Here is a 55,928-nt window from a genome sequence, read left to right as displayed (position 1 = left end):
TTCTTGACTCAAGCATTAATGCAGTACGATCTTCAAAGTTAAGATGATGGTATGACAATTTTATATACTCCATAAACCCTTTAAATTAATTAGGTGGTTTATGTCGCACTTCAAGTTTTACTCTGCCCATCCTTCTTTAGAGTTTAATAATACATAAATTTTATTATCTAAGGCTTTCTTTACATCTTTACTACTGTGCAAAATCTTCCCAGGTGATAAATCTGATTGTGGCGTCTCTATTTTCTGTTGTTCAATCGATTTAGCATGAGCAGTCTCACCTAAATATTTAGTTTCGCAAGCATTTAAGCTTAATAAGCACATAATAATCAATGTTTTATAAATCACTTTTACCTACCTGTGTGTGACCAATGAGGTGCATCTTTACTACCATACCAAATTACACTATGTTTTTTCCCTAATTGCGTTAATGTAGACCAACTGGTAATTTTTGTGCTTTCACCATCAATAGTCACAACTTTTCCAATATAATTAGATATTTTCATATCTACTGCCATTTTTCTATTATGGTTTGAGGATCCTGGTTTACCCACTGGGTTATCCCCTATACCATATTTTTGATGCATTGCTTTAGCAGCTTTTACTGCTTCAGCTTTCTTTCCGTTATGTGTCCAATCAATACTTACTCCTGGGAAAGGAGGTACTTTATCTACAGCTATTTTCCCTCTTGCTATTGCTGTAGAATAGTACATTAAATAACTTCTTTTATCAGGGCGCCAAGTTGTGTTAATTACAACATTAATACCGGCATTTTTCATACCATTAATAAATTTTGTTGCGTTCGTTTTAAAAGGTTCAGCCAAGTCATTTAGACTACTACTTTGTAGAAATAAACCACACCAATCAGCACCACTAACTCTTAGTTGTGAGAAATCTGGTTTAGTAACATGAATAGATATAGGTTGCATATCTTTTTGCAATACAATCTGAGTCAACAAGTTATTATTTTCAAAAATTTTAATTGTTTGCCCAGATTGTCCCTTATGATTTTTTGCCCCTATACCACTAACGCCACTTATATGAGATTTTTTATTTCCTTTATACTCAAGTACATATTCACAATCACTAGCCAATTGATGAGATACTTTGTCATAAGTTAAGACTTTAAATTCTATATCACTATTATCTGTAACAATTGTTTTAGGATGTCCTTCAGTGCTGGTTTTTACTTTTTCATCTCTCTTAGGAGTAGAATCCTGAGATTCAACAGGCTTTTGAATTGGTTGTTTACGTTTTGATTCGGAAGGAATAGCAATCGGTTGTTGCGTTTCATAAACTTTGCTACCCACCTTGATATTTTTTGATGCTTGTTCTATTGCAGAAGAATCAACATCTATAATACGAAGTGCTTTATTTTTATCAACTTTGATTGTAAGTAAGTTCCGTTCATCTCTCAATTTATAATTAAGTTCAAATCCTGGCATCGCACTAACCGTTATTTTTCCACTACTATTGGTTTTTTTTGGCTTTGAGATATTTCTATATTTTTGAATTAAATTTAAATTTGTTATAGGTTTTTTAGTACTTCCATGCCTAAAAAGTATATCAAAAGTATGTAAGTTAAGTTTTACAGTTTTTAATCCCATACCATCTTGTACTGTAAAACGATTAATCTCTTGCTTTGTGTCTCGTCCACTAATTAAAACTACAATTTCCTCACCACTTAATCCTATTAAGCCATTTTCAATACCATCAGCACCTGCACGGTGTTTCTTTTCAATATTTTTATATTTTAAAAAGTAAGAAAAATTGGGAATCGTCTTATTTTCACTATCTATAACCTTAATACTGAAATTAATATTTTTTTGCTGAACATCATTTTCATCTACTTTCGACGTTTGCTCAATGCTCGCGTTTTCATCCTCTTTCGCAGGCTCTTTCTTCTGTGAAGACCTCGGTTGTTGGATATGAATATCCGTTTGAGATTTTATTCCACTACTACCATTTTCAACCACTAACACTGATGAATGATTTTTTCCATCTGCAATTAGCATTATTTCTTTTTTATTCTTATCAAGAAGTTGAACACCATCAACAGTAAATCTTGCCCCCCAACCATCTTTTACTAAAAATGATCTGATTTTACCCTGATTATTGGTTATTAAGTTAGTAAGTGATGGAACCTCTTTCGTTTTTTTGTACCCAATGCTTACTTTAGATTTAACAAGGACATTAGCACTTCTATCCACAAATTGAACATAGAAACGAGATGTACCTTTATATTTGTACCATTGCATATCATCATTTTCTGTTCCTTTTATTTTCACTTCTTCAGTTAAAGAGCTTTTAGCAAAATCTGGGATTAAAGAAGTATATTTACTAGGGTTTTTGCTATGTAAAGCGGCTTGAGCTTTAGGACTAAAATATAAAACAACTCCGTTTGTTATATCCTCTTCTAATCCTTGATAAATTGGAGATATCGCATCAATAATATCTTGTGTATGATCCGATATATTTCCTAAACGCATTTCTGTCACAGCTTTTTTAAAAGGTCCATTTTTATCAGTAATTGCATCAAAATTCTTTTTTAAAATATCACTAACATCTCTCGCATTGACCCACTCTGCAAAACCTATTCTATTCTTTATACAATGGGCAACAGCTTTCCAGGTATTTACACTACATCCTCCTGCTTCACCCGCTACAGTTCCAACATATTTAATAAACTCTTCTGAATAGCTCATTTTTCATAATTTCCACATGGGTTTTTTATTTTCTTTTTAAATAAAATTTCACCAAAATCATTTGCAATCAAATTTAGATTACCAAATTTATCAAAATACGACATCTCATTAAAATCACTATAATAATTAAATTTTGATGGAAGAATATCAAATTTTTTTTCATTTAAATTTATTAAAGTTTTTCTAGTATTAGAAAATATTTTTTTTGCATATATTTTCTTTTCATTACTATCACTCTCTATAATGCATTTTGATTTAAAATCAACCTTAATCAACTTCTCAGTATAATCTTTTGCATGCTTACCAATAAAATAATTCCCTACACAAGGCGAACCACATGAACTCACCACATGGAAAACATCTTTACCAATTTCTTCAATACTTGGTGATTTTATATTACGTAAGAAAATATTTTTTTCACTACCATTTATCAATACTAAATCACAACTTGTTTCAAATTCATCAGTACATTGCGAAATAACATTAAAATCATCTTCTGCATAAATTTTTAGTGATAAAAAAACAAAAATTAAACAAGCAATATTTTTTTTATTAAGCATTATTCAACCTCCCTTGCATTATTACGTATATGTTCATGCTCCTCTCCACAACCACATCCTGTAACTTCATCCTCATCCAAAGACTCTGTCTCTTGTTCAGGGGGTAAGTCTTTAATTTCTGTCAAATATGCGCCTGGTACTAATGAGAGTTCTACATTATCAACAGAGTCACTATAAACACGTGCACTGCTTTGCTGCTCAAACTCATATTCAGCTTCAATTTTTTTAGAATGATTTATTAATTTATATTTCATATTTTTCAATATATTCGGATCAAAAATTTGGCTCAGATCAAACCTCATACTATACATTCCACTTTCAGGCATTTTAGGTAATTCAGCATTTACTGTAGCCCCACCCACAAAACTATGCTGACCCGCCTTACTTTCAAACTTTCCACCTGTTGTCGTAAAAATCCCATCCCCATTAATTTTGAGCTGTGAACCACCAGCAGTCAGTACAATTTCCTTCGGACTGGTTATTTCTATTTTATCTTCTGTTGAAATTAACTTAATCACCTTACGCGCAATCGCCTCTATCGCATCATCTTGTGCCTGTAATTCAACTTTTCCTTTTGCAGCAAATGCCTTTAGCCCTTTTTGTGCAGCAAATAAGCTCACTTTATCCTGTGCATGCGCAATAATATTCTTCTGAGCACTTAAGTTGATGGACCCCTGTGCACTTTCAGCGATGTCTTGAGAAGCCTGTAAAACAATATCTTCAGGCGTCGTTAAGGCAATACCATTGGGGGAAGCCAACAACATTAAAGCCTGACGAAAAATCTTCGCTTGAGCTTGATTCTGAGTATCCTGCGTTTGCTCTGCCTCTTGAGCATATGTCTCCATAAAACCTTGCATGGAGCCCAATGCCTGCATGGGATTAACATTCAGTTTGCTGCCTTTATTAAAGCTTCCGCAAGCACTGGTCAGGTCAAAGTCTTTCATATCAACATTGGCAATCACTTTGCCTACATCTTTTAAAGCAGCGAATGGATCCGCATTCAATTTTTCTTTAACGCCTTGCAACTGACTTTTCAAAGCATCTGAACCATGTTCTTCGAGGTTATCGATAAAGGCTTTTAAATTGCCTATTGAAGCCTCTGTATCCTGAAAATAATCTTTAAACTCATTGATCAAATTGTCCGTATCTTGACCAAATTTTTGAATATCCTCAAGAAAACCACCGCACGTTTTTAATGCCGAAATCGGATCCTGACTAACTGCCGTTTTAAATAAACCAACGGTTGCTTGGAGTGCTTGATTGGCCCCTTTTAACTCTACAGACTGAATCAATTTAGGCAGACGATTAACCACATTCAGTGCATCAGTCTGTTGTTTAACAGCCAAAGTACTCAACATATGCATACTGTCATGACCTTGCTGTAAGATGGACTGGGCTTCGGATGCAGCCAAATGATCTGCGACCGCTTGATCCTGTGCATAGGTACTAATCAAGAGACCCTTGCCTGCACGCATGGCTCCCCATTGATCCGTTCTTAACTCAAAACCCTCACCACGCCCATCACTGTTTTCAGTTGCTTTCGGATGACTGAGGTTACCTAGATTAAGCTGACTCGCTCCATGACTGCTATGTAGCTGCACACTAATTTGTCCTGTCGTATCATCAAAACGCAGTTGGTTAAAGCCTGGCCCTGCAACCTCTTGTGAACGGATCCCGCTGAGTTTCTTCGTCGCAGGCAATGTCCCTTTCACATCAAACATGGTTTGGTGGCGCTCGGCCTCATGAATACGCCCTACGACAAAGGGTCGATCGACATCCCCCTCAAAGAAGTCAATGACCACAATTTCTCCGACACGCGGATGAAAACGTGCGCCATATCCCTCACCCGCCCATGGAGTCAATACATCGACCCATGCCGAGTCCGTGTCATTGTCATTTGCACCTGCACCACCATCATGAGCATGGTCATCACTACGTGTAAACATGAAGCGAACTTTAATCCGTCCCCATGCATCCACATAAATTTCTTCCCCTTCAGGCCCGACGACTTTGGCCCGTAAAGGATGGGCTGCTGGACGGTGTATCCACGCTTGATATTCAGGAACAATTTTGACTTCACGGCGTACGACAAAGAGTTCATTGGCTTGTCGTTCCTCACTCAGACCTTGCCAGCGACTTCCTTTTAGTAATAAATTGATTTGCTGTAATAACTCTTTGGGTAAATTATTTTGGTTATAAAAAACTTTGCCTAAAATGAGAAATTCACGCTCTGCGGACACATGCTGTTCTATTTCAGGATGATCCACCATTTCAAACCAATAGCCCACTTGCGCATCTCGAACGCTACTTTTTGCTGTGAAATATTTGGCCTGAAGCTCATGATATTGGTTCAGTTGTTGGTTGAGACGATCTAGTTGACTGCTATTAGCAGACGTGGCCTGATCCTCACCTTGTAGATCAGCCGTCCATGCTGGACTGACACACCAGACTTGTTCCAGCCCCAAACTTTCATTGTCTTGTTGATCACTATGCTGATGTGCACTCAATACAGCCTGACTCTGATCTTGAGCTAAATGTTGCGCTTGCCAACGCTGCGTCTGTACCATGGTGGATTGTAAGTGACGTTCAGCAATAAAACTGGTGATGCTATCAAAAGGCTCAGTGGCATGGCTGCGGTGGAAACGAATCTTTCGGCGGCCCAGTGCTGTAAAAGCTTGATTATCATCCATCAAACGAAGTTGCTGTGCCTGAATCGGTTCCGACGAACTGAGCACCATCGGAGCTTGTTCATCGATCAACCAATTAATACCTTCACTCCGCCATAATCGAGTGAGAAACTCAGCGTCGGTTTCATTAGATTGCATGACAAAAGGTCGTACATCATAATCACGACTCAAACCGTCTAAGTTCAGGCTTAAGCTGGCTGCAAATAATGTACTGTGACTTTGCCATTCGCTAAACAGAATTTCAGTGATTTCACGAACACTTTTACTCATAAACACGCGACTGTTTCTGCGCTTATGCCACAGCGCAGTTGCATCTTCAACGGTAAGTTTATAAACAGTTAGCGCGCCATCGCTTTGCCCCTGACTGGCACTGGTAATCACCCCCGTCAGACGGGAAAGTTGCCCCACATCCGTGACCTGATCAACTGCGACACGGCCACCGATGAACTGTTTTAAAGGCAGATAAGCATTAGTCGATAGACATAAAATTTCAGCTTTTAAGCCTTGATTGATTCTGTGCTCACCCTCAATGCGCTGAATAAACACCTGTGTGTTCAAAGCCAGATTGGAAAAATGAATATGCAGAGCACGTTTTTGTGAGCCGAATCCAAAGGATTCCAGCATTTTATAAATAGAATTGAACATGATCATTGTTAAGTTATTGGTTTTTATACTTGTGCGCGGAGTGTACAAAATGTCTTTTTTTAATCTAGTAAAATAATGTTAATGAAGACGCAGCTCTCAAAAAACAAAAAGGAGCATTACGCTCCTTTTTGTTCAATCTCATTTTCAGCTTTAGAAGGCAACACGTTTATAGTGACGATACTCTGGCTTCCAGAAGTTTTTCTCAATCGCGTGTTGCAATTGCTCATCACTAATAATCGGGGCTACACCTGCATCCATTGCTGCTTTGGCCACTTTAAAGGCTATCAGCTTAGAGACTTTCTGAATTTCATCAATCTCAGGCAATAAATCTGCTGTAGGGTTGGTCAACATCGGGGAACAATCTGCCAAAGCATTGCTCGATGCAATTAACATCGAATCGGTCACACGGGTTGCATTAGCGGCAATCACGCCTAACCCAATGCCCGGGAAGATATATGAGTTATTGCACTGCGAAATATTATAAATTTTGCCTTGATAATTGACAGGGGCAAAAGGACTGCCTGTCGCAATCAAAGCTTTGCCATCCGTCCAGTGAATAATATCTGCTGGCACGGCTTCAACGCGCGACGTTGGATTAGACAGTGGCAGCACAATCGGACGATCACAGTTCGAAGCCAAAGTACGAATCACTTCTTCAGTGAATAAGCCCGGCTGACCCGATACGCCAATCAACACGGTAGGTTTGGCATTTTTCACGACATCGAGCAGTGAAATCACCTCTTCAGCATTGCCCCATTGCGCTATCACGTCTGGCTTTTGCGCCAATTTACGTTGGAAATCGAGTAGATTCGGCTGATTTTCAGTGATTAAACCAAAACGATCGACCATATACACGCGTGCACGCGCTTCGGCATCAGTTAAACCTTCAACTTTCATCTGCGCAACAATTTGCTCAGCAATCCCACAGCCTGCTGAACCCGCACCTAAGAAGGCAACGGTTTGATCTTTGAGCTGTTTACCTGCCGCACGTGATGCAGCAATCAAACTGCCCACAGAAACGGCTGCCGTACCTTGAATATCATCATTAAAACAACAGATTTCATCACGGTACTTATTCAATAACGGCATGGCATTATTTTGCGCGAAGTCTTCAAATTGAATCAACGCTTTCGGCCAACGACGCTTGATTGCAGCAATCACTTCATCAACAAAAGCATAGTACTCATCACCACTGATACGCGGTTGATTCCAGCCCATATAAATCGGGTCATTCAGTAACTGCTGATTATTGGTCCCGACATCGAGGGTAATTGGTAAAGTATAAGCTGGGCTAATACCCCCACACGCGGTATATAGCGACAATTTTCCAATCGGAATACCCATTCCGCCAATGCCTTGGTCGCCCAAGCCTAAAATACGCTCGCCATCGGTAATCACAATGACTTTGACATTTTTCTTGTTGATGTTATGCAAGATGTCATCAATATGCGCACGGTCTGGATAGGAAATAAATGTGCCACGATGGCGGCGATAAATATCCGAGAAACGCTGACAAGCCTCACCCACCGTTGGAGTATAGATGATCGGCATCATCTCACTTAAATGGTTTTCAATGAGGTGATAGAACAAGGTTTCGTTGGTGTCTTGAATGTTACGCAAGTAAATGTGCTTATTGATCGCATCATTAAAAGCACAATACTGTTGATAAGAACGCTGACTTTGCTCTTCAATGCTTTCTTCAACATGTGGAATTAAACCATGTAAGTTGAAGCGAGTGCGCTCTTCTTCCGTAAACGCCGATCCTTTATTTAACAGCGGCAACTCAAGTAAGGTATTGCCCGCATAAGGGATGTATAAGGGTTGTTTTGTCTTTAAATATTCTGTCGTCATTACCTATCTCGTTATACATAGATTTAGATGAACCTATGGGGAGAATCTATGCATCTAATTCGGCTACTAGCTTAGCGCCATTTACTCGTCTTTTGATATTTATAAGCGTGATGCAATTATCAAAGCGATTTAGTCTGAAAATAAAAATCAAGTTTGCGGCAATCTTTCAGCCAAATAGCGCATGGATAAAATTTGAACTTGAATAAAGCTCAAGCTAAGCTAGCGCTTTTATTTCTTCTTTATATGAAAAATGATCATCAAAAAACTGATGTTGTTAAGCCTTACATGTCTTTGCCTCACGCAAATGACAGCATGCCAATCCATTTCTACAACGCAAAATACGCTGAGTGATAAAATTACAGGGGTATTTAGTCATAAAGAAAAATTACCTGAAATCGATCCCAAAGGCATTGTCGATATCAGTAAAGCCACCATCGAGCAATATGAGCAACTCAGTGCAAATTTACCCTTGAACCAATGGGTCTATTTGGAGAATGAAAAACAAGGGATTTATCAGCTACAAAACAAATCGACCGAAGGCTTTGTGCTCTCACTGCGTCTGAATTGTAAAATCAGCAGTCATCCGCCTACGTTTGAGCTTCAAGATGCGCAAGGCAAACGTATCTTATACGGCTATGCTAAAGAAGCAGGACAGATTCAGTTTTTACTCGACAACAAAAACTACGGCAATCCCTTTGATCCATTTCAACGCCAAACCCTGAGTCGTTTTCAACAACAGCTTGCCAGTGCCCAAGTGATTAAGCTCTTTCACGCAGGCAAACTGTATCGTTTTCAAAACCAAAATGCGGAACTCCTGAGCAAACCTGTTTCATGCCGTGAAAATAGCTAAAATGGGGCTTATTTGGGTGGGTTCAAATGTGACATATCGACAAATACACCAGTCAAACGGCGCACAATCGGCAGTACAATGAGCACGACAGGATAAGCCACCACCCAAGACATCATCCATGCGGACAGCCAAACCTGTAGGAAATTGTCCACCCAGCCCAAATTGCGCCAAAGATTGATCATCGAGATAATGCCACTCATAAAAAATGAGATAAAAAACGGCAAAATAAACATGGCATATTTTGCTGGTAACTTGGGAATATTGCCAATGATCATCGGTCGCTGTTCAGACACGTTTTATCCTTAAAAGTATGCGTTTTGGTTTTCATCATACTGCGCTTTTCATGTTTATTGCAGCGCAATCGTTAGCAGTTAGTGAACATTTTTTACTCTATAAAAATGGATTCACCTAAAGACGCGGAAATTTGCTATATTTAGCGTTTTTCTGCGACATTAAATTTTCGACTGAATATGAACACGGCAATCCAAGCAGCTCTCGAGCACGCAGTACAAAACCTTCAAGCTGAAGGTATCCTTCCAGCAGACTGGAACAACAGCAGTACTTTGACGCGTACCAAAGACCGAAGCCACGGGGATTTCGCGTCCAATATCGCGATGATTGCCTCTAAAGCTGCGGGTATGAAGCCACGTGATTTAGCCGAAAAAATTCTTGCTGCACTGCCTGAAGTGGCGGACATCAGCAAAGCAGAAATCGCAGGTCCTGGCTTTATTAACTTCTTTTTAAATGCTGACCAACGTTTTGCTGTACTTGATCAAATTCAAGCGCAAGGCAAACAATTTGGTCGCACTCAAGCCAATGCTGCGAAGAAAATCCAAGTAGAATTCGTTTCTGCCAACCCAACGTCTAGCTTGCACGTTGGTCATGGTCGTGGCGCAGCCTATGGGATGACCGTTGCAACCTTGCTTGAGGCAACAGGTGCAACAGTAGACCGTGAATATTATGTGAATGATGCAGGTCGTCAAATGGACATCCTTGCAACATCTACCTATTTACGCTACCTCGAATTAACAGGCCAAGAACTGGTTTTCCCTAAAAATGCCTATCAAGGCGATTATGTTAAAGAAATCGCGCAAAGTATTATCGATGCTGATGGCGATGCTTACGTTCGCCCTGTAGCAGACGTGTATAAAGATGTTCCTGAAGATGTGCAATATGCAGAAAAACTCGATGCTGAAGGCAATAAAGTTGTCCTTTCAGGCGACAAAGAAAAGCACATCGATGGTTTAATCCATAATTCACAAAGCTTAATCGGTGAAGCTTACCGCGTATTCCACCAAGCAGCGCTGAATGCGATCTTAGATGACATCAAAGATGACTTGGGCGAGTTTGGTGTAACCTTTAACCAATGGTTCAGTGAAGCTTCATTGACAGACAAAATTGATGAAGCTTTAGAAACTTTAGAACAACGTGGTTTCTTATATGAAAAAGACGGCAACATTTGGTTCAAATCGACTGAGTTTGGCGATGAAAAAGACCGTGTTGTGAAGCGCCGTAATGGACAAACCACTTACTTTGCTTCTGACATTGCTTATCACCTGAACAAATTACAACGTGGCTATACCGATATCATTGATATCTGGGGCTCAGACCACCATGGCTATATTTCACGGGTCAAAGCCGCAATTGATGCCTTGGGTTATGACTCGAAAAAACTCACCGTTCTATTGGTTCAGTTCGTCAGCCTATGGCGTGGTGGTGAGATGGTACAAATGTCATCTCGTTCTGGTCAGTTCGTGACTTTACGCGACCTGCGTAAAGAAGTGGGCAACGACGCTGCGCGTTTCTACTACGTGATGCGTAAGTCTGAGCAACACATTGACTTTGACTTAGACCTTGCAGTTTCACAAAGCAAAGACAATGCGGTGTACTACATCCAGTATGCGCATGCACGTGTCAATCGTATGGTCGATGTGAAAGCACCTGAAAAAGGCATTAGTTTTGATCGTAGCAAAGCAGCCAATTACGATGCGACCTTATTAACTCTTGATGCTGAAACTGAAATTCTTGCCAAACTTGCGGCCTATCCTGAAATTGTGCTTCGTGCTGCAAATAGCTATGAACCACACCAAGTGGGTAACTATTTGAAAGAACTCGCAGCGTTATTCCATGGTTGGTATAACTTGGATAATACAAGAATTATCGACGAACAGAATATTGCCCTTTCGCAAGCCCGTTTATTACTTTCAATAAACGTACAACAAGTTTTGCGTAATGGTTTAGAGTTACTAGGTGTGTCTGCACCTGAGACGATGTAACCAGCAAAGCAAAGCTTCACACATGGCTGTAAGACCGAAAGCTATGCTTGAGGTACCGATGTAAAAAGCAACGCTTTGCACATCGTCGCAAGACACAGGGCTATGCCCGAAGTAACCATATCAACCCTGATGTATTGCTCGCTTTGCGAAACTTGAATTTTGTAAAGCGATTCTTTATTTTACGATGATGCCTCTTTGAATCCATTGAGGCCAAGTATTAAAATAAAGAAAAGAATGGGCCAGTCCCTCATATTGATTAAAAGAAAAGAGGTTTCCACGTGTTTGGAAAAACGCAGCGCGGTGTATCTGAAAGACCGAACAAACCCAAAAAGCCACTGATTCCAGCTTGGCTCGGTACACTTGTGGTCATTTTAATCGTGCTCTGTTTTGCTGTAGCACTGTTACTGTGGAAGCCTTGGGCACCAGTGAAGCCGAAAGGTCAAATCACTTCGGAACATTATCAAGAAGAAACCAATAAAGACTACCGTTTCTATGACCTACTGCCACAGCAGCAAGTGACGCCAATTCCTGATCAAGCCATTCCTGAAACCAAAGACAATCCAAGCACCGTCGTGATTGTTGAAGCACCTGCTGCCGAAGAAAGCACCCCTGCTGAACCAGGTTTAACCGAAGCAGCACCGACACCGCAAGCGCCAAGTTTTATATTGCAAGTGCGTAGCTACCCCGACCCTGACAGTGCCGATGCACGTCGTGCAGAAATTATCTTAAATGGTCTCTCTGCCGATGTCGTCAAAACCGTTGAAGGCGGCCAAACATGGTATCGCGTGATTTCAGGGCCATATGACTCGCAAGAAGCCGCGGTGATTGCACAGCAAACCCTACAACATAGCGGGATTGATTCGATTGTGGTCAAGCGCTAAAAAATAAAAGGATGCCGAGGCATCCTTTTTTATACTCTGAGTTTGACGAGAAAATTTTGAATCAATTGCGCAACATGCTCCGCATGCACATAAGCCAAATCATGTTGACCCTGTGACACGATGTGCAATTTAGCATGTGGTATTTGACGGTGTAAGGCCTGCCCCACCGCAACAGGACTAATCGGATCTACATCGCCCCAAATCAACAAAACTGGACACTGGATACGCTCCAGACTGCTCGTCAAATCAGACTGATGCTGAACAAACCAATCAGGAACCGTAAAGCTCTGTTGATAATCCTCTCTCCAATCCGCCACCTGAAAAGAACTTAAATCAATGCCACCTGAGGTTGCCACGAGTACCAAAGCCTGCACCTGCTCAGGCTTTTGTAAGGCAGCTTGTACTGCAAAAATGCCGCCCATCGATTGTGCAACGACCACAGAAGGCTGTTGGATTTGATTCAATACATCGTCTTGTAAGCCCTCAAAACTCTGTATATCCACATCATCAGGATAGCCACCAAAGCTCGGATAAGCGACGACCATGGTTGAATAGTCCTGAGGAAGACACTGTATGACAGGTTGCCAAAATGCCGTATTGCCCGATGCACCGGGTAAGAAAATCAAGTTCAAACCATCACCACCCATTAGAACCCACTGAGCTCTTTGGCTTTTTTAAATGCTGGGCGCTGCTGAATACGCTGTGCATAAGCCACCATTTGAGGGTTATGGGCTTTTACCCGCTCTTGCATCGCCACCACAGGAAAGCTCATTTGAATATCAGCAAAGGAAAAATCACCTGCAAAATAGTCATGTTGAGATAAATAATTTTCCAAATATGCACTGTGCTCTTTCAAGCGTGGATTAATAAAGCCACCTTTAACTCCATCACAAATTTTATTGGCAAGCGGTTTAATTAGAAATGGAACATGCTTCGGTACATTACTCATCACCAAGGTCATAACCAAATATGGCATCAACGAGCCTTCGGCATAATGCATCCAGTAGTTGTATTGCATTAAATCCTTTGGATTTTGCGGTTTAAACTTATGTTCTGTATCGTAGGTGGCTTGCAAGTATTCTAAAATCACCGCAGATTCTGCAATAACCAAATCACCATCGGTCAAAACGGGGGCTTTGCCTAAGGGATGAATGTTTTTTAACTCAGGTGGCGCAGCATAGGTCGGTAGGCGTTTATAAAACTTCACCTCATACTCCAACCCTAACTCTTCCAAAGCCCATAAAATGCGTAAAGAGCGTGAATGTTCCAAATGGTGCAGGGTGATCATTGTTTTACCTTTTTTAATTGAAATCTAGCACCCACTTTACTCTAAAATTTGGATTTTGCACCTCTCGATACACATGAATATCCAGTCGCACAAAATCCTTTACCGTCTATAAAAAACCGTCAAGCGAGTTAGACAATTGAGGTTTCAATCTCGACGGAACGTAATAAAGTTCTAGTGACTGGTGTTTTTTGACAGATGTCTAAGATTTTTTGGCGTGCTTCTTCTGTCAATGTTTGCTCAAACGACAAACGACGGCTGATCCATTCTCGGCCTTCTTTATTGGCATTAAAATCTGCTTCGACACTAAAAGTCCCCAATTCAATACCTTTGTGCTGCGCATACATACGTAGGGTAATCATGGTGCAGGAAATCAAACCTGTACAAATAAAGTCATAAGGTGCAGGGCCTTTGTCCTGACCGCCAAAAGACGCTGGTTTATCGGTAATGAATTGATGTCGCCCACTGCTTACTTTACCAGACCATGCTTCGACGCATGTTTTGACTTCCGCATTCGCAATGATTGCCATTTTTTTATTATCCTATTTTTCATTGATATTATTTTGAATAGGTTTCAAGTATTGAAACTGTCCACCTATTCTGTTGTTGAACGACTTGTCGCAGTATTCCCTTTATTTTGAAGCGCGCATTTGGTCTGGAAATGCTGGAGCTTCTAAGCGCGGACCTTCATAGTCAGGAATCGAACCAAAACGTTCATCTTGTGCAATCCACTGATCACGCGCAATTTTCAATTCTTCTTGAGTACGACCAACAAAGTTCCACCACAGTAAAATTGGACTTTCAAACGGTTCACCACCTAACAGTAACAAGCGACTGCCAGCATGGATTTCAATTTCAATCGCACTTACACCCTGCTCGAGCACCACCATATTGTCTTCCGTCAGTTCGTGACCATTGACCGTGGCCGTTCCTTCTAAAGCCATAAAGCCATATTCAAAGTTTGGATTGAGTGTTAAACGGGTTTTGGTGCTTTCTGTTGCGCTTAAGTCCACTCCTAACAGCTCGGTATAAACACTCACAGGTGAGGTGGTATTTAAAAACTCTCCAACCAAAATGGTAAACGCCACCCCATCTTTTTCCACCACTGGCAGTTCTGGATAGTGATCGAAACGTGGTTCAACAGCAATTTGTGCATCAGGCAATGCAATCCACAATTGTGCCGCATGCATTTTGGTTTCTGTATCTGGTGCGACTTCCGTATGGGAAATCCCGTGTCCTGCGGTCATTAAATTGACCTGTTTTGGACGAATCAGCTGTTTGCTACCCAAACTATCGGTATGCATCATGGTGCCTTCAATCATCCATGTAAAGGTTTGCAAACCGATATGTGGATGTGGGCCAACATCTAAACCATCCCCTTGAGGGAAGGTTACAGGGCCTGCATGATCTAAGAAACACCATGCACCAATCATTCGTTTATGGCGACTTGGCAGCGCGCGTTTGATGACCGTCCCTTGGCCTATTTCAGCACTTCTCAGTGGAAACTCTTGAATGAATTGATTTACGTATTTTTCACAGTCATCCGAATGTGAAAGTTCAGTATAGTTATTATTCGTCATGTGCTTACTCATTACAGATCCATATGTCCTAGATCATAACAAGCAGATTCCCAACTGCACATCCCTAAAAATAGAATGCTGATTCTTAAACTTGGGACAATATCTTGTGTTTTCAAACCTTAACTACAAGGCAATGCGTGGATGTAAAAATGTTGTTACATCTTTATAAGGTGTGTTTTTGCTCTGCAAAAGTGTTTTAGAAGTGATGGAAAGCCATCACTTAGGAAAAATCAAAAGTTTTCTTCATCAAAACGATCTTGATCAATTTTATAGATATGAAAACTACGCTCCACTTGAACACCTAAACCAAATTCAATCATGAGAGCCGTTAATTTATTACCATCAATTAAAACAATGCCTGATTTTCTAGCCGACTCAATCGCCTCTTTACTAAAATTGGAAGTCGTAATAAAGACTCCTTTCTTAGCTACTTGATCTGCCAGTGCGCCTTTAAATTGCTGTATCTCAGGCCGACCCACTGTATTTTCCCAGCGTTTAGCCTGAATATAAATTTTGTCTAAACCTAAACGGTCTTCACTAATAATTCCATCGATACCACCATCACTAGTTTTGCCAATCGCTTGAGCGGCATCTTGATGCGATCCTCCATACCCCATAGCAACGAGTAAATCGACAACCAGTCTTTCAAAAAATGATGAGGAATTGTTTTTAATTAAAGTTAATAGCTCATCTTTCAAATCATTATTTAATATTTTTGATTGCTGGTAAATAATCTCAGGAGGTGTTAATTCCTCAGAATCTGAACTATCTTTTTGTGTATTTTCAATTTTTTGCACTTTTTCATTTTTTGAATTTATTTTTCTAAACTCATTAAAACTATCAAATCTGGATAAATATTTCTTATCTATTTTTTCAACTTTTCTTAAATCTAAATCTTTTCCCACATTCGATAAATTAAAATGTGCTCTTTTAGAATAATCTATTAATCCTGCTTTCTTTAGATAAGTTTTCGCCCATTGTAAACGATAAAAGATGATGTTTCTCCCATCTTCCATCGTTTCATTACGTTCTTCTTCTGGACATTTTAACTCTTGCAGTAATGCTTCATAAGCCTCTTTTAAACTATATGTCACATCATGTGATTGCATAATACGTAGTAAAGGCAACATTAAATCATAATGCGTATACATAAAAACTCAAATTTGAATCCTAATTTTCATTCAGTATAAAATAAAAAAGAGCGCCTAAGCGCTCTTTTTTTAACATAATTTTCGTTAGAAAATTATTCCCATTCAATCGTTGCTGGTGGCTTAGACGATACGTCATAAACAACACGAGAAACATCTTTAATTTCGTTCATGATGCGTGTAGAGATTTTATCTACAAGATCATAAGGAAGATGTGCGAAGCGTGCTGTCATAAAGTCAACCGTTTCAACGGCACGAAGTGCAATCACCCATGCATAACGACGACCATCACCTACGACGCCAACAGATTTCACCGGTTGGAATACAGCAAAGGCTTGTGCAGTTTTATCATACCAACCGCTAGCACGAAGCTCTTGCATGAAGATGTCATCTGCAAGACGTAAAATGTCTGCATATTCTTTCTTCACTTCACCCAAAATACGCACGCCCAAACCTGGACCTGGGAATGGATGACGATATAGCATTTCAAACGGTAAACCTAAAGTTGTACCTAAACGACGTACTTCATCTTTAAACAAATCACGGATTGGTTCAACTAATTCAAAAGCTAAGTCATCTGGTAAACCGCCCACATTGTGGTGAGATTTAATCACATGTGCTTTACCATTTTTAGTTGCCGCAGATTCGATCACGTCTGGGTAAATCGTCCCTTGAGCAAGGAAGTTTACGCCATCAAGCTTACGCGCTTCTTCAGCAAAAACTTCGATGAACTCACGACCAATGATTTTACGTTTTTTCTCAGGATCAACTTCACCCGCAAGTGCAGTCAAGAAACGCTCTTCAGCATCGGCACGAATCACACGGATACCCATGTTTTTCGCAAACATGTCCATCACTTGCTCACCTTCGTTCAAACGAAGCAGACCATTGTCTACAAATACGCAAGTCAATTGATCACCAATCGCACGGTGTAAAAGCGCAGCAACAACCGAAGAATCCACACCACCCGACAGACCTAAAAGAACTTTTTGATCGCCAATTTGCTCACGTAATTGTTCAACGCGTAAGTCAATGATGTTTTCAGAATTCCACAGGCTACGACAGCCACAAATGCTGTGTACAAAGTTAGATAATAACTCTGCACCTTTTGCAGTGTGCGTTACTTCTGGGTGGAACTGAATACCGTAGAAACGACGAGTTTCATCAGAAACCATCGCAACTGGACAGCTTGGTGTGCTTGCAGTGATTTGGAAACCTTCAGGAATCGCTGTCACTTTATCGCCATGGCTCATCCAAACTTTAAGTTGGTCTTTGGTGTCTTCAAGATCACCAATCAACTTGTCACGAACTTGGATGTTTACTTCGGCATAACCGAATTCATGTACAGTACCCGGCTCAACTTTACCGCCAAGCTGTGCAGACATGGTTTGTAAGCCATAGCAAATACCCAAAACTGGTACACCTAAGTTGAACACAACTTCTGGCGCACGTGGGCTGCCTTCTTCGTGTACGCTCTCAGGACCACCTGATAAGATGATACCGTTTGGATTAAATGCACGAATGTCTTCTTCAGACATGTCATAGGCATACATTTCAGAATATACACCAGCTTCACGTACGCGGCGTGCAATAAGCTGGCTATATTGAGAACCGAAATCCAAAATAAGGATACGATCTTCAGTAATTTGAGTATTGGTAGTCATGACAAACAACTATGAAAGGCAAACGAATATAAGCGCCGTATTCTAGCATTTTTCCGCGCATAACGCACATAATTCGGACAAGCTTTATACAACGCTTAAAACCCAATGGTTTTTATATCAAAAAGCACGCTTTCGCGTGCCTGATGTTTATTTCAAAACTTTTTCTATTTTAACGACTTCAATATCGGTCGGTTTATAACGATGTGTATCCACCTCTCCCACAACCTGCACTTTATCACCTGCTTTAATATTGGATGCTTTCCATAAATCGTCATCAATATCCAACAAAATAACCCCTGTACCATCGCTGAACTCATAGTGGTCTTCATTGAGATGTTTCAGCAGTGTCCCTTTTAAAGTGACCGCCGTTTCATCTTTGAGCTTTGCAATGGCTGACACAGAGACATGGTTCTTTGCAGCTTCTTGTAAAATGATATGGTCATCCTTGGCCCATGCACCAACGGCAAGACTTAAACTTGTAATACATAACCCTATTTTAAAAAGATTTTTCATCTTATTTTCCTCATGTTTTATTGATCTTGATCAAAAAAAAAAAGAACGTCCACACCGTACTTTTTTGTAAATAAAAAAGCAGCATCCTGCATGCTGCTTTTCATTTTGAATTATTTTTCAATCAAATGATCTAGACTCATTTTTCCTGCACCATGCAGCATTAGAAAAAATAGACCACCTGCCATGGCAAAGTTTTTCATAAAGTTAATGCTGGCTTGTGCGCCATCGTGAAAAATAAACGCCGTAATAACACTAAATAGGTCTAAGCCAAACGCAGCAAAGCGGGCTTGAAAACCAAATAACAGCGCTAAGCCACCACCAAACTCAACTAAAATGGTTAAAGGTAATAGCGCTCCAGGTCCTCATCGACTCCATATACCCTAAAGTTACGCTATAAGCTGAAATTTCTCCCTAGCCTGCAACAAGGAAAATATAAGCCATCAGTACACGGGGAATTAAAGCTAAAACTACATCGGTATTGGGTTGATTGACAATATTTTTGGCCACAACATTTGGATTAAATATTTTTACACCTTTAAATACGTTTTATTTGAAGTTGTAGCTATCTTAATGTTCTCTATTTTTAGAATAAATATCCATTTTCATCACACATCGTTTTAAGATAAGAACACTGATAGCTAAATTTATTTACGTTTTAATACTGACTTCTGATAACGAGACTGCTAGGATTTCCGCACTCTTTTGCTTATTTGTGCCCCATGGAACTGATTGATTTTATATTACATGTCGATGACCATCTGCTTGAGTTTATCACCAACTATGGGGTTTGGATTTATGCAATTTTGTTTCTCATCATCTTTGTGGAAACAGGTTTGGTGGTCATGCCGTTCCTACCCGGCGACAGCTTATTGTTTGCCGCAGGTGCCTTAGCAGCATCTACAGGTGCAATGAATCCGTGGACTCTTGGTGTTTTACTTTTTATCGCGGCCGTACTGGGCGATACGCTGAATTATCACATTGGTCGTTATATTGGACCGCGCGTTTTTGAAATCGAATCACGTTTCATCAATAAACAACATCTAATTAATACACAAAAATTCTTTGAAAAACATGGTGGTAAAACTATTATTTTTGCGCGTTTTATTCCTTTTGCGCGGACTTTTGCACCTTTTGTAGCAGGTGCAGGAAAAATGGATTACAAATTTTTCCTATCTTATAACCTAATTGGCGCATTCTGCTGGATTGGTTCATTCATTACTTTAGGCTATATTTTTGGTAATGTGCCTGTGGTCAAAGACAATTTCACGCATCTGATTTTCGGCATTATTATTATTAGTGTCTTGCCGGGAATCATTGGTTTTATTCGTGCCAAATTAAAGAAAAAATCAACCACTGAAGCTTAAGCAAAAAAACGTAGAATCACGGGGAACATACACACCAACAACAACATGGCCGATCCTTTATATAAGAGATCGGCTTTTATTTGTTTGGACTCACCCGATAAAATGGCACGGCCAAAAGACATCCAGAACAGTGCCGTTGGCAATAACACCAGACTAAACACCGCAAACACCAAAAAGAAATTGGTGGGATTATCCCAAGCTTCATAGGGAAAAATACCTGCAGCAAATAAGACCGCTTTCGGATTTTTCAAAGTAGAAAAAAATAATTGTTTAGGTCGAATCGAGGTAAAACGTTGATTATGTTTTTCTAAGTGCGAGCTTTTCCACAAATGAAAAGCCAACCAAAATACATAAACTGCACTGAGTGCATGTAAAAGATCAATCAAATAAGGCCAAGTCGGTGTACTGAGATGAATCAGGAGTGCCCATAAATTGATGGCATAGAAATACCCAAACAGTTCTGCGGGTACAAGTAAGCTGGTCTTCGCCAGACCTTGCTGATGTGCAGAGCTTGCGAGTAAAGCATTGGTCGGTCCCGGAATCATCAAGACAGCAATCATTGCCAATACAAACAGCCAACTCTCAATCATAGACATCCAACAACAGGATTAAAGATGCGCAATTTAGCCGAAAAAGAGTGGCTTCCTCAAGTCAAAGCGGAAAAAACACAGAACCCATGAGGTAAAAAAGTGCGTGTTAAAACGATAATTCATTGTTTTATTGAAATTATTTTCGAAACATTTTGCTAAGATTTTAATGACTGCTGAAAGATTAAACCCTTCAGCAGGATGAATAAATGCGACATTAATTCGTCTTATTTTGCACGGTAATCGCACAACCTTTGAATTTTGCAGCCTGTACAATCGCCTCTTGCTGACCCAAAAGTCGTGAAATTTCAGTTTTTTTGGTATTCGATGATTGTCCCATATTGACTGAAACGCTTGGACCAAAGCCCCAACCGCCACCATGACTCCATCCACCACCCAGACCTAGACCTACGCCAACACCCGTGCGTTTCGCAGTAGGTACACCTTCATCTAAATGTTGCTGAATCCGATTATATTCTGCTTGTAACTGTTGGCAGTTCAAAGCTTGATACTGTGTAGGAGAGACATAAGTCGGTTTAACCGTTGTGGCACAGGCGCTCAATAACAGCGTACTGCCCATTAAAAAAGTAATTGTGATCTTTTTCATGCTGAATCTCGCAATTTATTATTCTCAATCTCATTGAACAATGATTGATAGGCCTGCGTCAATTTATGATCGTGTGCCAAATGAATTAAGGGTAAATTTTTGTGATGCGATTCTTTCATCAGCACCGATGGGGGCAACATACTTTCTAGTACAGGAAGACCTTCATCCTTCAGCTGTTGCACCACTTCACGCGGAAGTTTGGCCTGCGCTTGGAACTGATTCACCACAATGCCTTCAATTTCCAAATGATCATTATGATCGTCTTGGGTTTCGAGCACATTTTCGATCAAAGTTTGTAATGCACGTTTAGAAAAGACATCACAATCAAACGGAATCAGGACTTTATTGGCTGCAATCAGTGCCGACAAGGTAAAGAAGTTAAAGGCTGGCGGTGTATCGATATAGACACGATCATATTTTCCGGCAAGCTGTTGTAACGCATCACGCAGTTTATAAATTTTATGTTTTGACTCTAAAGCATAAGCCAATGCCCCGAGGCTTGGGCTGGCTGGAATCACATCCAAATTTTTAAAAGGGGATTGGTGTACATAACTTTCTAAGCCTTTAGCTCGTCCTTTGAGGATCGAACCAATGGCACTGCCCAATAGACTTTTATTTTGAGTCGTTCCAAGCACTTCTTCAAAATAGTTTTCAATATTGGGTTCTAAAGCTGGTTTGTCTGCCGAATACGTTGCGTCATCGCCCAGCACATACTGACTCGAATTCGCTTGCGGATCGAGATCAATCAATAAGGTTTTTAAGCCTTGATGTGCACTAATTGCTGCCAAATTCACTGCAATACTGGATTTGCCGACACCACCTTTTTGATTAAATACCACACGTGTATGCATGAAATCCCCTCCCTCTTGTTATTTTTCCGCTATAGATAGCAGTGTAGCGCAGAACAACCGCCGTGCCGATGATTATGTCTAACAATTAGCCAAAGTTTGGTTTAATCATGACTAAACCTAAAATGGAAATCATCGCAACCACCGCTAAGAATAACCCCGCTCGGCGCTGTGTAAGTAAAATGCTGTCTTCTTTTTTATAAGCTTTCGACAAAGAGGACAACATCACTAAAAATAAAACCACTTTGGCATAAAACCATGTTTGCACATCAAAGTTTTTCATGACCAAAAGGGCAATGCCAGTCAGTACAATCACCAGCATACTTAAGTGCTGAAGGGCTACAAAAGCTGTTCGACCTGCTGGATTGGGCTGATTGCCTTGGACGCCTTTAAATAGCGTCATGGCACGCGCCAAAATCACGACACATGCCAAGCTGACAGCACTCATATGCACGATCTTAATCAATAATTGTGTTTCCATGACTGAATCTCTGCTTAGCTTTTCGGGGCATGTGCGCAATTTGGACTAGAAGTGTCTTGTCCTTGCCATTCTTCAGGTAGAAAGGCATGAATAGCCAAAGCATGAATTTTACCTGGACTGAGTAAGTCTCCTGCTACCGCATAAATTTTTTGATGGCGCTGAACTAAACGTAATCCCGCAAAAATATCACTCACTACAATCACTTTAAAATGTGATTCTTTCCCTGGGAAATAGCCGCCATGACCAGAAGATTCATTCACGACTTCTAAATGTGATGGGGAAAGCTGTTGTAAGCGTTCAATCAGTTGCTGCTCCAAGCTCATACCTGTCTCCAAAAATGATGATTCGTTCAAAGTATACCTGTTCCTTCGGGATGTTGAATGCGTAAAACTCTTTTCACTAGTATGAGGCACAACGTTTCGCGAGTAAAAGTTAAAAAAGCTCAAGGCATCGTCTAAAACTGGCTTTATTTTATGCAATTAAACTCAGCTTTTTCATAAAGCTATTGACCCTGAACTTGCTTGCTGTATCATACAGCGCTATGCGGGAATAGCTCAGTTGGTAGAGCACAACCTTGCCAAGGTTGGGGTCGCGAGTTCGAGTCTCGTTTCCCGCTCCAAATTTTTTTCAGTGTAAGTTTTAGCAAAAACTGCTCAATACGCGGGAATAGCTCAGTTGGTAGAGCACAACCTTGCCAAGGTTGGGGTCGCGAGTTCGAGTCTCGTTTCCCGCTCCATTTTTTAGTGTAAGTTTTTATAAAAACTGCTCAATACGCGGGAATAGCTCAGTTGGTAGAGCACAACCTTGCCAAGGTTGGGGTCGCGAGTTCGAGTCTCGTTTCCCGCTCCAGATTCAAAAAGCCCTGATCAAAAGATTGGGGCTTTTTTTGTTATTGATTTTACTATATTTTTTGAAAGCTCTTCTTCTTTCGCTATTCGATTCAATTAAAAATGGGGGGTATTGCCGGACAAAGCACAGTTAGTATGGCCAGTGCTATTACTAGACTTAGCTATGATTCCTGCTCATAAATAAAAATTGAGAGCACATTGGAAAAAATTGCATCTAACTTTCAAATACTTATAGATGATGAGGCTAATCTGAAACCAAACTAAAATTTCTCAAACAAGTTCATCACGTCATTTTCCGTCAATTTCGCTTCGCCCTCATGATCTGTGCTTAGAATAGACTGTGCCAGTTCTGCTTTATTTTGCTGTAAGGCAAGAATTTTTTCTTCTATGCTTTTATTAGTAATCAGCTTATACACAAATACCGGCTTGTCCTGTCCAATCCGCCATGCACGATCTGAAGCTTGATCTTCAGCAGCAGGGTTCCACCATGGATCATAGTGAATGACCGTATCTGCGGCAGTTAGATTCAGACCGACCCCTCCTGCTTTCAGACTGATTAAAAATACCGGCACTTGTCCAGACTGAAACGCTGTAATGACTTCATCTCGCTTTTTGGTCTTTCCAGTCAGCTTCACATAGCCAATTTCTGCGTGATGGAGCTGTTGTTCAATCAGTTCCAACATTGAGGTAAACTGAGAGAAGATAAGAATTTTTCGCCCCTCTTCCACCATTGGAACGACCATATCCATCAACTGTTCAAGTTTGGCAGAATGCGCCTGCCCGGTTTTCACTGAATCCAGCTTTAGTAAGCTAGGATGGCAGCACACCTGACGTAGCTTCAGTAAGGCATCTAAAATTTGAATTTGACTACGTTTAAAGCCTTTTTCTGCCACAATTTTCTGAATGCTTGCCTGCATCGTGGCACGAACAGCCTCATATAACTTGGATTGCTGGTCATTCATATCAATATTGACTTCAATCGTAGTTTTTTCTGGCAACTCTTTGGCTACTTCAGTTTTCAAGCGACGTAAAATGAAGGGCTTAATCCGGTTGACCAACTTTTGCCTTAACTGCTGATCACCGCGTTTTTCAATCGGATGACGGTACTTTTTATTAAAAATTTCTTGTGAATATAAAAATCCTGGCATCAGGAAATAAAATAGTGCCCACAGCTCACCCAAATGATTTTCCATAGGTGTACCGGTTAGACATAGACGATGTCGCGCTGTTAATTGCCGTACTACCTGTGCAGCTTTGGCACGCGGATTTTTGATATTCTGCGCCTCATCCAAAATGAGTTGATGATATTCATATTGCTTTAGTTGCTCTTCATCTCTCGCCAGAAGCGGATAGGTGGTTAACACAATATCATAGTGCGGAATCTGCTCAAAATACTGATGGCGATCGGGCCCCTGTAGCAGCAATACCTTGAGCTCAGGGGTAAATTTCTCCGCTTCTTTGAACCAGTTATGCATCAGCGATGTGGGTGCAACAATTAAGGCGGGACTGTCCTGCAAATATCCAGCCTGCTTTTCCATGAGTAAATGGGCTAAAGTTTGTGCTGTTTTCCCCAAGCCCATATCATCTGCCAGAATCCCGCCATGCTGGGTTTCCCTTAAAAACTGCAACCAGCCTAAGCCCTGCTGCTGGTATGGACGCAACTCTCCCTGAAAACCTTGTGGTGTCGGCAGTTGTTGCTGATAGCCTTGTTTGAATTTCTGTACAAATTGCTGCAGGCGATCACTGACCTGCCATGTCATCCCAAGATTATGCTGCAATTCTAATAATTGACTCGCATCATAGCGATCAATACTGCGCTCTTCTTGCTGTAAAATGCTCTGCAGATGCAACAATACCGGCTTAATATCCCTAGCGGATAGAGCCAAATCAGGTTGATCAACTGCAGTTTTCACGGTGAAAATTTGACTGTCATGCAGATGAATAAAAGTCCGCGGATCAAGTAAATCAGGATTTACTCGCACCAAAGCTACGAGCGCATCAAGCAAATTATAAGAATTGCCTGCACTGTCTTGAACCGTCGCCCCGATATTGAACCAGTCCTGCTGACCTTCAGATTCAGTGATAGAAATATTTAAATTTTCAACATATTGCAGATTAAAGGGGCTGTTTTCCAGATGCTCTATCTGCCAGCCCATCAACTCAATTTGATTGATGGGCATCAGCTGTTTGATCCAATCTCCATAGAAAGCAAAAACCATAGAATCAAGACGTTGTTTATTCAGTTTTAATTGATGGTCATAACTAAGATCTTTCACCCACTTCAGTGATTCGACCAATAGCTGTAAACGTTGGATTGACTGTTGTTCCTGAACTAAGTCCCGAAGCTGTCGTACCATTTTGTCATGCTGCTCACCAATAAAACTGTCGCCTGATGTACCTGCTTTTATTCTTCCGCCTGCATAGGAGAATTCAATTTCAGCACAAACAGACTCTTCCCATTTCCAATCAAATTTATCTAAAACACCGAAGCGTAAAATTGGCTGGGGACTACCCTCAAGGACATCAATATGCTGAATAGACTCGGGCTGAGGCAGATTTTTCACGTCTGAATATTGATGAGTCAGTTTCTCAAACTCTGGCAAGAGCATAGATGGAAGATCAGGCATCTGTAAAAAATGGTACAGAAGATTTGCCGTATATTCACCATATAACTGGCCCACCGTGTTCTGTTGAATATCCACATAACATGGTGGATGACTCGCGAGAATCTGAATATGTGGATTTGATTTCAAATCGAGTCGAATATCACCATTGACCAATTCAATGTTTAAATGCTCTGTCTGTTTGTTTACACCTTGTTGCCAGATCAGTTCGATGTGATAGCCTTGTTCTGACCATTGAAGTGCAGTATGGCTCTTTTTTTGCCAGTACACATCGCCACTTTGAATAAAAGATTTGAAATGCTCCAATAAAATTCCGGAGATATCAAGATTGCTTTGATAAAATCGTTCGTCACTGTTTATTTTGGCATAATAATAAATCTGGTTAAATAATTGTCGTTTTTGTTCAGGTAAAGTCAGATGCTTTCTGGTGATATTTTCATATTGGGTATAATAACTTTCCCCCGCAATTGAGCCGTTTTTATTGCGTCTGGCCTTCTGAACATCAACTGTCAATTTCTTTAAGCTGACAGACTGATCTAGCAGGTAAATTAAATAATTGTTTGTTTTGACAGATTGCTCTGGTTCAGTCTGTTGTAAATACCGTTTAAAATCATTCAACCAGCGCTGTGCCTGATCATCCCCCCGTAGGCGTTTTGCGATTCCCTGCGGGGATTGAGAGTCAGCATAACGCTGCTGAAATTCTTGGCGATATTCCTGAAAGAATAACCGCGCTAAAGCAGCAGCATGTTTACAGTTATATCCAACCGGACAAGTGCAGTCGTCATCGATTAAACGGTCTTTTTTAAGATTATAGGTAATCGCGGTATCGTAATAATCTGTCCCTTCAATTTGAGCATACATCGTGACATCTTCATTTTCCTCAAAGAACTCAATTGTTTCTCTATCAATGTGTTTAGCATAGCTCAGACTGCGCTGAAGAGTTGCAGTACTAAAGCGAGATAGAAAATTGATCAATGAGGACATAATTACCAGAAACCAAAAATGTTTATACAATTATAACGGACAAAGCTGTCATTTCAGAACAGTAGTGCTCGCCAACGTATCAAAAGGAAATAAATCCATGCTCAAAAACTTAATGTTTACTACAATGGATGGGGTGAATATTGGCTTTGGGGTACATTGGTCTCCTCAACCGCAATCACAGGTCGGCCATTAATCGCCTTTGAATACAGTGCAGAAGCGATCAGTAAAGGTTTAGAACTTTCCTGCACATCAAATGGATATCATGGGTGAGGCACTGAATATTCCTCGACAAGCTCTTGTGAAACTTGGTACTCAGGAAGCGGAACTTTGTGTCCAAGAAGTTGATGAAATTATTGGCTCGATTTGTAAGGTTGCAATCCGATTTAGCAATATCGCTCATGACCTATTACCTGGACAAATTCAAGCAGAGACTCTCCAACTGATCCAAAATAGGATTGAGCATAATATTTATTGCACTAAATAGCTTTCACAAAGCCTCTATAGAGGGCTTATTCTAACCGTTGTTTTATCACGGCATAAGCTACACCAGTCACCACACTTCCAATCGCAATCGCCAATAAATATTTTAATGGATAATTCATCGCATTCGGAATGATCAGTACCATTACACCGCCATGAGGAGTGACTAGTTCACATTTAAATAATGCAACCAAAGCCCCAGTTACAGCACCACCTGCGATCGCGCATGGAAGCACTCGAATCGGGTCTTTGGCAGCAAACGGAATAGCCCCTTCCGAAATGAAACATAGACCCAGAACTACAGCAGCCTTCCCCGCATCTTGCTCAGGTTTGGCAAATTTATGCTTTGCCAGAAAAGTTGCAATTGCCATACCCAACGGTGGTACCATACCCGCAGCCATGGTAATCGCCATCGGTCCGTATGTTTGTGACGTAAGTAAGCCCACCGTAAAGGCATAAGCCGCTTTATTTATTGGCCCCCCAACATCAATACACATCATACTTCCAAGGATAACCCCCATGATCATGGCATTGGTCGTCCCCATATTGGCAAGGAAGTGTGTGAGTAATTCAAACAATTGTGCAACAGGCTGTCCAACCACATAAATCATGATTAAACCAACAGCTAAACTGGCCAATAGTGGAATAATCAAAATTGGTTTTAATGCTTCTAGGCTACTTGGGAGTTTAAGCTGTTTCGATAAAAATAACGCAATATAACCTGCAATAAAACCTGCAACTAATCCACCGAGAAAGCCTGCCTCTAATTGTGTTGCAAGTAAACCGCCAATCAAACCTGGAGTTAAACCCGGACGATCCGCAATAGAATAAGCAATGTAACCTGCCAGCATAGGTACCATAAGAGTAAATGCTGCAGCACCTATTTGCTTTAAGGATGCGGCAAAGCTTCCTTCAACAGGATTGAGGCCAAACATAAACGAGATGGCAATGATCAAACCGCCCGCCACCACCATCGGCAGCATGAAAGACACGCCTGTTAAAAGGTGTTTATAAATTCCAGTTTTTTCTTTGTTTTCATTTTCAGTCTTAGTGGCTGTTTGCTTACCCGTTTCAAGCACTTTGGCTTCAGCAATTGCATTTGCAAAAGTCTTATCCGTTTGCTTAAGGGCAAATCCTGTACTACAGCGATATACACGTTTGCCTACAAAGCGATCTGTATTGACCTCAATATCCGTTGCTAAGATCACGACATCTGCTTTGACAATACTTTCTGCCGATAAAACATTTTTAGCCCCGACCGATCCTTGGGTTTCAACATCAATCTGATAACCGTGCTTTACTGCACCTTGTTGTAAGGCTTCGGCCGCCATAAACGTATGCGCAACACCAGTTGGACATGCTGTAATGGCGACAAACCGTGTAACCCCTACATTGGCTGCAATAGTTTCATCTAAAGCATCTGAATGCTCAAGAACTTGTTGCAAAAGCATGATCGCATCGTGTTGTGCGTTATTCAAACCAATGACTTTCACAACCTTGTCACGCAGTTGATCTGCATCTGCCGACTTCTGTCCAACAAAAACAACCGTATCAATAACATTTGATAAATCAAGATGCTCGACTGATGTCGCCACATGATTGGAAATACCAAGTGCTGTTGCTGCTTTGGAGAGTTTTTTGGCCAAAATCACTGCATTAATCGGCTGCTCGGGACTATGTGGCACAAATAAAATATGTTTTATCTCTTGCATCGTATTAACTCAATGATTGGACTGAGATTTGCGATTTCAAATCTTCAATAACAGTAAAGTCTGGAAGAGCAAACCCAATTTGGGTCACAGCATTGCTCGCAATTGCGGTTGCTGTTTTCAATGTTTCTTCTGGGGAAGTTGAACTCAACAAGCCATGAATCATACCTGCCAGCAAGGAATCTCCCGCACCCACCGTACTTTGGACGGTGACCTTCGGTGTAGTAGCATGCAGGGGTTGCGTGCGGTGAAGCCAGTTCACCCCGTTTTCACCCATCGAGACCACAATATGTTCGATCTGACTATTTAAACTGGCAAAAAGATGCTGCTGTTCTGCAAACGTTTCTGCTGGCAAATGGTAGGTTTCAGTCAACTCATCTGTATTAGGCTTAATCAACCAAGGATGGGCAGCAATTGCTGCTTTCAACGCAACACCACTAGTATCTACTGCGACTTTTTTTCCAGCAGACTGTAACCATAGAATCAGTGTTGAAAGCTCTTCTGCAGAAAAACCTTGTGGCAAACTGCCTGCAATCACAATCACATCAACCTCTAAAATCAGTTGAGATAGGCGTTCACGTAATTGTTGTTTTGCTGAGGTATCTAAAAAAAAGCCCTTGCCATTGATGTCAGTCATCCGACCAGAAGCTTCTGCAACTTTAATGTTTTGTCGTGTTTCACCTGCAACATAAATAAATTGGTTATCAAATTGCTCTTGTTGGATATGATGGTCAAAAATTTGACGGTTTTCTTGCCCCAAAAAGCCACTCACAATCAGTTCATGTCCCAAATCCTTAAGGACCTGAGCCACGTTTAAGCCTTTACCGGCTGCATGACTTTGGGCCGTTAACTGACGATTGACCTCGCCAACTTTTAGTTGATCCAATTGCACGGTGAGGTCAATTGCAGGATTCAGAGTAATGCTTAATATCTTAGCCATTCGGTAATTACTCCACCAATGCACGTACGGCAGACGCACTGTCACAACTTAAGGCTTGCTGTGCGACCTGTTGGCAATTTATATAGTTCAAACCACGAATTTGCGCCTTCACCAATGGAATACTGGTACTCGACATACTCAACTCATCCACGCCCAAGCCTATCAATACAGGCACAGCTTTTGGATCAGCAGCCAATTCACCACAAATGCCCACCCATTTACCATGCTGATGTGCTGCCCGAACAGTTTGATCAATCAATAGCAAAATACTCGGATGTAAGCCATCAGCTTCAGCAGACAACAGCGGATGACCACGGTCAATCGCCAGAGTATATTGAGTCAAGTCATTGGTTCCAATACTAAAAAAATCAACTTCTTGAGCAAGAATTGGAGCCAACAATGCTGCCGCAGGAACCTCAATCATAATACCGACTTGTAAGTTTTCACATGGATGCTGTATGCGAACCTCATCCAAAATTGCTTTTGCTGCTCGCCATTCTTCAACCCGCCCAATCATCGGAAACATAATTCTTAACGGGCGATTATCCGCTGCTTTAAGTAAAGCAACCAATTGCTGACGTAACAACTCTGGCTTACGTAAAGTCAGACGAATACCACGTAAGCCCAAGAATGGATTTTCTTCCTTTTCAATAGGCAAATACGGCAAAGGTTTGTCCCCGCCCACATCAAGTGTACGTACCACCAATGGACGACCCGCCAAAGCATCTAACACCACCCGATAATCGGCTTCCTGTGTAGCCTCATCAGGCGCACTGCTGTGTGACATAAAGACCAATTCTGTGCGTAGCAAACCAATTGCTTCTGCCCCATCGGCCACAGCCTGTATCGTAGTGCCCACTTTGCCAATATTGGCTGCGATTTCAACTTGATGTTGATCCAGTGTGATGGCGGGTTCTAAACAATGCTGTTCCGCTTGTTCTCGTAACTCGCGCTGGCGTTGGCGCTCTGCAATGGCATGATCAATCTGACTTTGCTCGGGTGAGACCACATACTCACCAGTATCCCCATTAATTAGAACTGTGGCATGGTTCTCAATATTTAAAACAGCTACACCCGCACCTACGACTGCTGGAATAGCCAGAGCACGTGCCACAATAGCACTATGGGCACTCGCTCCACCAACCGCGGTCAAAATGCCTGCAACACGATCTTTATTCAGACGCGCTACATCACTCGGGCCAACATCATGCATAATTAAGATATAAGGTTGCTCGGGTTCTGTGATATCGGCCACACCACACAAAGCAGCCAAAACACGCTCACCAATATCCCTTAAATCAGCCGCACGCTCTGCCAGTAAATGATCGCTAAGTGCAGCCTGTGCGGTAGCAGCCACTTCAATATGATCATGCCAAGCTGCAGCAGCAGACAACCCTTGTTTTAAACCGCGTTGTACACTTTGGAGGAGGTCTGGATCATCCAGCATTTCCAAATGTGCCATGAATATCTGCTTAATGGCAGTAGATTCAGTATGTGCAATGAATTGACGTAAGCTATTTTTCACCTGATGAAGCGTAATTTCAAGCTTTTCATTCTCAGCTTTAAAACTCTGTCCGCGACGTTCATAACTAAATTCACGTGGCTTCACCACATGTGCAGGACCAAAAGCAAGGCCAGTTGATGCCGCAATACCGCAGCTACCCGTATCGCCATGTGATTCAAAAGGCATTAATTCCAAAGTATTTACGACTGGGTCACTACTGCTATGCTGATGAGATGCAAGGTCAACAGCTTCAACCTCTTCTCCTAAGCCCTGCTGAACTGCATCAATAATTTGTTCTAAGCCTGCTACAGCATCGGTATCGGGTTGTGCAATAAAAGTCAGAGTTTGACCACGACGGCATCCCATGGCTAATAATTTGGTTAAACTTTTTGCCGAAACGTAAGCCCCCTCATCTACAGCAACGAGAATATCCCCTGCAAATTTCTTGGTCATATTGACCAAGTATGTCGCAGGACGCGCATGTAGACCATGAGCATTAGCTAAGACAATACGACGAGATGGCCAATCAGGAATCAGTTCAGCACCAATTAACTGCGCCAACTGGTGACTATCTTGCTCTTGGTTGAGGGTATGAACTTGTTCAGTATCAAACAAAATATCCATTAACCGTTGAAACCGTTGCATATCCAGTTGCTCATTACTGGCAATACACACCAAAGTCTTGAGCATTTCCTGCTGATGGCTTAAAACCTGTTCCGCTTTTACCAAACTTACAGCTGGGCTCAAAACATGCTGTTTAGAAGTGATCGACCAGACCCCCTCCCCTAAATGAATCATGCTGTTTAGATTTAAACCCGACAGAAAACCACACTCCACCATTTTTTGCTGTTTCAGCAACTGTGTTGAGTGCCAAATTAAATCTTCTACATCAAGTGCGGGAACTTGAGTGGCGATTAAATTTTCATGCAATGCCAAAGATGCAGGTTGGGCTTGTAATAATGCAATTATTTGCTCTGCGGATTGAGCCTGTTTCACTTGATCAGCGACATCATTAATTAAAGCCCGCGTCAAAATTTGTAAGACTTGCAAATGCTCATCTGATTTCGCAGCAATCACTACTGCTAAATAAATTTTATTTTCACCGTCCCAAACAACTCCTTCAGGAAAGTGCGCCAGACGAATACCAGTTTTTAAAATATATTGGCGAGACTGAGGCGTCCCATGCGGAATGGCAATTCCTTGCCCTAAATATGTTGCACTTTGTTGTTCGCGCCCGGTCAACCCATGAATATAATCAGGGGTAACCAATTGGTCTTCGACCAAGATATCGACTAGACATTGCAACGCTTGTGCCTTATCAGTGGCGTGTTGTTTCATTCGAACATGTTGTATATCTAGCGCGAGCATAAAACGTCCTTGCAAAGCAGCATAGTGAGAAGCCATGCCTTTTTTACTGAAAAAAAAATAAAAGTCGAATTCTACTCAGGATTTACCCGAAAATCTGTATATTTTAGTCAATCATTTAAATGATTGTTATCGTGAATAAAGGTTTAATATTTTATGAAGAAAAATTTTCATAAATTATAAATAGTTAAGAATAGTTAAAAAAAGAGAAGGAAATATGTTCCTCCTCTTTTTATTTTTCAACTAGATATAGTATTGCGCTCTTTTTTTGGCAAATTTATCGAGCTGCTTTAAAAAGCCTTCAAAATAGTCTTTTTCTTTTTCTTCAGTACGATATCCAGCGTAGAGAGTACGACGCAAACCTTCAGGTGCTACACAGTCCAAACGACGTGAAGTCACCCAGCCTTTTTGTTCATATTCATTCACTACCCAGTCTGGCAACGCACCAATACCACGACCACTGGCCACCAACTGGATCAACATTTGAGTCAGATCGGTGGTACGGATTTGTTTTGGCAGAATATTGGCTGGAATAAACAGACGCGACATAATATCCAAACGATGTTTATCAACTGGATAGGTAATAAGAGTCTCTTCGGCAAGCTCTTGTACAGTAATCTCTTTAGCGCGAACCAAAGGATGGGTATTGGATAAGACCAAACGTGACTCGTACTCAAAAATTGGGAAATATTCTACCCCTTTTAACGCAATCGGGTCGGCTGTAATCAATAAATCAAACTCACCCGTCTGCAATAACTCATGCGGGTTCGCCTCAAAGCCTGAAGCAAAGTCCAAATCAACATCAGGATATTGCTGACGATATTGATTTAACAACGGCATTAACCAATCAAAACAACTATGACACTCAGAAGAAAAGGTAATGCGTCCTGTTTGCCCATGTACGATACGGGTAATGTCGCTTTGTGCAATTTGTACCTGTGGTAACACCTCATCCGCTAGCTTTAATAGACGCTGTCCAACATTCGAAAAACTGACAGGACGACTGCGACGATTCACCACCTCCACGCCAAACCATTGATCAAGCTCACGCAACTGGTGCGATAGTGCTGAAGGGGTTAAACACAAATCCCCTGCGGCAGCAACCAATGAGCCATGCTCTCTTAAAGCGGTTAAGGTTTTTAAATGGCGGAGTTCTAACATCTGGCGCGGCCCAATTTTTTAATCTTGATGAATACGGTATAGCTTAACCTATAAAAGTGAGATTCACTTATTTTTTTTCACCTTAATATATTTTTAATTAGTTTATTTCATTTTAATATCTATGATCTGCAACAAAAACACTCGCCCCATTTACAGAGAATGAAAAAATTTAAGCATTCAAATTCACAATCTTCATGATCCGTACATGTGCGCCAATCGAGAAGTAAGGCTTTCTTTTATAACTGTGGATGACTTTTAAGCCCATCTCTTAATCATGCCTAGGTTGAAGCGTGATTCCTTCAGTTTTTTGAGAGGTACAACGACCGAATCCAGCCCACCAACTGTCCTATTTAACTCGTGGCTATGCATCGAACTCTTGTGATATGTCTACTTTGATATAATGAAATCATGTGACAGCAAGCAGCATGCTCTTGTACCTGAGTTAAATTCAGCTCAAATATTGAGAACTGATGATTCTGATCTTCTATCCAAATTGAGCAGGCTAAAGCGCTGAAAAAGCATAAAGTACTGGCGAGTAAAACTTCGGATAGCCCTAGTCTTCAGGCTTTTTTATGTTCCACGTGAAGCATTATGTAAACATCGAATAAAAGTCGCTTGTCTCTCAAACTGATGAAATACAAAACAGAGCATACAAAAACAAAAAAGCTTCCGACTAGGAAGCTTTTTTTAGATCTTAGATTTAACCATCAATCGTGAGCTTTAAAATCTCAGCTTTGGTATAACCCCGTTCTTTTAAAAGATGTTGAATGGCTTTTTTCTCATCTTGATCTTCAAGGAATTTACAGCGTTGGATCAAACGCATATCGGTCTCATACTGAAAGTTATGACGACACTCCAATTCCTTATTGGAAGGCGTAGTAAAAAAATGAAGCACAGCTAGATACTCTCTTTCTTGCTGTTGAAGTGGCCCGCCTTCAACGAATACCTATCTAACACAACTGTTAAACACCCTTTGATTAAATGATGACGAATCTCGCTCCATTATGCAAGTTTGGGCCTCTCAAATGTTCTCTCTCTACTCATCTTCAGCGCTCAATACAGGTTTTTATCATCTGCCAAAGTCGATTTTAATCATGAAAATTCATCAGCTCATCCTGAGAATTCTTCATCCAATCGCCGTTGATCCGCTCGTTAGACGTTTTAAACTGTCTGGTTTAAATAGATAAAAACCATTCAATATGTCGAAGCTCGAACGTCAGAAACTTAGCCTCCCCACAGGTCATGACAAACTGCTCTTGCATTCCTGCTGCGCGCCTTGCTCAGGTGAAGTCATGGAAACCCTGATTGAATCGGGTATCGATTTTTCTATCTTTTTCTATAACCCCAACATTCATCCTGTAAAGGAATATCTGATTCGCAAAGAAGAAAATATTCGCTTTGCAGAAAAATATCACATTCCATTTATTGACTGTGATTACGACACAGACAACTGGTTTGCACGTGCTAAAGGTATGGAAAATGAGCCAGAGAAAGGCATTCGTTGCACCATGTGTTTTGATATGCGGTTTGAACGGACAGCGTTATATGCGGCAGAACATGGCTTTAGCCTGATCAGCAGCTCTCTCGGTATTTCCCGTTGGAAGAATATGCAGCAGATCAATGAGTGCGGGCACCGTTCTGCTTCACATTACGCAGGCATTCACTACTGGGACTATAACTGGCGCAAACATGGCGGTGCGGTACGCATGCTGGACATCAGCAAACGTGAAGAGTTTTATCAACAAGAGTACTGCGGCTGTGTGTATTCACTGAGGGATAGCAACCGCTGGCGCATGAGCCAAGGCCGTGAGCGCATCAAACTCGGAGAAAAGTTCTATTCAAATGCTATGGATCAGGACAGCTGATTTTAGTCTGCAGACTCCACATACCAATTTTTCCAAGAGCTGGTTCCACGTACCGCAATCGACACGGTCGGAATCAGCTTTTCTTTTAAAATCGCTGTTTGTCCAACCGCTTTGGCTAAGCGTGCTTTGACGGAATGAATGCATTCACGGTCACCAAATTCACAGCGGTCTAAGCTGGTTCCACCACAAGGCCCATTAGCCAAGCCTTTGGGGCAAGTTTCTGGGCAAATGTACAGGGTCTCGCCTAAACGGCATTGACCACAACTCTCACAGCCCACCACCGCATGCTTACTCAAATGTTCCGTTTTCAGTAATGCATTGTTGGCTTTCGTTCGATCCCAAACATTAAAATTAAAAATAAACCGCCCCACTCCTTTGGCCAGTTTAGATTCAAATAAAGCATCATGCATCAAATGCAGATGTTGGTACTTAATAATCTGACTCGATGTCGCAGGCCGTGAATAATAAGCCAGCTTCGGATGAAACTCTGTACCGGTTTGCACCTGCCAAAGCGTATTCCAAAGTCGTTCACACTCAGCAAAACTCAAGTGCCGATATTCTTCAATATAACGCTCCAGTAAGCTTTGTTCTTCAGGCTGATGGCAAGCCGATAAATGCACCCCCGCAAAACCCAAATGTCGACACATTAGAATCTGTAATGCGCAGCGCACATAAACGCCATCACTTAAACCCTGTTCTTTTTCCTGTTGCAACACCTGCAACATATGCGGGGTGATCACTATACCAGCCACTTTATGTTTCAGCATAAACTTGGCCCGTGCCAAGGTCAGTGGCATGACGCAAGCTAAAATTTTCTGAGCATACTGATACCGCGCCAAAAATGCATGCGCATCCTGTAAAGCAGCCATGTCATAGCCCAATTGGGTAATCACATAATCCGCCCCTGCTTTCATCTTTTTATGCAGTTTCAGATATTGCGCCTCTTTTTCCGCTTCCGCATATTTAAACGGATTAAACGCGACACCAATATGAAAACCGCCTTGGCGTTTGGCTTCCATGACAGCATTCACAGACTCCAAATAACGTGTTCGGGGTTCTAGGTCGTGGCTATAGCAGTGCTGTTTTAATTTATCACCCGTTAAGAGCAACAGGTTCTTTTGACCCTGTGTTTTTGCATCTTGCAAAAACTGCTCAAAGTCTTGTATATCCCGTGCCTTCCCAGAAAAGTGAATGACTTTTTCAATCTCTTGTGGATACTGTTTGGCGACTTGCAAAGGAGCTTCATCGTCATCTGCATGCACCCGATCGGCCAGCGTCATAGCCGCAGGAAAGCCTGAAAATTCAGTTTTGACAGACCACTGGGCTTGGTGTGCGCTTAAGTATTCAACCAATACGCAAAATTGTTGCCGTGCAAAATATTGAGCAAGTAAGGACATCACAGAAGAAATAATCCAGAGGATTAAAAAAAGAAGAATTATAGTACAAATCAAAAATAGATGACGAATCGTCTGATTATTCACTACGGCATATTTAATATTTTTTGACTCATCCTCCACCCGATGAGTGAACGCAAATATCCACCCCGGCCTGATTCATTAGTTGCAGTGCCCTGCTAAAACTGAACCTGATGGTCAAATTCAAAAAAGAAGGTACTCCAACGCTCAACTACACGCCGCCCCTAGCACAACATTTGTCTAGACCCCTTATTTACTACGTCGATTGCCTTATTTTCGATAAGATTGTTCTTTTTTATGCTTTTCAATCGCTTAAAGACTAAGCACATTTCAGCTTTTTAAAATAAAGGCATCTTTTCAAGCTGGGACTGACTGTGTATAACAATGGACGACTCAAGGAAATGATTCGCACATAGGCAAAAGCCTGAAAAAAGCTTAAACTATGTGCCAATGAAAACAAATGATATGTCGTCCATGGCGACAACGATGAAGGTGAAGGTTGATGCCGCTCAATACCGTTGAAGAGCTAGTTGCAGATATCCGTGCAGGTAAAATGGTCATCCTGATGGATGACGAAGATCGTGAAAATGAAGGTGATTTAGTTATCGCAGCGACCCATGTTCGCGCAGAAGACATCAACTTTATGATCACCCACGCACGTGGTTTGGTGTGCTTAACGCTCAGCCGTGATCGCTGTAAACAATTGAATCTTCCATTGATGGTCGATGCCAATGGCGCACAACATGGCACCAACTTCACGCTCTCCATTGAAGCGGCAGAAGGTATTTCTACAGGGATTTCACCTGCAGAACGTGCGCATACCATTCAAACGGCAGTAGCGGCACATGCAAAACCATCAGATATCGTTCAACCAGGACATATTTTCCCATTGATGGCGCAGCCTGGTGGCGTTCTACACCGCGCAGGTCATACCGAAGCAGGTTGTGATTTATCTCGCCTAGCGGGTCTAGAGCCTGCATCGGTCATCTGTGAAATCATCAATGAAGATGGCACGATGGCGCGTCGTGCCGATCTTGAAATTTTTGCTGAAAAGCATGGTTTAAAAATTGGTACCATCGCGGATCTGATCCACTATCGTATGACCAATGAACAAACCGTTGAACGGATTGATCAGCAAAGCATTGATACCGAATATGGCACTTTTGACTTATATCGTTACCGCGAATTAGGCAATCCAGATATTCACTTGGCTTTGGTGAAAGGCGAACCAAAAGAAGGAGTAACCACCGTTCGTGTCCATGGTTTCAACCCTGTTCGTGACCTGCTCAAACTCAACAAAAAAGACGGCGAGCCCGCATGGAATCTCGACAAAGCGCTGCAAGAAATCGCAAGCAGCGATCGGGGTGTTTTGGTTTGGATTGGCCAGCGTCATTTACAAGACTTAGGCCCAGCCTTAGACAGCCTTACAGCACCAAAAACAACCAAATCCAATGCTGCTTTATCTCAGCAGTACCAAACCATTGGGGTGGGCGCACAAATTTTACGTGATTTAGGCGTAGAAAAGATGAAGCTTTTGAGCTCACCTTTACGATTTAATGCACTCTCTGGGTTTAATTTAGAAGTGGTGGAATATATCACCGCACATCAAACAACTTAAAAAATCATCGAGGTTGCTATGGCAATTCGCCGTATTGAAGGTATGTTACATCTCGCTAGCGAAGGCCGTTATGCGATTTTAGTGGGTCGTTTTAATAGTTTTGTTGTCGAACATCTATTAGAAGGTGCAATTGATACATTGAAACGTCATGGTGTATCAGAGGATAATATCACTGTTGTTCATGCACCAGGCGCGTGGGAACTTCCTGTCGTGGCTAAAAAATTAGTGGCGTCTGAACGCTTCGATGCCATTATTGCACTGGGTGCTGTGATTCGTGGTAGCACACCTCACTTCGACTTTGTTGCAGGTGAATGTGCCAAAGGTTTAGGCGTGGTTGGCCTAGAATCTGGTCTTCCAGTGATTAATGGTGTATTGACTACGGATAGTATTGAACAAGCGATTGAACGCTCGGGTACAAAAGCAGGTAATAAAGGCGGCGAAGCTGCTCTTACTGCAATTGAAATGGTTAACTTGTTAAAGGCTATTTAACGCTATGTCGCAAACATTGCAAGCAACTTATGCAGCAAAACGTAAAGCACGTCGCTTTGCTGTACAAGGAATTTACGAATGGCAAATGAGCCACAATCCAGTCCATGAGATCGAAGCACGTACGCGTGTGGAAAATGCCATGCACAAAGTGGATCTGAGCTATTATCATGAATTGTTAACCCAAGTGGTTGCCAATCATGAAGCATTGGATGCGCTCTTAATCCCTGTGCTTGATCGCGAAGTTTCTGCGCTTGACGGCGTTGAACTTGCGACCCTTCGTTTAGGCGCATATGAACTCAAGGAACATCTTGAAATTCCATATCGCGTGGTTTTAGACGAAGCGATCGAGCTTGCTAAACATTTTGGCGGTGCAGACAGCCATAAATACATCAATGGTGTATTAGATCGTTTAGCAACAACTTTACGTGCAGCAGAAAAGCAACAAGCGAACTCACAGTAGTAGATTTGTTGTATGGCTGAGTTTTCGATCATTGATACCTATTTTAATCGTAAGAGTCCTCATTCTGTCGATTTAGGCGTCGGTGACGACTCAGCCTTGCTCACACCACCACCACAGCAACAATTGGTCATTTGTGCCGATACCTTGGTTGCTGGACGTCACTTCCCGCTTGATACCAGCCCACATGCGATTGGCTGGAAATCTGTCGCGGTCAATTTATCTGATATCGCCGCAATGGGCGCGAAACCTCAGAGTATTTTATTGGCCTTGAGCTTACCCCAAATTGATCATGACTGGCTTAAAGGTTTTAGTCAGGGTTTATATGATTGCTGTGATCAATTTGGCGTGAGTTTAATTGGTGGAGACACCACCCAAAGCCCACATCTCACCATTTCCGTGACTGCACTGGGCTGGGTCGATATCGGTCAAGCCGTCACCCGTTCTGCCGCTCAAGTGGGTGATTTGATTTGTGTCAGTGGTACTGTCGGCGATGCTGCTTTTGCCCTGCAGCACTTAGGCCACCCTCTCCAACACCGTTTGGACTACCCTACCCCACGCTGCGAACTGGGGCAAGCACTCAAAGGCTTAGCGCACAGTATGATTGATGTGTCGGATGGCTTAGCACAAGATCTCGGTCATATCTTAAAAGCATCCCATGTGGGCGCGACCCTACAGCTTGATCAATTGCCCATCAATACCACGCTACAAGATTTAACACGAGAACAACAATGGCAATATGCTTTGGCGGGTGGCGATGACTATGAATTATGCTTTACAATAAGTCCGCAGAATTATGAAAAACTTTTGCAACAACAAAACCATAGCAGCATCAGTGTCATTGGAAAAATTGATGCCGAAAGTGGTCTGCGTTTTCAACAAAATAGCTTAGACCATTCCTTGCAATTTAATGGATATCAACACTTTGCATAAGCCCCCTATCCTCTTTCGTCAGATGTCTTGGTATGACCGTTTCATCGTATTTTGTGGTGTAGGGTTTGGCTCAGGGCTAGCACCCAAAGCACCAGGAACGTTTGGTTCTGCATTCGCACTGCTGTTCGTCCCGATTTGGCTTGCAATTGGCTTATCGAACACCATTATTGCCATCATCCTCATGTCTCTAATTGGCATTTATATCTGTGGGCATACTGCCAAAGTGATGGGCGTCCATGATGATGGGCGTATTGTATGGGATGAGTTTGCTGGCCAGTCCATCACCTTTTTGCCTGTCCTGTATTTAGGGCAAATGAATTGGCTCTGGCTACTGCTGGGTTTTATTTTATTTCGTATTTTTGATGTGTGGAAACCGTGGCCGATTCGTGTCATTGACCAAAAAGTCGAAGGTGGCTTTGGTATTATGCTCGACGACCTGATTGCAGGACTATGGGCTGCACTTTGTATTTGGATTTATTTTTATTTCACTGTGGCTTAGGCCATTTTTAGGATTACAACATGTCAACGACTGTTATTATTCTTGCTGCAGGTAAAGGAACACGTATGCGTTCTTCTTTACCCAAAGTACTACAACCACTTGCAGGACGTCCTTTACTTGGTCATGTCATCGACACTGCAAAAAAATTAAATGCAGCCAATATTATTACAATTTATGGCCACGGCGGTGCACGAGTTCAAGAAATGTTTACTCATGAAAAGATTGAATGGGTGGAACAAGCTGAGCAACTCGGAACAGGTCATGCAGTGCAAATGACACTCCCTGTCCTTCCGCAGGAAGGCAGCTCACTGATTTTATCAGGCGATGTACCTTGCATCTCTCAAAACACACTACAAAAATTACTCAATGCAACTGCTGAGACAGGCATTGGTCTAGTGACTTTAACTTTAGCCGATGCAACAGGTTATGGGCGTATAGTTCGTGAGAATGGTCAGATTCAGGCGATTGTTGAACATAAGGATGCGACCACAGAGCAGCACCAGATTAAAGAAATTAATACAGGTATTTACTGTGTCAGCAATGCCAAATTGCACGAATGGTTACCTAAACTCAGCAATAACAATGCGCAAGGTGAATATTACCTGACTGATATTGTAGCAATGGCCTTAGCTGATGGGATGCAAGTCGCATCGGTGGAGCCTGAACAAGCCTTCGAAGTTGAAGGAGTGAATGATCGTATTCAGCTCGCCGCATTAGAACGCCAATTCCAAACCGATCAAGCCAAAAAGCTCATGCAGCAAGGTGTTCATCTGATTGACCCAAGTCGCTTTGACCTTCGTGGAAATTTAACCGTTGGGCAAGACGTACGCATCGACATCAATGTGATTATTGAAGGCGAATGTGAATTCGGCGACCATGTAGAAATTGGTGCAGGTTGTATCATCAAAAACACCAAGATCGCAGCAGGTACAAAAGTTCAGCCGTATAGCATCTTTGATAATGCTATGGTTGGTGAAGATGCGCAGATTGGTCCTTTTGCTCGTTTACGCCCAGGTGCAAAACTGGCGGCTGAAGTGCATATTGGTAACTTCGTTGAAGTCAAAAACACCAGCATTGGCTTCGGTTCAAAAGCCAACCACTTTACCTATTTAGGTGATGCTGAAATTGGTGCAGGCTCGAACATTGGTGCTGGGACCATTACCTGTAATTATGATGGTGCAAATAAATTTAAAACCATCATTGGTGATGCTGCATTTATTGGTTCCAACAGCTCATTGGTTGCACCTGTCACGATTGGCAATGGGGCAACCGTCGGTGCGGGCTCCACCATTACCCGTGATGTTGCAGAGAATAGTTTAGCGGTAGAACGCTCTAAGCAAGTTGAAAAAGAAAACTATCAACGTCCACAAAAGATGAAGAAATAAGAGGATTAAATTATGTGCGGTATTGTCGGTGGCGTTGCAGAACGTAGTATTACCAATATTTTAATTGAAGGTTTAAAGCGCCTTGAATATCGTGGCTATGACTCTGCGGGTTTAGCGCTGGTCAATCAAGGTCAAGTTTTACGCGAAAGACGTGTCGGTAAAGTTTCAAATTTAGAAGAAGCCGTTAATCAATCCAATATTCTCGGTTCTCTGGGTATTGCGCATACCCGCTGGGCAACCCATGGTAAACCCACTGAAGATAATGCACATCCGCACATTTCAGGCGATGTTGCTGTAGTCCATAATGGCATTATTGAAAACTATCAAGAACTTAAAGATGATCTTGAAGCTTTAGGCTATGTATTTACCTCACAGACCGATACTGAAGTGGTCGCTCACTTGGTGAAGGATGCTTTAAAGTCAACTCCAAGCTTGCTGGAAGCTGTGCAACAAGTCGTGCCTCAGCTTAAAGGGGCTTATGCACTAGGTATTGTACATACTGACCACCCCGATGAACTGATTACCGTGCGTGAAGGTTCACCTTTGGTCATTGGAGTCGGTATTGGCGAAAACTTTATCAGTTCAGATCAATTGGCTTTACTACCTATTACCAATCGTTTTATTTACCTTGAAGAAGGTGATATTGCTCGTTTAACCCGCAATAGCATTGAAGTTTTTGTCGCTGGTCAACGGGTCGAGCGCCCAATCAAAGAATTAGATGCTGCCGTCAGCAATGCATCTAAAGGTGAATATAAGCATTACATGCTCAAAGAAATTTATGAGCAACCCGAAGCGATTCAACAAACCATTTCTCAAGCCCTAGATGGCAATGCACTGCGTGAAGACTTTCTTGCCAATGCAGTTGCTGATTTCCAAAAAATTCAGCAAATCCAAATCATTGCCTGTGGGACCAGCTACCATGCGGGGATGATTGCCAAATATTGGTTTGAACAACTGATTGATCTACCGTGCCAAGTAGAAATTGCGAGCGAATTCCGCTATCGCAGCCCTGTCATTGTCAATCACACGCTTTATGTCTGTATTTCACAATCTGGTGAAACCGCTGACACTTTAGCCGCACTGCGTGATACCCAAAAGCGTGCTGCAGCAAAAGGTGCTGACATTACTACAATGACTATTTGTAATGTCGCAACATCGTCTATGGTACGTGAGACCAATCATAGTTTGCTTACACTGGCGGGTCCTGAGATTGGTGTAGCATCGACCAAGGCGTTTACCACGCAGCTTGCAGCACTGATGTTATTGGTCCTAAAAATCGGTACAGTTAAGAAGAGCATTTCTGTACAACATGTGGCTGAGATTACGGCTGAACTTTGGCATACACCCAAAGTGATTTTAGATACCTTACGTAATGACCCTGAAATTTTACGTTTATCTGAACTTTTCGTAGAGAAGCAGCACTGCTTATTCTTAGGTCGTGGCACGAATTTCCCGATCGCACTCGAAGGGGCATTGAAACTCAAAGAGATTTCATATATCCATGCTGAAGGCTATGCCGCAGGTGAACTTAAACATGGTCCGCTCGCTTTAGTCGACAATGACATGCCTGTGGTCATTCTCGCACCGAAAGATGACATGCTCGATAAACTCAAATCCAATATGGAAGAGGTTCAAGCTCGTGGCGGTGAACTCTTTGTCTTTGCCGATGAAAATAGTGGCATTAAAGCCAAAGACCGTCAGCATGTGGTTTATGTACCAAGCATTAGCCCAATACTGGCTCCAATTGTTTATAGCGTACCTGTACAACTGCTGTCTTATCATGTTGCAGTCCTTCGTGGCACGGATGTCGACCAACCTCGAAACCTCGCTAAATCGGTCACTGTAGAATAATTATTTAAATAAAGGCTGGGTATTGTGTTTTTGGACAATATAGTTTTAAACCTACCATTAAAGTTCTAAACTGTAACAATATAGTTCTAAACTATACATTAAAGTTGTAAACTGGATAAACCCAGCTATACTGATTAAAAAGTAGGCTGGGTTTTTCTATGAGTAGAGCACCGAGATTCTTCACACAAGAACAAATTAGCAAAAGAATAAAAGATGGTCGTGGACAAGGTATGGGAAAAGATTACCAACCATGGCTGACTATTCAGGATGTACCCTCTCGTGGGGTCTCTCATCGTATTTACTCTCATAAAACTCAAAGAGTTCATCATTTACTTTCTAATTTAGAACTGTATGTTTTTTTGATTTTAGATTGGTCTAGTTCTGTTCAGGATATTCGGGAACAATTTCCTTTGAATATAGATGACACAAGAGAAATCTGTTTAGAGCATGGTTTGAGACATCCCAGCATACAGGGCTCAGAACAAGTCATGAGTTCCAATTTTCTGATTGATACAAATGATAAGAACAAGCCTCAGTTTGCGATTCAGGTAAAGCCTTTAAAAGAGCTATTAAAAGAAAGGACAATTGAAAAACTTGAAATTGAACGTCGTTACTGGAAACTCAAAGAAATCCCGTGGAGTATTGTGACGGAACAAAATATTCCTATAACTGCCCGAAAAAATCTCGAATGGTTAAGTCCCTTTATTGTAGAACATTTAGATCCTGATATCTGGGATAAACTACATTCAATTTTCTATTATTTTTCAAAAAAGCCAGGGATTTCTATCATTAAACTTTGTAAAGAGGTTGATATTCAGGAAAGAACTACGGCTGGAATGACCCTACAATATTTAAGAACACTTATAGCAAATCGTTCAATTAAATTTGATATCCAACAGCCATTCGATAAATTAAAAGGGTCTGACCTAGTGTTTGATTTAGAGGTGTCTTATGTGGCAAATCAATGAGGTCGTTAAATTTGATGAAAGCCACTATCGGGTTTTATTCTTTCAATCTGGCGAAATCATATGGATTCATATGGAGGAAGCCAAAGGCGTTCCCTCTTTAGTTCTTGAAGAGCAACTTTCACAATGGATTGATGAAAAACGCTTATTTAGAAGTTCAGACCCTTTTGAGTATCTTAAGTCTCTAGAGCCACCTGTAAACTCAGTCACTTTTGAAAAACGTGATCAGGCTTACCGAATTATTGAACCAATTGTATATGATACAGGCTGTTTTGATGAAGAGATTAGGGCTAAGCGGATTCGTTTAGTAGAACAGACAAATATTGTAACTAAAGCCACAATATACAAATACCTACGCCGCTATTGGCAAAGAGGTCAAATTCCAAATGCTTTATTACCAGATTATAGAAATGCTGGTGCACCAGGTAAGCCAAGAACCTTGGTAGGTTCTAAAAAGTCAGGGGCAAAGCGTAAATTTGGTGACGGAACTGGTATTAAAATTACGCCAGAAATTGAAAGGCTCTTTAGGTTAATAGTTGAATCTGAATTATTAAATGACAAGAAAATTAATATCACATCTGCTCATCGACAATTTGAAGAACTTTTTGTCCAACATTACCCATGTATAAAACAGGCAGATATTCCAACACGTAGACAGTTTGATCATTTCTACAAACGTGAATACAAGCTTCCGCAAAGAATAGAGGCCAGAACATCTGTCCTAAACTTTCAAAAAGATGTACGACCATTAAGTGGGACTGCTACAGCGAATACAATTGGACCTGGTAGTCGTTATGAGATTGATGCAACTATTGCCGATATCTATTTAGTTGCTGATGATGATCGAAGCAGAATTCTAGGTCGTCCTATCCTATATGTAGTGGTTGACGTTTTTAGCAGAATGGTCGTGGGATTCTATATTGGGTTTCATAATCCATCATATGTTGTTGCCATGCAGGCAATTGTCAATGCTTGCAGTGATAAAGTCAGTTTGTGCAAATTACTTGGAATTGATATCCAGCCAGAACAATGGCCGACCATAGGTTTGCCTGATACCATTCTTGCTGATCGTGGTGAAATGATGAGCCATCAGGTCGAGCGCTTAATCCATGGTTATAATATACGTATTGAAAATGCACCTGCTTATCGAGGGGATGCGAAAGGTATTGTTGAACGTTATTTTAGAACATTACAAGCAGAATTCAAACCTTATGCCCCTGGTGTAGTAAAAGGGAATCGTATTCAAAAACATGGCGAAAGTGATTACCGTCTTGATGCGGTTGTACCCATTTCTGCCTTTTCCAAGATGATTTTAAAGACAATACTTTATCGGAATCAGCATCATGTATTGGATACTTATGACAGAGATGCAGATTTTCCACCAGACTTACCCTCTATCCCATTACACATATGGAACTGGGGAATTCAAAACCGTACAGGCCATCTTCGTACTGTAAATCCAGATACTTTACGGATCATGATACTGCCTCGTAAGAAAATTTCTATTTCCACTTCTGGCGTCAATTTATGGGGACTGTATTACATTGGATCAGAGATACTCAAAGAAGGCTGGTTACATCGTAGTAAAGAAGTCACTCGCCCACAGGATCTCCAAGCTGCCTACGATCCCAGTTGTGTAGATAAGATATATTTATTCCCAAAACATGATAGTACGATCTATTGGGAATGTTCTTTATCAACTAAAAGTCGTCAATTTACAGGTATGTCATTTTGGCAAGTCTGGGAAATACAAGATCAAGAAAAAAATCTACATGCAATTGAAAAAGATAATAGTAAAACTGCTCGTAGAGAATTAGATCAATTTATTCGTGACACCATTGCAGAAGCCAAAAAAATGGCGACCAACTCTGGTGTATCCAATCGCCAGCGTTTATCTGAAATTAAATCGAATAAAAATTCTGCTCGTGAAAATGAAAAACTTTCTAATACTTACTTGAAACCTGATAAGCAGCCTAAAAATCAGGGAACAATTATTTCATTTAAGCCGAAACAAGATGAGTCAAGCTACCCACAGTTCGTTCCAGGTCTTTTTGATGATGAGGATGATCAATCATGACAATTGATATAATAAGAAATGCAGAATATCAGGACACAGGTGTTCAGGCTTATAAAGATAACCCGTTCATCGAAGCTTTACCTCCTATTCAGGAACCTTTTGAAGATACAAAAAATCTCATCTCAAAAGTAACGCCTACCCTTGACGATCTAAAGCAAAAACGAGTTATTCGAGCCCATAATATCCATCAGATTACAGGCTCATTTTTCCAACCTTTAGCAATGCATATGCTACTGAGTGAGCGTATTTCTCTCATGATTCGTGGAGGATATGTCGGCCGTAATCCAAACACAGGAAAGTTGCAACAGCACCTACAAAATGGTTATGAAAGATTGCAAAAAGGTGACTTAGATGCCAAACGCTTTGATGGAGCTGAATCAACTGCTCATAGCATGGCCATCATTGGGTGTTCAGGTAGTGGTAAAACGACATCTTTACGAAGAATACTAAACACATATCCTCAAGTCATTTTTCACCCTACATTAAATCGTCATCAGATCGTCTACTTAAAAATAGATTGCTCCCATGATGGATCGCTTAAAGAGCTTTGTCTCAATTTTTTCCGAGCAATTGATAAAGTCATCGGTTCAAATTATGAGAAAAAGTATGGTATGAAAAGACATGGCGTAGAAACCATGCTTGCACTAATGGCTCAAACAGCTAATATGTTTGCTTTAGGTCTCTTAGTCATTGATGAAATTCAACATTTGAGTCGGGCAAAGTCTGGTGGTTCAGAGAAAATGCTCAACTTTTTTGTCACCATGAGCAATACCATTGGTATTCCTGTACTTTTTGTGGGGACACCTAAAGCAAGAGACATTTTTGATCTTGATCTACGTTCCAGTCGACGTGCTGCTGGCTTAGGATCTATTTTTTGGAACCCAATATCACAATACCTACCTGATCAAACTAGTCAAAATCCTGAATGGTTTGGATTTACCAATACGCTTTGGAAATTGCAATACTTGCAGAAAAGAAACCCTATTTTAAGTGATGAGATTCGTGATACTTGGTTTGATCTAAGCCAAGGTATTCTCGATATTGTAGTGAAAATTTTTATTTTAGCTCAATTACGTGCTCTCGCAACGGGAGCAGAAACGATTACTGTAGAGCTACTGAAACGTGTTTATGAGGATGAACTGAAACTTGTACATCCTATGCTCAGTGCATTACGTTCAGGAATACCTGAGCGAATCGCTCAATTCTCTGACTTGGCTGTACCCGATATGGATAAGAAAATTATTCATCTTATTCAGAAAATCTCCGCAACTACCGTTGAATCTGAAGAAGACCGAGCCTTAAAACAGTTGAGTAATGATGATCAACGACGTGTCTATCTGATGCTAAAAGATGAGTTTCCATCAGACTCTATCCTCTTTGCCATTCAACAAATTGTAGCGTTAAAACCCCAAATATCCAGACAACAGCTCTTAGCTGATATTATTCAGACAATGGAGATAGATAATACAACGTCTCAAATTCCAGTAACCAAAAAGAAAAACCAACGGATTAGCTTAAAACACTGGAATGAGCTGGAGGATATAGATCTTCGTCATATTTTTTCGATGAATCAAACCAACTCAGAAAATATTTATACCCAATTAGACCATCACGGTTTAATTCTGCAAATGTCAGACCTATTGTCATAGCATGGGATAAGAATCATGTGGAATTTTCCAACACCGCTCCCCGATGAACTAATTTACAGTACCATCGCCCGTGCTGGATTACACCATGGTATTCAAAGTCCTAAACAGCTACTTGATGAGGTCTTCAAAGATAGAAAAGTCGTTGCTACGTTAGATTTGCCTAGTCATTTAAATGCTATCGTACATTTATTACAGCAAACTGGTCATTTTAGTTTAATAGACCTAATTTATAAACACACTATGTTTGGCCTATATGCTCCCTTTGTTCAGGAATCCCATCGACAGAAAGCAATCGCTTTAATGGCTGAGCAGGCATCTGGATCTATTCATCTTATGCTTGGTCTGAATGCTTCCCGAGTCCCCAACAACACCAAACTCCACTACTGCCCAATCTGTATACAGCAACAACGAGAAACTTATGGGGAGTATTTCTGGAATAAGGTCTGGTTTTTACCCAACCTTTCAATATGCCTGAAACATAATTGTTCACTTCTGTCTCAGGATTATATTCAACAACAGCATCGACATCTTTTCTTACCCTTATTACCCAATCAAAATCAGGACACTCCTCATCCCTATTACAAGGAAGATTTCATACTAGGGCAAATGGCTGTAGAGTTATTACGACTTGATCCTCAACCAACTCCAAGCCACGAAAAATGGACTAAATTCTATTTGGAAATGGCTGATGCAAAGAATTTTCGTAGAGGGAATCATGTTTGTCATGAGCAAACTTATGAGCAAGTGATTAAGAAATTTACATGCGATTATCTTGATTCTAAAAATTTAGGTATTGATCCTGATCAAGATTCTTCTTGGCTCAAAACTATTTTTAGAAAGCATCGTAAAACCTTTAGTTTTTTAGAACATTGTATTGTATGGTCCTCGTTTATACCTGAGATGGCACCTAAAGACATTCTGCAATATGTCAGCTCGATTCCAGCAAATCTATATTTTGTAAAAGGACCTATTTTTGCTGATGATGCCCCCTCTATAAAAAAAGAAGAGATACGACAGAAGTGGCAAGATATAGTACTACTGCATGGTGTAAAAACTGGCCGTAACATTAAACCAGGTTCAGCAATTTATATGTGGCTTTATAGAAATGATCGAAATTGGCTATTGGCATTTAATTCAAAACATATATCATGCCCCCCAATTAGAAAAAATAAAATAAATTGGTCCATACGTGATTTTTCAATAACCAAAGAATTATTTAAAGTTTTATACCGTTCAAATGATGACTTAGCTTGTCCGAGAATGTCAAAGAGTTGGTTTCTCCATCAATTATCCAAAGGAAATTCCATTTCCAAAAATTTGCACCAACTACCTTTAAGCTCCAAATTTCTTTCAACTTATTCTGAAGATACAATTGCTTATCAAATACGGAGAATTACCCATGCTATGATCAGGCTTGGTTATACAGAATCCAGTACTAAAGATAAATGGCGGATTTTGCGACTTGCAGGATTAAGTAAAGAAAGGATTACGCAAGAAGCCCAAATTTTCCTAAATATGATTTGTGAGAAGAAGATTTATGCATATTAAAAGCTTTCCTTTAGATACATTGATTACAGGCATAGGACAACTATTTAAATATGATGATAAACCCTGGTTTATTAATCTGTGGGGAGAGACCCAAGAGTCTAAAGCAAAATATAACACCTCATTTTCCCACATGCATTTGCTGGCCAAACGTCGAATTATCAACTCCACCAAAAATGAGCATCGAAAGTCTGGATTTCACCTAAAATTTAGATGTCCTTTACCAGCAGAGTGGATGTCTTTTGTCCAGTCTAAATCAAAATTTCAGTTTTTCGGGTTTGATGCTCTGGCAACCTTTTCAAATGAAGCACAAACTGTCAAGCAGGTCCATATTCAATTGCCACAGCTTGAGTTAGCAAGAGCTTTGTTCTTCCGGAATGCTTACCTCACTCGATCTGCGCTTGAGTTGAACGTGCTGGAAGACGACTTTGATATTCAGAACAAGACTGATCATTACCTAATTAATGTTCTTCCATCATGTGAACGTTCACTTGGACTTTCTCATTTTAATAAACCTGGGTTTCGTCGATTCATTGCATATCTACTTCTAAATAAAAATATAAGAGCTTCATATGAAAGCATCGCTCAACAGTGTCAAGCCTTTGAAAGCATTAATAATAAGGTAAGAACATGGAACTTTAGTTTCATTCCTCCAAATTTAACAGACGTAAACATCGAGGCACATGGTTATTACGACAGTTTAACCAATACATTTAAGATTGATGAAATCATTGGCTTTTCTGGGCTCTCTACCCATATTAATAAACCAGTTTATTTTCATAATGATAAATTTTCTAAAGCAGCAAAAAAATCGGGTAATACCAGTACCATACCACCGAAACCGAATCATGCAGAACCCAAACTCAATGATGAGGAAGAAGCAACGCCTAGCAATAAGCCTACTATTGTAGATGGTCCAACCACTTTACTTGATTTTGATGATCCATTTGAAACTGGGAAAGTTGCAGATAAAACTGGCTCAAAAAATGCTGTTATCGTTGATGATGCCCAAGAGTATATTGATGAATTGATCGGCGATGTTAATGCAGATGAACCAGTGATAGGTGGTTCAGTTAAAGCTGGTGATTTTGAGGGTGCAAAGGATCAAACCAATGATGCTCATTTATATCTAGACCGTTTCTCAGCTTTTATACAGATGCTTTATAAACTTGAGGAAAAGTACGGAATTCAATACACACTAACTTTAAAGGTTTTGCCTGAAGTAGAAGGATTTACCAAACATCTAAAGGTTGATGATAAACCACGCTGTATTGCTGAAGTGCATTTTCTTCATCAAGGCCAGCACTTCATTTTACTAGAGGTTGATACATCTGATAATGCGACTCGTCTTTCAACCCAATTATTAAAGCTAAAAGATCTGAACTGTTGGGAAGAAGATTATAAAAAAATTCGTAAATTTGTAGTTCAAAAAACCCTTAATTGGCCGAATAGCTTTATCAAAAAAATAGCAATTCAACACGTCAGATTTAATCATCCACGTATTGATGAGGGTCAAAAAGTCGCTATTGAAGATTTAGAAAGATGGGCAAATCGCATTTATAAGCATCTACATTCTTAGTCTAACTATAACCAAAATTATCTCCGGACATAGATGAAATGTGTTATTTATTGATTTTACTGTATAATTTTTGATAATTAGATTTACTGGAAATCAAACGAGTGTAATTGTAGCTTTAAAAAATTCAACTAGAAAATGTCAAAGGTATATCTAATCGAACTTTTGAACCTGACATCTTACCTAATAAGGCCTAGTTTACTTATTGTTCCAAATGGTTTTGGAAAGAGCTCTTTTGCTTGCGCCTTTATTAGCTTATTATGAGCCTGAAAGTGAGAATGATATTGCTCTTAGTTGTTCAAATCTTAAGGAGATGTTTTATGTTTACCTTATAAAACATCATGGAACTAATAGACAGATTATTATTGAGAACCAACATCCACTATTAAATGTTCAACGCCAAATATCATTGACTGTTTTCACAAAAAATCCACATGAAGGGTGCTTTGGTCTTCTTTAGTTTACAACTTTATTGTCTAAAAAAGAATTAAAACCTTGAACTTAGTTTAAGACTTTAATGTAAAATTCTTAATGATCTAATTCTTTAACTCATTGATTTTATTAAATCATAAGTTTAAAACTTTATTGTTCAAACACATCAAGCGACAGGATTTATCTAGAACCAAATATAGAAGGAAAAGTGAGGTTCAGCAAATGCTTACCATATGTTTAAATACCTTAAAGTTGAAAATTATTTTCAGGAATCTCGAGAGATCACATGACCAAACTCACATGCTTTAAAGCCTACGATATTCGTGGAAAATTAGGTGAAGAATTAAATGAAGACATTGCCTACAAAATTGGCCGGGCTTATGGACAGATCTATCAACCTAAAACAGTAGTAATCGGTTGTGATATTCGTCTCAGCAGTGAGGGCCTGAAACAGGCCACTATTTGCGGTTTAAATGATGCAGGTGTGAATGTCTTGGATTTAGGCATGACCGGTACGGAAGAAGTTTATTTTGGAGCATTCCACCTGGACGTTCAAGGCGGTATTGAAGTCACTGCCAGTCATAATCCAATGGATTACAACGGCATGAAACTGGTGCGTGAAAATGCCCGCCCGATCAGTGCCGATACAGGTTTAAAACAAATTCAAGCGCTGGCTGAAACGGGTACTTTTAATGAGGTTGCAGAAAAAGGCACAAGCAAAAAATATAATATCGTGCCTGAATTTGTCGATCATCTAATGACCTATATCGACCCGAAAAAAATTCGCCCATTAAAACTGGTCGTCAATGCCGGAAACGGTGCTGCAGGGCATGTGATTGATGCAATTGAAGACAAATTTAAAGCTGTAAACATTCCGGTTGAATTTATCAAGATTCACCATGAAGCGGATGGTAACTTCCCAAATGGTATTCCGAATCCAATTCTGGTTGAGAACCGTAATAGCACCCGTGAGGCGGTCATTCAGTATGGTGCGGATATGGGTATTGCATGGGATGGTGACTTCGACCGCTGTTTCCTGTTTGATGAAAAAGGACAGTTCATTGAAGGTTATTATATTGTTGGCCTTTTAGCACAAGCCTTCTTACTCAAACAATCAGGCGAAAAAATTGTCCATGACCCACGTCTAATTTGGAACACCTTTGATGTCGTAGAGAAATATCAAGGTATCCCTGTTCAGTCTAAATCAGGACATTCCTTTATTAAAGACAAAATGCGTGAGCACAATGCTGTTTATGGCGGTGAAATGTCTGCACACCATTATTTCCGCGATTTTTCTTATTGCGATAGTGGAATGATTCCATGGTTGTTGGTTGTTTCCGTACTGTCTGAAACTGGACAATCATTGTCCTCATTGGTTGAAGAGATGATCACTAAATTCCCTTGCTCTGGGGAAATCAATTTTAAAGTGGCAGATACTCAAATCACGATTCAAAAGCTTTTTGACCATTTCGCAGATCAAAATCCAAGTATTGACCACACAGATGGCGTAAGTTTAGATTTTGGTGCTTGGCGCTTTAACGTACGTGCTTCAAACACAGAGCCCCTGTTACGTTTAAATATTGAAACTCGTTTAGACCAACATCCAAAGCCGATGCAAGACTATGTTGATGAATTGACTCGGTTGATTCAAAATTAATTTCTCGGTTTTAAATATAAAAATAGGCACCTTAAGTGCCTATTTTATTGTGCGGAAAAATATTATAGAAAATTATGCTTTGTAGCCTGTGGGATTCTGCTTTTGCCAATTCCAACTGTCTGCCAACATATCTTCTAGTTTATATTTTGGTTTCCATCCCAGTTCACTCACCGCTCGAGCATTATTCGCAAAAGATGTTGCCACATCACCTGAGCGGCGTGGTGCAATTTCATAAGCAACAGCCATGCCGTTCACTCGCTCAAAAGTATTCTTCACTTCCAGAACAGACGAACCATTACCGGTTCCCACATTCCAAGCTCTACAACCTTTAGCTGCCAAACGATTATTCAATGCACATAAATGCGCATTTGCCAAATCTACAACGTGGATATAATCACGAACACCAGTACCATCAACCGTATCGTAATCATCGCCATAAATTGAAAGTTTTTCACGACGACCAACCGCAACTTGCGTCACATAAGGCATCAAATTATTTGGAATACCTTGTGGGTCTTCGCCAATACGACCACTTTTATGCGCACCAACTGGATTGAAATAACGTAAAAGTGCGATTGACCAACGCCCATCAGCAATAGAAAGCTTTTCTAATAATTGTTCAACAATCAGCTTGGTATAACCATAATTATTGGATGGCATACCTGTTGGCATTAATTCATCCAAAGGAGAAATATTCCCTTCATCATAGACTGTTGCTGAAGAACTAAATACCAAATTAAATACATTGGCACGTTCCATTGCTTGAACCAGCTGTATTGATCCTGAAATATTATTATCAAAGTAAGTCAGTGGTATTTGCTGGCTTTCACCTACCGCTTTTAACCCTGCAAAATGAATCACAGCATCAATAGCATACAGAGAGAAAATTTGATCTAAATCACTTTGATTACGTATATCGCCCTGAATAAACTTAAGCGTTTTTCCAGTTAACTCCTGAACACGTTTTAATGACTCTTCCGAGCTATTTGAGAGATTATCTAAAACAATCACATCATGTCCAGCTTCAAGGAGTTCAACACAGGTATGTGAACCGATATAACCTGCCCCACCAGTTACTAAAATATTAGCCATCTAATTTTCCTAATAAAATTTTTAACAACCCCTGAGTCGAAACATCTAAAGCAGATAAATCTTGTTGTTGCCCATTTAAAATCGGCAGTAACTGATTGGCAATTTCCTTGCCCTTTTCAACGCCCCATTGATCGAAAGGATTAATATTCCAAAGTACAGACTGTACAAATACTTTATGTTCATACATGGCAATCAACATGCCCAAGCTATAAGGATTAAGTTCCTGCATTAAAATAGTTGTACTTGGCTGGTTGCCCTCATATTTTTTATATTCAGGTA

The 55,928-nt window shown here is 40.8% G+C and carries 45 protein-coding genes, 3 tRNA genes and 2 pseudogenes (1 of these 50 only partly in view); 22 read left to right on the top strand and 28 right to left on the bottom strand.

From position 1 onward, the window contains the following. Window positions 1-117 precede the first annotated feature (117 nt). The 5 genes from HYI04_RS04575 to HYI04_RS04555 all read right to left on the bottom strand — a co-directional run bounded on the left by HYI04_RS04575 (window position 118) and on the right by HYI04_RS04555 (window position 8,445). A complete protein-coding gene (locus HYI04_RS04575) occupies window positions 118-345 on the bottom strand; it encodes a hypothetical protein (protein ID WP_178895909.1) in 228 nt (75 codons plus the stop codon). A gap of 2 nt (window positions 346-347) precedes the next feature. Then, complete coding sequence (locus HYI04_RS04570) at window positions 348-2,702, bottom strand: hypothetical protein (RefSeq protein WP_159153418.1); 2,355 nt, start codon at window positions 2,700-2,702, stop codon at window positions 348-350. Continuing rightward, window positions 2,699-3,262 carry a hypothetical protein gene (locus HYI04_RS04565; protein WP_178895908.1) on the bottom strand — a complete coding sequence of 188 codons (564 nt, stop codon included), beginning with the start codon at window positions 3,260-3,262 and terminating at the stop codon, window positions 2,699-2,701. Before HYI04_RS04565 ends, HYI04_RS04570 begins: the two co-directional genes overlap by 4 nt. Further along, window positions 3,262-6,594 carry a type VI secretion system Vgr family protein gene (locus HYI04_RS04560; protein ID WP_159153420.1) on the bottom strand — a complete coding sequence of 1,111 codons (3,333 nt, stop codon included), beginning with the start codon at window positions 6,592-6,594 and terminating at the stop codon, window positions 3,262-3,264. The genes HYI04_RS04565 and HYI04_RS04560 overlap by 1 nt, the downstream gene beginning before the upstream one ends. Window positions 6,595-6,744: 150 nt before the next feature. Then, window positions 6,745-8,445: an NAD-dependent malic enzyme gene (locus tag HYI04_RS04555; RefSeq protein WP_087013913.1), complete on the bottom strand. Its 1,701-nt coding sequence runs from the start codon at window positions 8,443-8,445 to the stop codon at window positions 6,745-6,747. Window positions 8,446-8,695: 250 nt separating this feature from the next. Between HYI04_RS04555 and HYI04_RS04550 the strand changes: the two genes are divergently transcribed. Then, window positions 8,696-9,295, top strand: coding sequence for a hypothetical protein (locus HYI04_RS04550; RefSeq protein WP_159153421.1), 600 nt, complete (start codon window positions 8,696-8,698; stop codon window positions 9,293-9,295). 8 nt (window positions 9,296-9,303) lie between these two features. On the opposite strand, the gene HYI04_RS04545 is transcribed toward HYI04_RS04550, so the two are convergent. After that, on the bottom strand, window positions 9,304-9,588 hold the full coding sequence (locus HYI04_RS04545; RefSeq protein ID WP_004684392.1) for a DUF2798 domain-containing protein: 285 nt from the start codon (window positions 9,586-9,588) through the stop codon (window positions 9,304-9,306). Between the two features lie 177 nt (window positions 9,589-9,765). Here HYI04_RS04545 and argS point away from each other — a divergent pair, with 177 nt between their 5' ends. Continuing rightward, window positions 9,766-11,571, top strand: a complete 1,806-nt coding sequence (argS, locus tag HYI04_RS04540; protein WP_159153423.1) for an arginine--tRNA ligase — start codon at window positions 9,766-9,768, stop codon at window positions 11,569-11,571. 278 nt (window positions 11,572-11,849) lie between these two features. Continuing rightward, on the top strand, window positions 11,850-12,452 hold the full coding sequence (locus tag HYI04_RS04535; protein WP_004684390.1) for an SPOR domain-containing protein: 603 nt from the start codon (window positions 11,850-11,852) through the stop codon (window positions 12,450-12,452). 29 nt (window positions 12,453-12,481) lie between these two features. On the opposite strand, the gene HYI04_RS04530 is transcribed toward HYI04_RS04535, so the two are convergent. The 8 genes and pseudogenes from HYI04_RS04530 to HYI04_RS04495 all read right to left on the bottom strand — a co-directional run bounded on the left by HYI04_RS04530 (window position 12,482) and on the right by HYI04_RS04495 (window position 19,167). Next, a complete protein-coding gene (locus HYI04_RS04530) occupies window positions 12,482-13,084 on the bottom strand; it encodes an alpha/beta fold hydrolase (RefSeq protein WP_159153472.1) in 603 nt (200 codons plus the stop codon). Window positions 13,085-13,098: 14 nt separating this feature from the next. Next, window positions 13,099-13,740, bottom strand: coding sequence for a glutathione S-transferase family protein (locus tag HYI04_RS04525; RefSeq protein ID WP_087013903.1), 642 nt, complete (start codon window positions 13,738-13,740; stop codon window positions 13,099-13,101). Between the two features lie 128 nt (window positions 13,741-13,868). Next, entirely contained in the window at window positions 13,869-14,267 is a 399-nt protein-coding gene (locus HYI04_RS04520; RefSeq protein ID WP_160362248.1) for an OsmC family protein, read from the bottom strand. A 102-nt stretch (window positions 14,268-14,369) separates the two neighbouring features. Then, complete coding sequence (locus HYI04_RS04515; protein ID WP_160362249.1) at window positions 14,370-15,317, bottom strand: pirin family protein; 948 nt, start codon at window positions 15,315-15,317, stop codon at window positions 14,370-14,372. A gap of 230 nt (window positions 15,318-15,547) precedes the next feature. Then, window positions 15,548-16,468 carry a restriction endonuclease gene (locus HYI04_RS04510; RefSeq protein ID WP_160362250.1) on the bottom strand — a complete coding sequence of 307 codons (921 nt, stop codon included), beginning with the start codon at window positions 16,466-16,468 and terminating at the stop codon, window positions 15,548-15,550. Between the two features lie 92 nt (window positions 16,469-16,560). After that, entirely contained in the window at window positions 16,561-18,129 is a 1,569-nt protein-coding gene (gene guaA / locus HYI04_RS04505; RefSeq protein ID WP_062031711.1) for a glutamine-hydrolyzing GMP synthase, read from the bottom strand. Window positions 18,130-18,276: 147 nt separating this feature from the next. Next, complete coding sequence (locus HYI04_RS04500; protein WP_087013891.1) at window positions 18,277-18,642, bottom strand: NirD/YgiW/YdeI family stress tolerance protein; 366 nt, start codon at window positions 18,640-18,642, stop codon at window positions 18,277-18,279. 110 nt (window positions 18,643-18,752) lie between these two features. Continuing rightward, window positions 18,753-19,167 (bottom strand): annotated as a pseudogene (locus tag HYI04_RS04495) (DoxX family protein). 194 nt (window positions 19,168-19,361) lie between these two features. Between HYI04_RS04495 and HYI04_RS04490 the strand changes: the two are divergent. Next, complete coding sequence (locus HYI04_RS04490; protein ID WP_004684377.1) at window positions 19,362-20,006, top strand: DedA family protein; 645 nt, start codon at window positions 19,362-19,364, stop codon at window positions 20,004-20,006. On the opposite strand, the gene HYI04_RS04485 is transcribed toward HYI04_RS04490, so the two are convergent. The 5 genes from HYI04_RS04485 to HYI04_RS04465 form a co-directional block, all read right to left on the bottom strand. After that, window positions 20,003-20,596, bottom strand: coding sequence for a LysE family translocator (locus HYI04_RS04485; RefSeq protein ID WP_062031706.1), 594 nt, complete (start codon window positions 20,594-20,596; stop codon window positions 20,003-20,005). The two genes, HYI04_RS04490 and HYI04_RS04485, sit on opposite strands and share 4 nt — an antisense overlap. A 214-nt stretch (window positions 20,597-20,810) precedes the next feature. Continuing rightward, window positions 20,811-21,200: a hypothetical protein gene (locus tag HYI04_RS04480; RefSeq protein ID WP_159153427.1), complete on the bottom strand. Its 390-nt coding sequence runs from the start codon at window positions 21,198-21,200 to the stop codon at window positions 20,811-20,813. After that, window positions 21,197-22,051, bottom strand: coding sequence for a ParA family protein (locus HYI04_RS04475; RefSeq protein ID WP_004684373.1), 855 nt, complete (start codon window positions 22,049-22,051; stop codon window positions 21,197-21,199). The genes HYI04_RS04480 and HYI04_RS04475 overlap by 4 nt, the downstream gene beginning before the upstream one ends. Window positions 22,052-22,136: 85 nt before the next feature. Next, on the bottom strand, window positions 22,137-22,529 hold the full coding sequence (locus tag HYI04_RS04470; RefSeq protein WP_005401912.1) for a SirB2 family protein: 393 nt from the start codon (window positions 22,527-22,529) through the stop codon (window positions 22,137-22,139). A gap of 14 nt (window positions 22,530-22,543) precedes the next feature. Next, complete coding sequence (locus HYI04_RS04465) at window positions 22,544-22,852, bottom strand: BolA family transcriptional regulator (protein ID WP_005401913.1); 309 nt, start codon at window positions 22,850-22,852, stop codon at window positions 22,544-22,546. 220 nt (window positions 22,853-23,072) lie between these two features. Between HYI04_RS04465 and HYI04_RS04460 the strand changes: the two genes are divergently transcribed. The 3 genes from HYI04_RS04460 (at window position 23,073) to HYI04_RS04450 (ending at window position 23,378) form a co-directional block, all read left to right on the top strand. Continuing rightward, window positions 23,073-23,148, top strand: a tRNA-Gly gene (locus HYI04_RS04460). 41 nt (window positions 23,149-23,189) lie between these two features. After that, window positions 23,190-23,265, top strand: a tRNA-Gly gene (locus HYI04_RS04455). 37 nt (window positions 23,266-23,302) lie between these two features. Beyond that, window positions 23,303-23,378, top strand: a tRNA-Gly gene (locus HYI04_RS04450). A gap of 259 nt (window positions 23,379-23,637) precedes the next feature. Here HYI04_RS04450 and HYI04_RS04445 read toward each other — a convergent pair. Next, window positions 23,638-26,985, bottom strand: coding sequence for a DEAD/DEAH box helicase (locus tag HYI04_RS04445; RefSeq protein ID WP_159153428.1), 3,348 nt, complete (start codon window positions 26,983-26,985; stop codon window positions 23,638-23,640). A 247-nt stretch (window positions 26,986-27,232) separates the two neighbouring features. On the opposite strand from HYI04_RS04445, the pseudogene HYI04_RS04440 reads away from it, so the two are divergent. After that, a pseudogene (locus tag HYI04_RS04440) lies at window positions 27,233-27,469 on the top strand (hypothetical protein); the annotation flags it as partial. 25 nt (window positions 27,470-27,494) lie between these two features. Here HYI04_RS04440 and HYI04_RS04435 read toward each other — a convergent pair. The 5 genes from HYI04_RS04435 to HYI04_RS16890 form a co-directional block, all read right to left on the bottom strand. Further along, the gene (locus HYI04_RS04435) at window positions 27,495-29,177 is read right to left on the bottom strand and encodes a fructose-specific PTS transporter subunit EIIC (protein WP_159153430.1); all 1,683 of its coding nucleotides are present in this window, start codon (window positions 29,175-29,177) and stop codon (window positions 27,495-27,497) included. 4 nt (window positions 29,178-29,181) lie between these two features. Beyond that, the gene (pfkB, locus tag HYI04_RS04430; protein WP_159153431.1) at window positions 29,182-30,114 is read right to left on the bottom strand and encodes a 1-phosphofructokinase; all 933 of its coding nucleotides are present in this window, start codon (window positions 30,112-30,114) and stop codon (window positions 29,182-29,184) included. 7 nt (window positions 30,115-30,121) lie between these two features. After that, the gene (gene ptsP / locus HYI04_RS04425; RefSeq protein ID WP_178895914.1) at window positions 30,122-32,986 is read right to left on the bottom strand and encodes a phosphoenolpyruvate--protein phosphotransferase; all 2,865 of its coding nucleotides are present in this window, start codon (window positions 32,984-32,986) and stop codon (window positions 30,122-30,124) included. 240 nt (window positions 32,987-33,226) lie between these two features. Beyond that, window positions 33,227-34,144, bottom strand: coding sequence for a LysR family transcriptional regulator (locus HYI04_RS04420; RefSeq protein WP_058952405.1), 918 nt, complete (start codon window positions 34,142-34,144; stop codon window positions 33,227-33,229). Between the two features lie 700 nt (window positions 34,145-34,844). Next, a complete protein-coding gene (locus HYI04_RS16890) occupies window positions 34,845-34,967 on the bottom strand; it encodes a hypothetical protein (protein ID WP_004684300.1) in 123 nt (40 codons plus the stop codon). Between the two features lie 376 nt (window positions 34,968-35,343). On the opposite strand from HYI04_RS16890, the gene HYI04_RS04415 reads away from it, so the two are divergent. Continuing rightward, the gene (locus tag HYI04_RS04415) at window positions 35,344-36,009 is read left to right on the top strand and encodes an epoxyqueuosine reductase QueH (RefSeq protein ID WP_178895907.1); all 666 of its coding nucleotides are present in this window, start codon (window positions 35,344-35,346) and stop codon (window positions 36,007-36,009) included. Window positions 36,010-36,011: 2 nt separating this feature from the next. Here the strand turns inward: HYI04_RS04415 and HYI04_RS04410 are convergent, their stop codons facing one another. Continuing rightward, window positions 36,012-37,406, bottom strand: coding sequence for a methylenetetrahydrofolate reductase C-terminal domain-containing protein (locus tag HYI04_RS04410; protein WP_178895913.1), 1,395 nt, complete (start codon window positions 37,404-37,406; stop codon window positions 36,012-36,014). A 520-nt stretch (window positions 37,407-37,926) separates the two neighbouring features. On the opposite strand from HYI04_RS04410, the gene ribBA reads away from it, so the two are divergent. From ribBA to HYI04_RS04345, 13 genes are all read left to right on the top strand, one after another. Next, window positions 37,927-39,042: a bifunctional 3,4-dihydroxy-2-butanone-4-phosphate synthase/GTP cyclohydrolase II gene (gene ribBA / locus HYI04_RS04405; protein WP_178895906.1), complete on the top strand. Its 1,116-nt coding sequence runs from the start codon at window positions 37,927-37,929 to the stop codon at window positions 39,040-39,042. An 18-nt stretch (window positions 39,043-39,060) separates the two neighbouring features. Beyond that, window positions 39,061-39,531 carry a 6,7-dimethyl-8-ribityllumazine synthase gene (gene ribE / locus HYI04_RS04400; RefSeq protein WP_004684294.1) on the top strand — a complete coding sequence of 157 codons (471 nt, stop codon included), beginning with the start codon at window positions 39,061-39,063 and terminating at the stop codon, window positions 39,529-39,531. Between the two features lie 4 nt (window positions 39,532-39,535). Further along, window positions 39,536-39,991, top strand: a complete 456-nt coding sequence (gene nusB, locus HYI04_RS04395; RefSeq protein ID WP_004983920.1) for a transcription antitermination factor NusB — start codon at window positions 39,536-39,538, stop codon at window positions 39,989-39,991. 12 nt (window positions 39,992-40,003) lie between these two features. After that, window positions 40,004-40,921: a thiamine-phosphate kinase gene (thiL, locus tag HYI04_RS04390; RefSeq protein ID WP_178895905.1), complete on the top strand. Its 918-nt coding sequence runs from the start codon at window positions 40,004-40,006 to the stop codon at window positions 40,919-40,921. Then, on the top strand, window positions 40,899-41,420 hold the full coding sequence (locus HYI04_RS04385; RefSeq protein ID WP_004983912.1) for a phosphatidylglycerophosphatase A: 522 nt from the start codon (window positions 40,899-40,901) through the stop codon (window positions 41,418-41,420). The genes thiL and HYI04_RS04385 overlap by 23 nt, the downstream gene beginning before the upstream one ends. A 20-nt stretch (window positions 41,421-41,440) precedes the next feature. Then, window positions 41,441-42,805, top strand: coding sequence for a bifunctional UDP-N-acetylglucosamine diphosphorylase/glucosamine-1-phosphate N-acetyltransferase GlmU (glmU, locus tag HYI04_RS04380; RefSeq protein ID WP_178895904.1), 1,365 nt, complete (start codon window positions 41,441-41,443; stop codon window positions 42,803-42,805). 12 nt (window positions 42,806-42,817) lie between these two features. After that, a complete protein-coding gene (gene glmS / locus HYI04_RS04375; RefSeq protein ID WP_094148730.1) occupies window positions 42,818-44,656 on the top strand; it encodes a glutamine--fructose-6-phosphate transaminase (isomerizing) in 1,839 nt (612 codons plus the stop codon). Between the two features lie 158 nt (window positions 44,657-44,814). Next, window positions 44,815-45,624: a TnsA endonuclease N-terminal domain-containing protein gene (locus tag HYI04_RS04370; RefSeq protein ID WP_171355043.1), complete on the top strand. Its 810-nt coding sequence runs from the start codon at window positions 44,815-44,817 to the stop codon at window positions 45,622-45,624. Continuing rightward, the gene (locus tag HYI04_RS04365; protein ID WP_178895903.1) at window positions 45,608-47,698 is read left to right on the top strand and encodes a DDE-type integrase/transposase/recombinase; all 2,091 of its coding nucleotides are present in this window, start codon (window positions 45,608-45,610) and stop codon (window positions 47,696-47,698) included. The genes HYI04_RS04370 and HYI04_RS04365 overlap by 17 nt, the downstream gene beginning before the upstream one ends. Beyond that, a complete protein-coding gene (locus tag HYI04_RS04360) occupies window positions 47,695-49,347 on the top strand; it encodes an ATP-binding protein (protein WP_178895902.1) in 1,653 nt (550 codons plus the stop codon). Before HYI04_RS04365 ends, HYI04_RS04360 begins: the two co-directional genes overlap by 4 nt. Before the next feature lie 15 nt (window positions 49,348-49,362). Next, the gene (locus HYI04_RS04355) at window positions 49,363-50,895 is read left to right on the top strand and encodes a TnsD family Tn7-like transposition protein (RefSeq protein WP_178895901.1); all 1,533 of its coding nucleotides are present in this window, start codon (window positions 49,363-49,365) and stop codon (window positions 50,893-50,895) included. Beyond that, the gene (locus tag HYI04_RS04350) at window positions 50,885-52,471 is read left to right on the top strand and encodes a Tn7-like element transposition protein TnsE (RefSeq protein WP_178895900.1); all 1,587 of its coding nucleotides are present in this window, start codon (window positions 50,885-50,887) and stop codon (window positions 52,469-52,471) included. The genes HYI04_RS04355 and HYI04_RS04350 overlap by 11 nt, the downstream gene beginning before the upstream one ends. A 715-nt stretch (window positions 52,472-53,186) precedes the next feature. After that, the gene (locus HYI04_RS04345) at window positions 53,187-54,557 is read left to right on the top strand and encodes a phosphomannomutase CpsG (RefSeq protein ID WP_178895899.1); all 1,371 of its coding nucleotides are present in this window, start codon (window positions 53,187-53,189) and stop codon (window positions 54,555-54,557) included. Window positions 54,558-54,629: 72 nt separating this feature from the next. On the opposite strand, the gene galE is transcribed toward HYI04_RS04345, so the two are convergent. Together galE and pgi are read right to left on the bottom strand one after the other, a co-directional pair. Continuing rightward, window positions 54,630-55,649, bottom strand: coding sequence for a UDP-glucose 4-epimerase GalE (galE, locus tag HYI04_RS04340; RefSeq protein WP_178895898.1), 1,020 nt, complete (start codon window positions 55,647-55,649; stop codon window positions 54,630-54,632). Continuing rightward, on the bottom strand, window positions 55,642-55,928 hold the final stretch of the coding sequence (gene pgi, locus HYI04_RS04335) for a glucose-6-phosphate isomerase (RefSeq protein ID WP_178895897.1). 1,387 nt of this gene lie beyond the right edge of the window; only the last 287 of its 1,674 coding nucleotides appear in the window; its start codon lies beyond the right edge, outside the window — the gene reads right to left on this strand; it ends in the stop codon at window positions 55,642-55,644. The genes galE and pgi overlap by 8 nt, the downstream gene beginning before the upstream one ends.

The sequence above is a fragment of the Acinetobacter sp. SwsAc2 genome (assembly GCF_013391465.1).
Lineage (GTDB): Bacteria > Pseudomonadota > Gammaproteobacteria > Pseudomonadales > Moraxellaceae > Acinetobacter > Acinetobacter johnsonii.
This window is presented reverse-complemented; position numbering and strand designations above follow the sequence as displayed.

Bases quoted from the DNA above. Each gene is read 5' to 3' on its own strand.
- HYI04_RS04570 (WP_159153418.1), bottom strand. From the start codon at position 2,702: ATGAGCTATTCAGAAGAGTTTATTAAATATGTTGGAACTGTAGCGGGT.
- HYI04_RS04565 (WP_178895908.1), bottom strand. From the start codon at position 3,262: ATGCTTAATAAAAAAAATATTGCTTGTTTAATTTTTGTTTTTTTATCA.
- HYI04_RS04560 (WP_159153420.1), bottom strand. From the start codon at position 6,594: ATGTTCAATTCTATTTATAAAATGCTGGAATCCTTTGGATTCGGCTCA.
- HYI04_RS04555 (WP_087013913.1), bottom strand. From the start codon at position 8,445: ATGACGACAGAATATTTAAAGACAAAACAACCCTTATACATCCCTTAT.
- HYI04_RS04550 (WP_159153421.1), top strand. From the start codon at position 8,696: ATGATCATCAAAAAACTGATGTTGTTAAGCCTTACATGTCTTTGCCTC.
- argS (WP_159153423.1), top strand. From the start codon at position 9,766: ATGAACACGGCAATCCAAGCAGCTCTCGAGCACGCAGTACAAAACCTT.
- HYI04_RS04525 (WP_087013903.1), bottom strand. From the start codon at position 13,740: ATGATCACCCTGCACCATTTGGAACATTCACGCTCTTTACGCATTTTA.
- HYI04_RS04520 (WP_160362248.1), bottom strand. From the start codon at position 14,267: ATGGCAATCATTGCGAATGCGGAAGTCAAAACATGCGTCGAAGCATGG.
- HYI04_RS04515 (WP_160362249.1), bottom strand. From the start codon at position 15,317: ATGACGAATAATAACTATACTGAACTTTCACATTCGGATGACTGTGAA.
- HYI04_RS04510 (WP_160362250.1), bottom strand. From the start codon at position 16,468: ATGTATACGCATTATGATTTAATGTTGCCTTTACTACGTATTATGCAA.
- guaA (WP_062031711.1), bottom strand. From the start codon at position 18,129: ATGACTACCAATACTCAAATTACTGAAGATCGTATCCTTATTTTGGAT.
- HYI04_RS04500 (WP_087013891.1), bottom strand. From the start codon at position 18,642: ATGAAAAATCTTTTTAAAATAGGGTTATGTATTACAAGTTTAAGTCTT.
- HYI04_RS04490 (WP_004684377.1), top strand. From the start codon at position 19,362: ATGGAACTGATTGATTTTATATTACATGTCGATGACCATCTGCTTGAG.
- HYI04_RS04485 (WP_062031706.1), bottom strand. From the start codon at position 20,596: ATGATTGAGAGTTGGCTGTTTGTATTGGCAATGATTGCTGTCTTGATG.
- HYI04_RS04480 (WP_159153427.1), bottom strand. From the start codon at position 21,200: ATGAAAAAGATCACAATTACTTTTTTAATGGGCAGTACGCTGTTATTG.
- HYI04_RS04475 (WP_004684373.1), bottom strand. From the start codon at position 22,051: ATGCATACACGTGTGGTATTTAATCAAAAAGGTGGTGTCGGCAAATCC.
- HYI04_RS04470 (WP_005401912.1), bottom strand. From the start codon at position 22,529: ATGGAAACACAATTATTGATTAAGATCGTGCATATGAGTGCTGTCAGC.
- HYI04_RS04465 (WP_005401913.1), bottom strand. From the start codon at position 22,852: ATGAGCTTGGAGCAGCAACTGATTGAACGCTTACAACAGCTTTCCCCA.
- HYI04_RS04445 (WP_159153428.1), bottom strand. From the start codon at position 26,985: ATGTCCTCATTGATCAATTTTCTATCTCGCTTTAGTACTGCAACTCTT.
- HYI04_RS04435 (WP_159153430.1), bottom strand. From the start codon at position 29,177: ATGCAAGAGATAAAACATATTTTATTTGTGCCACATAGTCCCGAGCAG.
- pfkB (WP_159153431.1), bottom strand. From the start codon at position 30,114: ATGGCTAAGATATTAAGCATTACTCTGAATCCTGCAATTGACCTCACC.
- ptsP (WP_178895914.1), bottom strand. From the start codon at position 32,986: ATGCTCGCGCTAGATATACAACATGTTCGAATGAAACAACACGCCACT.
- HYI04_RS04420 (WP_058952405.1), bottom strand. From the start codon at position 34,144: ATGTTAGAACTCCGCCATTTAAAAACCTTAACCGCTTTAAGAGAGCAT.
- HYI04_RS16890 (WP_004684300.1), bottom strand. From the start codon at position 34,967: ATGCGTTTGATCCAACGCTGTAAATTCCTTGAAGATCAAGATGAGAAA.
- HYI04_RS04415 (WP_178895907.1), top strand. From the start codon at position 35,344: ATGTCGAAGCTCGAACGTCAGAAACTTAGCCTCCCCACAGGTCATGAC.
- HYI04_RS04410 (WP_178895913.1), bottom strand. From the start codon at position 37,406: ATGTCCTTACTTGCTCAATATTTTGCACGGCAACAATTTTGCGTATTG.
- ribBA (WP_178895906.1), top strand. From the start codon at position 37,927: ATGCCGCTCAATACCGTTGAAGAGCTAGTTGCAGATATCCGTGCAGGT.
- ribE (WP_004684294.1), top strand. From the start codon at position 39,061: ATGGCAATTCGCCGTATTGAAGGTATGTTACATCTCGCTAGCGAAGGC.
- nusB (WP_004983920.1), top strand. From the start codon at position 39,536: ATGTCGCAAACATTGCAAGCAACTTATGCAGCAAAACGTAAAGCACGT.
- thiL (WP_178895905.1), top strand. From the start codon at position 40,004: ATGGCTGAGTTTTCGATCATTGATACCTATTTTAATCGTAAGAGTCCT.
- HYI04_RS04385 (WP_004983912.1), top strand. From the start codon at position 40,899: ATGGATATCAACACTTTGCATAAGCCCCCTATCCTCTTTCGTCAGATG.
- glmU (WP_178895904.1), top strand. From the start codon at position 41,441: ATGTCAACGACTGTTATTATTCTTGCTGCAGGTAAAGGAACACGTATG.
- glmS (WP_094148730.1), top strand. From the start codon at position 42,818: ATGTGCGGTATTGTCGGTGGCGTTGCAGAACGTAGTATTACCAATATT.
- HYI04_RS04370 (WP_171355043.1), top strand. From the start codon at position 44,815: ATGAGTAGAGCACCGAGATTCTTCACACAAGAACAAATTAGCAAAAGA.
- HYI04_RS04365 (WP_178895903.1), top strand. From the start codon at position 45,608: ATGTGGCAAATCAATGAGGTCGTTAAATTTGATGAAAGCCACTATCGG.
- HYI04_RS04360 (WP_178895902.1), top strand. From the start codon at position 47,695: ATGACAATTGATATAATAAGAAATGCAGAATATCAGGACACAGGTGTT.
- HYI04_RS04355 (WP_178895901.1), top strand. From the start codon at position 49,363: ATGTGGAATTTTCCAACACCGCTCCCCGATGAACTAATTTACAGTACC.
- HYI04_RS04350 (WP_178895900.1), top strand. From the start codon at position 50,885: ATGCATATTAAAAGCTTTCCTTTAGATACATTGATTACAGGCATAGGA.
- HYI04_RS04345 (WP_178895899.1), top strand. From the start codon at position 53,187: ATGACCAAACTCACATGCTTTAAAGCCTACGATATTCGTGGAAAATTA.
- galE (WP_178895898.1), bottom strand. From the start codon at position 55,649: ATGGCTAATATTTTAGTAACTGGTGGGGCAGGTTATATCGGTTCACAT.